At 70.2% G+C, this 57,446-nt stretch carries 51 protein-coding genes and 4 pseudogenes (1 of these 55 running past the window's edge); 32 read left to right on the top strand and 23 right to left on the bottom strand.

Annotated features, from left to right (window positions below):
• The 5 genes from J4557_RS43135 to J4557_RS43115 all read left to right on the top strand — a co-directional run.
• Positions 1 to 59: the 3' end of a TetR/AcrR family transcriptional regulator gene (locus J4557_RS43135; protein WP_208272627.1), read on the top strand. 625 nt of this gene lie to the left of the window's left edge; the window shows 59 of its 684 coding nt (coding positions 626-684); its start codon lies beyond the left edge, outside the window; its stop codon occupies positions 57 to 59.
• A gap of 100 nt (positions 60 to 159) precedes the next feature.
• Positions 160 to 1,113 carry a DODA-type extradiol aromatic ring-opening family dioxygenase gene (locus tag J4557_RS43130; protein ID WP_208272625.1) on the top strand — a complete coding sequence of 318 codons (954 nt, stop codon included), beginning with the start codon at positions 160 to 162 and terminating at the stop codon, positions 1,111 to 1,113.
• Positions 1,110 to 1,961, top strand: a complete 852-nt coding sequence (locus tag J4557_RS43125; protein WP_208272624.1) for an alpha/beta fold hydrolase — start codon at positions 1,110 to 1,112, stop codon at positions 1,959 to 1,961. Before J4557_RS43130 ends, J4557_RS43125 begins: the two co-directional genes overlap by 4 nt.
• Entirely contained in the window at positions 1,958 to 2,962 is a 1,005-nt protein-coding gene (locus tag J4557_RS43120; RefSeq protein ID WP_208272622.1) for an LLM class flavin-dependent oxidoreductase, read from the top strand. Before J4557_RS43125 ends, J4557_RS43120 begins: the two co-directional genes overlap by 4 nt.
• Positions 2,959 to 4,224 carry an MmgE/PrpD family protein gene (locus tag J4557_RS43115; protein WP_208272621.1) on the top strand — a complete coding sequence of 422 codons (1,266 nt, stop codon included), beginning with the start codon at positions 2,959 to 2,961 and terminating at the stop codon, positions 4,222 to 4,224. Before J4557_RS43120 ends, J4557_RS43115 begins: the two co-directional genes overlap by 4 nt.
• Positions 4,225 to 4,683: 459 nt before the next feature.
• Here J4557_RS43115 and J4557_RS43110 read toward each other — a convergent pair whose 3' ends face one another.
• The 4 genes from J4557_RS43110 to J4557_RS43095 form a co-directional block, all read right to left on the bottom strand.
• A complete protein-coding gene (locus J4557_RS43110) occupies positions 4,684 to 6,000 on the bottom strand; it encodes an outer membrane protein assembly factor BamB family protein (protein WP_208272620.1) in 1,317 nt (438 codons plus the stop codon).
• A 341-nt stretch (positions 6,001 to 6,341) separates the two neighbouring features.
• The gene (locus J4557_RS43105) at positions 6,342 to 7,505 is read right to left on the bottom strand and encodes an epoxide hydrolase family protein (protein ID WP_208272619.1); all 1,164 of its coding nucleotides are present in this window, start codon (positions 7,503 to 7,505) and stop codon (positions 6,342 to 6,344) included.
• Between the two features lie 473 nt (positions 7,506 to 7,978).
• On the bottom strand, positions 7,979 to 8,614 hold the full coding sequence (locus tag J4557_RS43100) for an NADPH-dependent F420 reductase (RefSeq protein ID WP_208272618.1): 636 nt from the start codon (positions 8,612 to 8,614) through the stop codon (positions 7,979 to 7,981).
• A 33-nt stretch (positions 8,615 to 8,647) separates the two neighbouring features.
• Positions 8,648 to 9,382 carry an SDR family NAD(P)-dependent oxidoreductase gene (locus J4557_RS43095; RefSeq protein WP_208272617.1) on the bottom strand — a complete coding sequence of 245 codons (735 nt, stop codon included), beginning with the start codon at positions 9,380 to 9,382 and terminating at the stop codon, positions 8,648 to 8,650.
• A 143-nt stretch (positions 9,383 to 9,525) separates the two neighbouring features.
• On the opposite strand from J4557_RS43095, the gene J4557_RS43090 reads away from it, so the two are divergent.
• Positions 9,526 to 10,137, top strand: a complete 612-nt coding sequence (locus J4557_RS43090) for a TetR/AcrR family transcriptional regulator (RefSeq protein ID WP_208272616.1) — start codon at positions 9,526 to 9,528, stop codon at positions 10,135 to 10,137.
• Between the two features lie 260 nt (positions 10,138 to 10,397).
• The gene (locus J4557_RS43085; protein ID WP_208272615.1) at positions 10,398 to 10,790 is read left to right on the top strand and encodes a hypothetical protein; all 393 of its coding nucleotides are present in this window, start codon (positions 10,398 to 10,400) and stop codon (positions 10,788 to 10,790) included.
• A gap of 30 nt (positions 10,791 to 10,820) precedes the next feature.
• On the opposite strand, the gene J4557_RS43080 is transcribed toward J4557_RS43085, so the two are convergent.
• The 5 genes and pseudogenes from J4557_RS43080 to J4557_RS52365 form a co-directional block, all read right to left on the bottom strand.
• Entirely contained in the window at positions 10,821 to 11,123 is a 303-nt protein-coding gene (locus tag J4557_RS43080; RefSeq protein ID WP_208272614.1) for a hypothetical protein, read from the bottom strand.
• A gap of 54 nt (positions 11,124 to 11,177) precedes the next feature.
• Positions 11,178 to 12,122 carry a class I SAM-dependent methyltransferase gene (locus tag J4557_RS50375; RefSeq protein ID WP_504740043.1) on the bottom strand — a complete coding sequence of 315 codons (945 nt, stop codon included), beginning with the start codon at positions 12,120 to 12,122 and terminating at the stop codon, positions 11,178 to 11,180.
• Positions 12,119 to 12,253, bottom strand: coding sequence for a Tn3 family transposase (locus tag J4557_RS52375; protein ID WP_372442585.1), 135 nt, complete (start codon positions 12,251 to 12,253; stop codon positions 12,119 to 12,121). Before J4557_RS52375 ends, J4557_RS50375 begins: the two co-directional genes overlap by 4 nt.
• A gap of 13 nt (positions 12,254 to 12,266) precedes the next feature.
• A pseudogene (locus J4557_RS52370) lies at positions 12,267 to 12,377 on the bottom strand (Tn3 family transposase); the annotation flags it as partial.
• Between the two features lie 112 nt (positions 12,378 to 12,489).
• Positions 12,490 to 12,669: a hypothetical protein gene (locus J4557_RS52365; RefSeq protein WP_208272669.1), complete on the bottom strand. Its 180-nt coding sequence runs from the start codon at positions 12,667 to 12,669 to the stop codon at positions 12,490 to 12,492.
• Here J4557_RS52365 and J4557_RS52535 point away from each other — a divergent pair.
• A pseudogene (locus J4557_RS52535) lies at positions 12,583 to 12,786 on the top strand (transposase); the annotation flags it as partial. The gene J4557_RS52365 and the pseudogene J4557_RS52535 sit on opposite strands and share 87 nt — an antisense overlap.
• A 17-nt stretch (positions 12,787 to 12,803) precedes the next feature.
• Here J4557_RS52535 and J4557_RS43065 read toward each other — a convergent pair.
• The 3 genes from J4557_RS43065 to J4557_RS43055 all read right to left on the bottom strand — a co-directional run bounded on the left by J4557_RS43065 (position 12,804) and on the right by J4557_RS43055 (position 17,072).
• On the bottom strand, positions 12,804 to 14,351 hold the full coding sequence (locus J4557_RS43065) for an MFS transporter (protein WP_208272612.1): 1,548 nt from the start codon (positions 14,349 to 14,351) through the stop codon (positions 12,804 to 12,806).
• A 278-nt stretch (positions 14,352 to 14,629) separates the two neighbouring features.
• Complete coding sequence (locus J4557_RS43060; RefSeq protein WP_307800536.1) at positions 14,630 to 15,925, bottom strand: RNA polymerase sigma-70 factor; 1,296 nt, start codon at positions 15,923 to 15,925, stop codon at positions 14,630 to 14,632.
• A gap of 391 nt (positions 15,926 to 16,316) precedes the next feature.
• Positions 16,317 to 17,072 carry a TetR/AcrR family transcriptional regulator gene (locus J4557_RS43055; protein ID WP_208272611.1) on the bottom strand — a complete coding sequence of 252 codons (756 nt, stop codon included), beginning with the start codon at positions 17,070 to 17,072 and terminating at the stop codon, positions 16,317 to 16,319.
• A 62-nt stretch (positions 17,073 to 17,134) separates the two neighbouring features.
• On the opposite strand from J4557_RS43055, the gene J4557_RS43050 reads away from it, so the two are divergent.
• Positions 17,135 to 17,803, top strand: a complete 669-nt coding sequence (locus tag J4557_RS43050; protein ID WP_208272610.1) for a class I SAM-dependent methyltransferase — start codon at positions 17,135 to 17,137, stop codon at positions 17,801 to 17,803.
• A 147-nt stretch (positions 17,804 to 17,950) separates the two neighbouring features.
• Positions 17,951 to 18,322, top strand: a complete 372-nt coding sequence (locus tag J4557_RS43045; protein WP_208272609.1) for a DoxX family protein — start codon at positions 17,951 to 17,953, stop codon at positions 18,320 to 18,322.
• Positions 18,323 to 18,438: 116 nt separating this feature from the next.
• On the opposite strand, the gene J4557_RS43040 is transcribed toward J4557_RS43045, so the two are convergent.
• A complete protein-coding gene (locus J4557_RS43040) occupies positions 18,439 to 19,590 on the bottom strand; it encodes an epoxide hydrolase family protein (protein WP_208272608.1) in 1,152 nt (383 codons plus the stop codon).
• Between the two features lie 598 nt (positions 19,591 to 20,188).
• On the opposite strand from J4557_RS43040, the gene J4557_RS43035 reads away from it, so the two are divergent.
• Positions 20,189 to 21,493, top strand: coding sequence for a sensor histidine kinase (locus J4557_RS43035; RefSeq protein ID WP_208272607.1), 1,305 nt, complete (start codon positions 20,189 to 20,191; stop codon positions 21,491 to 21,493).
• On the opposite strand, the gene J4557_RS43030 is transcribed toward J4557_RS43035, so the two are convergent.
• Positions 21,490 to 22,095 (bottom strand): response regulator transcription factor, encoded by a 606-nt coding sequence (locus J4557_RS43030; protein WP_208272606.1) that lies wholly within the window; start codon positions 22,093 to 22,095, stop codon positions 21,490 to 21,492. The two genes, J4557_RS43035 and J4557_RS43030, sit on opposite strands and share 4 nt — an antisense overlap.
• Before the next feature lie 338 nt (positions 22,096 to 22,433).
• Between J4557_RS43030 and J4557_RS43025 the strand changes: the two genes are divergently transcribed.
• The 11 genes from J4557_RS43025 to J4557_RS42975 all read left to right on the top strand — a co-directional run bounded on the left by J4557_RS43025 (position 22,434) and on the right by J4557_RS42975 (position 37,786).
• Positions 22,434 to 23,546, top strand: coding sequence for a hypothetical protein (locus tag J4557_RS43025; protein WP_208272605.1), 1,113 nt, complete (start codon positions 22,434 to 22,436; stop codon positions 23,544 to 23,546).
• Between the two features lie 820 nt (positions 23,547 to 24,366).
• A complete protein-coding gene (locus tag J4557_RS43020; RefSeq protein WP_208272604.1) occupies positions 24,367 to 26,190 on the top strand; it encodes a thiamine pyrophosphate-binding protein in 1,824 nt (607 codons plus the stop codon).
• 1 nt (position 26,191) lies between these two features.
• Complete coding sequence (locus J4557_RS43015; protein ID WP_208272603.1) at positions 26,192 to 27,694, top strand: NAD-dependent succinate-semialdehyde dehydrogenase; 1,503 nt, start codon at positions 26,192 to 26,194, stop codon at positions 27,692 to 27,694.
• The gene (locus J4557_RS43010) at positions 27,691 to 29,442 is read left to right on the top strand and encodes a dihydroxy-acid dehydratase (protein ID WP_208272602.1); all 1,752 of its coding nucleotides are present in this window, start codon (positions 27,691 to 27,693) and stop codon (positions 29,440 to 29,442) included. The genes J4557_RS43015 and J4557_RS43010 overlap by 4 nt, the downstream gene beginning before the upstream one ends.
• 5 nt (positions 29,443 to 29,447) lie before the next feature.
• The gene (locus J4557_RS43005; protein ID WP_208272601.1) at positions 29,448 to 30,305 is read left to right on the top strand and encodes an IclR family transcriptional regulator; all 858 of its coding nucleotides are present in this window, start codon (positions 29,448 to 29,450) and stop codon (positions 30,303 to 30,305) included.
• Positions 30,302 to 31,606: an ABC transporter substrate-binding protein gene (locus J4557_RS43000; RefSeq protein ID WP_208272600.1), complete on the top strand. Its 1,305-nt coding sequence runs from the start codon at positions 30,302 to 30,304 to the stop codon at positions 31,604 to 31,606. Before J4557_RS43005 ends, J4557_RS43000 begins: the two co-directional genes overlap by 4 nt.
• Positions 31,607 to 31,712: 106 nt before the next feature.
• Positions 31,713 to 32,594, top strand: coding sequence for a carbohydrate ABC transporter permease (locus J4557_RS42995; protein ID WP_208272599.1), 882 nt, complete (start codon positions 31,713 to 31,715; stop codon positions 32,592 to 32,594).
• Positions 32,587 to 33,480 (top strand): carbohydrate ABC transporter permease, encoded by an 894-nt coding sequence (locus tag J4557_RS42990; RefSeq protein WP_208272598.1) that lies wholly within the window; start codon positions 32,587 to 32,589, stop codon positions 33,478 to 33,480. The genes J4557_RS42995 and J4557_RS42990 overlap by 8 nt, the downstream gene beginning before the upstream one ends.
• A 25-nt stretch (positions 33,481 to 33,505) precedes the next feature.
• Positions 33,506 to 34,588 carry a Gfo/Idh/MocA family protein gene (locus J4557_RS42985; protein ID WP_208272597.1) on the top strand — a complete coding sequence of 361 codons (1,083 nt, stop codon included), beginning with the start codon at positions 33,506 to 33,508 and terminating at the stop codon, positions 34,586 to 34,588.
• Entirely contained in the window at positions 34,581 to 36,095 is a 1,515-nt protein-coding gene (gene glpK, locus J4557_RS42980; RefSeq protein WP_208272596.1) for a glycerol kinase GlpK, read from the top strand. Before J4557_RS42985 ends, glpK begins: the two co-directional genes overlap by 8 nt.
• The gene (locus J4557_RS42975; protein ID WP_208272595.1) at positions 36,095 to 37,786 is read left to right on the top strand and encodes a glycerol-3-phosphate dehydrogenase/oxidase; all 1,692 of its coding nucleotides are present in this window, start codon (positions 36,095 to 36,097) and stop codon (positions 37,784 to 37,786) included. The genes glpK and J4557_RS42975 overlap by 1 nt, the downstream gene beginning before the upstream one ends.
• Before the next feature lie 557 nt (positions 37,787 to 38,343).
• Here J4557_RS42975 and J4557_RS42970 read toward each other — a convergent pair.
• Positions 38,344 to 38,922, bottom strand: a complete 579-nt coding sequence (locus tag J4557_RS42970; RefSeq protein ID WP_208272594.1) for a dihydrofolate reductase family protein — start codon at positions 38,920 to 38,922, stop codon at positions 38,344 to 38,346.
• Positions 38,923 to 39,064: 142 nt separating this feature from the next.
• Positions 39,065 to 39,364: a hypothetical protein gene (locus J4557_RS42965; protein WP_208272593.1), complete on the bottom strand. Its 300-nt coding sequence runs from the start codon at positions 39,362 to 39,364 to the stop codon at positions 39,065 to 39,067.
• 185 nt (positions 39,365 to 39,549) lie between these two features.
• Here J4557_RS42965 and J4557_RS42960 point away from each other — a divergent pair, with 185 nt between their 5' ends.
• On the top strand, positions 39,550 to 40,602 hold the full coding sequence (locus J4557_RS42960) for a sigma-70 family RNA polymerase sigma factor (RefSeq protein WP_208272592.1): 1,053 nt from the start codon (positions 39,550 to 39,552) through the stop codon (positions 40,600 to 40,602).
• 202 nt (positions 40,603 to 40,804) lie between these two features.
• A pseudogene (locus J4557_RS52355) lies at positions 40,805 to 40,972 on the top strand (IS5/IS1182 family transposase); the annotation flags it as partial.
• 287 nt (positions 40,973 to 41,259) lie between these two features.
• Here the strand turns inward: J4557_RS52355 and J4557_RS42950 are convergent.
• Positions 41,260 to 42,495, bottom strand: a complete 1,236-nt coding sequence (locus J4557_RS42950; RefSeq protein ID WP_208272591.1) for a hypothetical protein — start codon at positions 42,493 to 42,495, stop codon at positions 41,260 to 41,262.
• A gap of 143 nt (positions 42,496 to 42,638) precedes the next feature.
• Between J4557_RS42950 and J4557_RS42945 the strand changes: the two genes are divergently transcribed.
• A complete protein-coding gene (locus J4557_RS42945; RefSeq protein WP_208272590.1) occupies positions 42,639 to 43,856 on the top strand; it encodes a NucA/NucB deoxyribonuclease domain-containing protein in 1,218 nt (405 codons plus the stop codon).
• A gap of 351 nt (positions 43,857 to 44,207) precedes the next feature.
• Here J4557_RS42945 and J4557_RS42940 read toward each other — a convergent pair whose 3' ends face one another.
• Genes J4557_RS42940 through J4557_RS42925 form a run of 4 tightly spaced genes read right to left on the bottom strand, consistent with a single transcriptional unit; the run spans position 44,208 to position 47,145 of the window.
• Entirely contained in the window at positions 44,208 to 45,641 is a 1,434-nt protein-coding gene (locus J4557_RS42940; protein ID WP_208272589.1) for a M1 family metallopeptidase, read from the bottom strand.
• A 21-nt stretch (positions 45,642 to 45,662) separates the two neighbouring features.
• Positions 45,663 to 46,055: a response regulator gene (locus J4557_RS52350; RefSeq protein ID WP_372442583.1), complete on the bottom strand. Its 393-nt coding sequence runs from the start codon at positions 46,053 to 46,055 to the stop codon at positions 45,663 to 45,665.
• A gap of 5 nt (positions 46,056 to 46,060) precedes the next feature.
• Entirely contained in the window at positions 46,061 to 47,014 is a 954-nt protein-coding gene (locus J4557_RS42930; RefSeq protein WP_208272588.1) for a nucleoside hydrolase, read from the bottom strand.
• A complete protein-coding gene (locus J4557_RS42925) occupies positions 47,002 to 47,145 on the bottom strand; it encodes a hypothetical protein (protein ID WP_208272587.1) in 144 nt (47 codons plus the stop codon). The genes J4557_RS42930 and J4557_RS42925 overlap by 13 nt, the downstream gene beginning before the upstream one ends.
• A 94-nt stretch (positions 47,146 to 47,239) precedes the next feature.
• On the opposite strand from J4557_RS42925, the gene add reads away from it, so the two are divergent.
• The 4 genes from add (at position 47,240) to ppdK (ending at position 52,976) form a co-directional block, all read left to right on the top strand.
• Positions 47,240 to 48,301, top strand: coding sequence for an adenosine deaminase (gene add, locus J4557_RS42920; RefSeq protein WP_208272586.1), 1,062 nt, complete (start codon positions 47,240 to 47,242; stop codon positions 48,299 to 48,301).
• Entirely contained in the window at positions 48,298 to 49,353 is a 1,056-nt protein-coding gene (locus J4557_RS42915; protein ID WP_208272585.1) for a LacI family DNA-binding transcriptional regulator, read from the top strand. The genes add and J4557_RS42915 overlap by 4 nt, the downstream gene beginning before the upstream one ends.
• Before the next feature lie 40 nt (positions 49,354 to 49,393).
• Positions 49,394 to 50,020: a TetR/AcrR family transcriptional regulator gene (locus J4557_RS42910; RefSeq protein ID WP_307800535.1), complete on the top strand. Its 627-nt coding sequence runs from the start codon at positions 49,394 to 49,396 to the stop codon at positions 50,018 to 50,020.
• Positions 50,021 to 50,264: 244 nt separating this feature from the next.
• Entirely contained in the window at positions 50,265 to 52,976 is a 2,712-nt protein-coding gene (ppdK, locus tag J4557_RS42905; RefSeq protein WP_208272584.1) for a pyruvate, phosphate dikinase, read from the top strand.
• 775 nt (positions 52,977 to 53,751) lie between these two features.
• On the opposite strand, the gene J4557_RS42900 is transcribed toward ppdK, so the two are convergent.
• The gene (locus J4557_RS42900) at positions 53,752 to 54,012 is read right to left on the bottom strand and encodes a DUF5652 family protein (protein ID WP_208272583.1); all 261 of its coding nucleotides are present in this window, start codon (positions 54,010 to 54,012) and stop codon (positions 53,752 to 53,754) included.
• Positions 54,013 to 54,484: 472 nt separating this feature from the next.
• Here J4557_RS42900 and J4557_RS50365 point away from each other — a divergent pair, with 472 nt between their 5' ends.
• The 3 genes and pseudogenes from J4557_RS50365 (at position 54,485) to J4557_RS51995 (ending at position 55,784) form a co-directional block, all read left to right on the top strand.
• A complete protein-coding gene (locus J4557_RS50365) occupies positions 54,485 to 54,880 on the top strand; it encodes a sigma factor (protein ID WP_307800538.1) in 396 nt (131 codons plus the stop codon).
• A pseudogene (locus J4557_RS52345) lies at positions 54,867 to 54,914 on the top strand (hypothetical protein); the annotation flags it as partial. The gene J4557_RS50365 and the pseudogene J4557_RS52345, both read left to right, overlap by 14 nt.
• A 24-nt stretch (positions 54,915 to 54,938) precedes the next feature.
• Complete coding sequence (locus J4557_RS51995; RefSeq protein ID WP_307800534.1) at positions 54,939 to 55,784, top strand: SgcJ/EcaC family oxidoreductase; 846 nt, start codon at positions 54,939 to 54,941, stop codon at positions 55,782 to 55,784.
• 872 nt (positions 55,785 to 56,656) lie between these two features.
• On the opposite strand, the gene J4557_RS42885 is transcribed toward J4557_RS51995, so the two are convergent.
• Positions 56,657 to 57,133 carry a hypothetical protein gene (locus tag J4557_RS42885; protein WP_208272582.1) on the bottom strand — a complete coding sequence of 159 codons (477 nt, stop codon included), beginning with the start codon at positions 57,131 to 57,133 and terminating at the stop codon, positions 56,657 to 56,659.
• Positions 57,134 to 57,446: the final 313 nt, after the last annotated feature.

The following is a 57,446-nucleotide window of genomic DNA, read 5'->3' as shown; positions in this document are numbered from 1 at the left end:
GGCAGTTCCACGCGGGTCTGGACGTCCTGCTGAAGGGCCTCGCGGCCGACCTGCGCTGACCTGCCCGTCCACCGCCGCCCGTGGGCGGACGGCGACGACCGCCCCACCGGATGGGGCGGAATGTCGCCCCGTCCGCGCTGCCCTCCAGGAGTTGATCGCGTGAGCGACATCGTGCTCGGTGTGGGTGCCTCCCACAGCACCCTCATGAACACCGACTGGGACAAGGTCGACCGGCTCGACGGCGCCCACCGCTTCCGGAACGGACTGGAACGTGCCAGAGACCGGCTGGCCGCCGCCGCCCCCGACGCCGTCGTCATCATCGGGTCGAACCACTTCCGCGGCTTCTTCCTCGACATGATGCCCGCGATCACCATCGGCGTCGGTGAGGTGCTCGGCGCCGGGGAGGCCGGCACGCCCGGCGGGCCGCTGCCCGCCGACACCGGCCTCGCCCGCCACCTCCTCACCTCGCTGGTCGGCTACGGGTTCGACCCGGCCTTCTCGCTCCGGCTCACCGTCGACCACGGAATCACCCACAGCCTGCAGCACCTGCTGCCCGCGCTCGACGTCCCGATCGTGCCCGTCGTGATCAACATGTTCGCGCCGCCGCTGCCGTCCCTGCGGCGCTGCCACGACCTCGGCGCCGCCATCGCCCGCGCCGTTGCCGTCGACGGCGCCGGCAAACGCGTCGCCGTCATCGCCTCCGGCGGGCTGTCGCACCGGCTGCCGTGGCCGAAGTGGTTCGACACCCTGTCCGACGACGACCGCTTCCTCGTCGAGGCGTGGCTGAACGGGCGCGGGTCGTGGGGCGACTACGAGGTCCGGCGGCGGCAGATCATCCGCGCCGCCGAACCCGACATCAACCCCTCGTTCGACCGCGACTTCCTGAAGCTGGTCGAACAAGGCGACCTCGGGCCGGTCCTGGAGCGCAGCAGCGCCGACATCGACGCCGCGGCCGGCAACGGCGCGCAGGAGATCCGCTCCTGGATCGCCATGCTCGCCGCGCTCGGCCCCGGAGCCCGCGGCGAGACCCTCGCCTACGCCGCCATCCCGCAATGGCTCACCGGAATGGGCGTCGCCGTGGTCGAGCCCCCAACGACGAAGGAGACCGCATGAGCATCTGGACCGACCTGGCCGGCATCGAGTACGCCGTCCGCTACATCGACGCCGGAGGCATCCGCACCCGCGCACTCCAGGCCGGGACGGGCGAGGCCGTCATCTTCCTGCACGGCACCAGCGGCCACCTGGAGGCGTTCGTCCGCAACATCCCCGCGCACTCCGAGCGGTATGCCTGCCATGCCGTCGACATGCTCGGCCACGGCTACACCGACGGCGCGGACGAGCCCTACCGCATCCCCCGCTACGTCGACCATGTGCTCGCCTACCTGGACGCCTGCGGGATCGAGCGCGCCCACTTCGTGGGGGAGTCCCTCGGCGGTTGGGTCGCGGGGCGGCTCGCCGCCGACCATCCCGACCGCGTCGGACGGCTGACCCTCGTCGCACCGGGCGGGACGGTCGCCAACCCGCAGGTCATGGAGCGGATCAAGACCAGCACCCGCAAGGCCGTCACCGACGACGACATCGACCTCACCCGCCGGCGCCTCCATCTGCTCATGCACGACCCGGCGGAGAACGTCTCAGAGGAGCTCGTCGAGATCCGGCACGCCATCTACCACCGGCCCGAGTTCGTCAAGCGCGTCGACAACCTGCTCTGCCTGCAGGAGATGGAGAACCGCGAGCCCGACCTGCTCACCGCCGAGCAGATGGGGCGCATCACCGCGCCCACGCTGATCGTGTGGGGCGCGCAGAACCCGTTCGGGGACGTGCCGGAGGCGCACCGGATGAAGGAGAGCATCCCGGACTCGCGGCTGGAGATCTTCGGCGAGTGCGGGCACTGGCCGCAGCACGAGCACGCCGACCGCTTCAACCGGCTCGACCTCGACTTCCTCGGGGAGGCCCGGTGAAGGTCGGCATCCGCATACCCGCCTGCGACCGCCCGGACCGGCTCGCGTCCGTCGCGGCGCGGGCAGAGGAACTGGGCTTCGACCAGGTCTGGTTCCCCGACTCCCAGCTGTTGTGGCGGGACGTCTTCTCCGTCCTGTCGGTGACCGCCCTGCGCACCGAGCGCATCGGCCTCGGAACGGCCGTCACGAACGTGGCGACCCGGCACCCGTCGGTGGTCGCGTCCGCGGCGCGGACCGTCGCGGAACTGGCGCCCGGCCGGTTCACCCTCGGACTCGGAGTCGGGAACAGCTCCGTCGTCCCCATCGGGCGGCGGGCCAGTACCCGCGCGGAACTGACCGAGGCGCTGGCACAGATCCGGGCGCTGCTCGCCGGAGACGAGTGGGACTACGGCACGGTGCGCTCCAGGCTGCGCGATCCGGCGCCGTCCATTCCGGTCCACCTTGCCGCGAGCGGTCCGCGCAATCTGCGCCTCGCGGGGGCGGTCGCAGACGGTGTGGTCCTTCTCAGCGGCGTCTCACCCGAAACCCTCGCCTCCGCGACCGAGCAGGTCCGGCAGGGCGCGCGGGAGGCCGGACGCCAGAGCGACGTGCCGCTGACGGTCTCGGCGTTCTGCGAGGTGACCGATGACGTCGCCGCCGCCGCCCGCAAGCTCAAACCGATCTGCGCTTCGATCGCGCAGAACGGGGGAGCGCCCTTCCTCGCCCTTGCGGGCATCGACCTGTCCGTACCGGAGCGGGTGGACGAGGTCTATCCCGACCTCGTCCACGCCGAGGACTGGGACCAGGCCGTCAAGGTCGCGGGCCGATGGGTGTCCGACGCGGACGCGCTCGCCTTCGCCGAGGCGTTCTGCCTGATCGGCACGGCCGACCGGATCGCGGCCCGGCTCCAGGAGACGTTCGACGCGGGCGCCTCCTCCGTCTTCCTCCAGCACGTCGGCTCCTACGACCCGCCGCTCGACCTCATCGAGGCCATCGGCGGCGACGTCCTCCCCCGGCTGTGAGCACGGTCCACGGCCTGGCCCGCCGAGCGCTGCACGCGCCCCGGGCGGCCACGGGGGAGGCCCGGCGGCGCGCGGCCCTGCACGTCCTGGACACCGCGGGGTGCGTGGTCTCCGGCGCGACCCACCCCATCGCGGTGACCGCCGCCGGATACTTCGGCGACGGCCTGCGCGAGAGGATCCTGCGCTGGTCGGTCCAGGCGCACCTGGACGAGTTCGACGCGCTGCACGCGGGCGCGGCCGTCGTGCCCGCGGCGGTCGTCGTACCGGCCGCGCTCCTGGTGGCCGGGCAGGAGCGGCGTCCGGGACGCGCGGTGCTCGACGCCGTGATCGCCGGCTACGAGGCGGTGGTGGAGGCCGGTCTCCGGTTCGGAGGAGCGGAACTCTACGCCTCCGGCTGGTGGCCGACCGCCCTGTTCGGCTCCCTCGGTGCCGCGGCCGCGACAGCGGTACTGCTCGAACTGGACGAAGAGCAGACGGCGTCGGCCCTGGCCCTGGCATCGGCCGGCCTCGGCGGGCTGCTGTCGGCCGACTCCTTCGGAGAGGCCCACTACCTGCTTCCGGGCCGAGCCGCGGCGGACGGCGTCGAGGCGGCCTACCTGGCCCGCGCCGGGGCCACCGGAAGCGGGACGCTCCTCGACCGTCCGGCGGCCCTGGCGCTGGGCCGGCATCCCGGCGCGTCGAGTCCCGGTCGTGGTGTCCACCTGGAACATTGCGGTATCAAGGCGTACCCGTGCGCCCGGCCGCTGCATGCGGCGATCGATGCCCTCCTCGCGATGGACACGGGCGCCGCCACGCACGTCGAGGTGGCCCTGCCGCCCGCTCTGCTGTCCTTCGTGCACGCGGACAGGGAAGTGCCCGGACCGGCCGAGGCGTCCGCCGGAGCGGCCTTCGCCGTGGCCGCCGCCCTCTCCGGCCACCCGGAGAGCGTCGCGGTCTACCGCCGCGCCCGCCTCCACGACGAGGTCCCCCCGGTGACCCTGGCCCCGGACGCGAGCCTCGACGCCCTGCTTCCCGACCACTGGGCGGCCACGGTGACGGTCAGGACCCCCTCCGGCGAGACCTCGCGGCGAATCGTGGACGCCTTGGGCTCTCCGGCGCGTCCCCTCACCACGGAGGCCGTGCTCGGCAAGTTCGAGAGCCTGACGGCGGGGCGCCTCAGCGACTGGAGCACCAGGTGCCTCACCCTGGACGGCGCGGGTGACGTTGTGGAGTTGACAAAGGGCATCGCGGGAGCGATGGACTCCGAGGACGGCCGCCGCTGACCCGAAAGATCCCCGGCACGCAACTTCCTGGACGACCGAGGCGGCGAGGCGGTGACCACCGTTTACGGTGAGCTCACCGCAGCCCCTCAACGCTGCCGCGCTGCGCTGACCACCGCTCCCTGTCAGGGGCGCCCTAGCTTCGCGTTGAGTAAGGACGCTTAGCGGAACTTCGCGGCCGCCGTCTAAGGCCCCGCCCCGCGCCTGCCGAGAACTAGTCCGAAGACCTTGGCTGGATGCGATCTCGGGTCATTACAGGTGATCGGTCCGAGGCCGGCGGCGATTTGGGCGAGGGAGCGACCTTTTTGGCCGCGCCCGCCGAGAAGGACCTCTCATTGTTCACGGCCTCCCGGGCCCCGCCGTGCACGAAGGAGCCCGGCCGCTTTGGCGACCGGGCTCGTTCACCTCCCGCGCCCTGGGGTTTGGTCTCGACGGCGCGCCTTCCAATGCCGATCGCCGTGATCAGTGGCCGTCGGTGAGAAGTACGGAGGGGCGGGTGGCACCGTCCGCTCCGGGGTAATCCGCGACCACGAGGGTCCCGTACGCCCCTCCCGCCAGTACCGGGGAACCGGCGCCCTCGAACATCGGAAGTTCCTGCTGCCCCGCGTCCCCACCCGTCGCGCTGAAGGTGAGCACCTTAACCGGACGCGGCTCCTTCTCGATGACGCGTACCCGGCCGGCGACCACCATGCCGGCCTGCAAGAGGACCGAGTCGCCGAGTTCGCGCCGCCATAGCAGTCGCCCGTCGATGGCGCGGTACAACGCGACCTGCCCGCCTTCCTGATCGGTGACCACCACCAGGCCGGCGGCCGCGGTCACGGCGTCCGTCCCGCCCTGGGACGACCATTGGCGGACACGCCACAACGGCCGCCCCGACCGTGAGTCGATCAGCCGGTAGCCGTGACTCCTCACGTCGCCGTCCTGCTTGTCCTGCAGGAGCTCGTGCTCACCGGCCGGTAGCAGCGAACCGCCGGGGAAATGCTCGAAGCCCTGGAGCGGCTGACCGGACGGGGCGAGCAGAGTGCTGTAGGTGTAGTCCGCCGCTTGGCCGCCGTACTCCAAGCAGTCGACGTCCAGCGACAGCAACCCGGTCTGGACCTCGATGCCGTCCTGCACCGCGTCCTGGTAGAAGCAGTTTCGAGGCGCCTGCCGCGTCCACGCCCGCCGGCCCGACGAAGCGTCGTAGGCATCGACTTCGCGGTCCTGAACGGCGGCCACGAGCAGGCGCCCGTCCAGGCCGGTGAGCCCGCCGGCCTCGACGTGCACCTTCTCGGAGCTCATGAGGTGCGCGGCCGCGGACCGGTTCGGCAGCTCGACATGCGTGCGGTGGCCGGACGGCACGTCGACGACGGTGAGACGGCGGTCGCTCCACACGACGGCGACGCGCCTGCCGTCCACCTTCCACACCGAGGCGACGCTCGCCCGCCCCGGCCTGCTCAGGTTCCACCACGTGCGGCCGCCGGCCAGGTCGACGGCCCGCACCCCCCGACCGTGCTTCTCCACCACCGCGCCCGCCGCGAGCACCGGATCCAGGACGTCCCCGAAGCGCCGCGCCCCCTCGGACGGGACTCCGCCCACCGCCTTCGGCGGCGCACCGTGCAGACCCGTCATGCGCTCCCAGGGGCTGAACCACCACAGGCCCGCGCCCGCCACGAGCACCACCGCAAGGACGCCCCCCAACACGGCGATCGCCCTCGCCGGCCATCTACGCCGTGGCGTCCGGACGGGCGCGGACGCCGGTCCGGTCACCGCGGACGGGGACTGCTCGTCCTCATCCATGGGAAGGCTCCTTCTGGTCGGTTCCGTCGAGAACGGTACGGGAGACCGCACCCACCGGCGTGGTCGTCGGACGACCGCACTCGTCCGGTCATCGGCCGGGTCGATCGGCGTTTCCGGAGTCACACGGCGATATGCCACGCCGCGCGTGGAACGAAGGCCCCGAGCACGGAGATGGCCCCGACTTCACCGACTCGGGGCCCGGCCGCGCAGTTGGCCAGGGCGGCGGACTCGCCGGGCTGGCAGGAGCCGCCGGGGCGGCGGACGATCACGTTGAGGCGGTTGTCGCGTTGATCACGGCGATCAGGGGGACCAGCGACGTCTCCTTTCAAGGAGCCAGGGCGTCAGGAACGAAGAGTGCGCAGGCCGGTGCGGATCTCGTTGACCAGGATCTCGGGCTGTTCCAAGGCCGCGAAGTGCCCGCCCTTGTCGGCCTCGCCGTAGTGGATCAGATTGCTGTAGGTGTCTTCGATCCAGCTTCGTGGCAGGCGTGGAATGTCCCTCGGGAAGACGGTCACCGCGACCGGAATCGTCAGCTTCGGGCCGGCGAAAGTACCCGATTTGTTCTCCCAGTAGATGCGGCCGGACGACGCTGCGCTGTTGGTGAACCAGTAGAGGGATATCGCGTCGAGCATGTCATCCATGCTGAGGGTGTCCTCGGCGAGCCCGCGGTTGTCGGTCTTGGACTGGAACTTCTCGTAGATCCAGGCTGCCTGACCGGCGGGGGAGTCCGCCAGGGCGAATCCGACGGTCTCCGGCTTCGTGCGCTGAAGGTGGTTCGATCCACCGAGCTCGCCGGTGTAGAGGGCGAGGGTCTCCACGGCGTGGCGCTGTTCGGGCGACAGGGTGTCGGGTATCTGCGCGGGAAAGGCGAACTGGGTGTTCAGATGAATTCCGAGAAGCCCCTCAGGTTGCATGGCCCCGAGGGCGGTGGTGACGACGGCACCCCAATCGCCGCCCTGCGCGGCCCATCTCCTGTAGCCGAGACGCCGCATCAGCTCCACCCAGGCGCTTGCGATGCGCGATACGGTCCACCCGGTCTCCGTTGGCTTCTGGGAGAACCCGAACCCGGGAAGCGATGGGACGACGACGTCGAATGAATCGGCGGCGTCTCCTCCGAACGAAACCGGATCGGTCAGCGGGCCGATCAGCTTCAGGAACTCGACGATCGAGCCCGGCCATCCGTGCGTGAGTATCAGCGGCATCGCGTCGGGATTCTTGGACCTGACGTGGATGAAGTGGATGTCCAGCCCGTCAATCTCGGTCAGGAATTGGGGGAGGCGATTGAGCTCGGACTCGAAGCGCCGCCAGTCGTAGCTGCGCTCCCAGTAGTGGACCAGAGATCTGGCGTTCTCTACGCGGACTCCTTGCGACCAGTCGCCCACCGTTTCCGGATCCGGCCATCGAGTTCTGGCCAGTCGCTGCTTCAGGTCGTCGATCTCCGAATCGGGGATCGAGACAGTGAACGGGCGGATGAGGGGCGAGGTCGGCGGCGTCGGTGTGGTCATTTCCTTCTTCTCCTGAGCTCGAAGTGCAGCGCAATTCTCCACTGCACACCGGTGTGCAGTGGGATTAATTTTACACCGGCGTGCAACAATGGTATAACGCCCACCGAATTCTCCCGTATGCGCTCGATGAACGTGACGCGCGATCGCATCCTCGGCGTCGAACGTTCCGCCACCGCCCGGGCCGGTTTCCTGCGCTCGCAGGCCGAGGCCTTGCTGGCATATGACTACCTGGAGACCACGACCCTCACCGGCGCCCGCATGCAACCTGCTGCCGGTCATCGAACATCACACCCGCCGCGTCCGAGTCTCGGGCGCCACCGCTCATCCGACCGCAGCGTGGGTGACGCGGGCGGCGTGGAACCTGTCGTGGACTTGGAGGGCGCCGGCTGCGGGGCGCGGTTCATGGTCCGCGTGCAGGACGCTACCCCCCCGATTCGCCACGGGCTCACTTGGCGAGTCCTTTCGGTGACCCGTCAACCGTTCGCTCGGACGGGGAGTTCGGTGATGCTGAGGGCGAAGTCGAAGTTCCCCACCCCGTGGTTGGCGAGGCCCACCGTGACCACGCCTGCTCCTTCCAGCCAGTGCGCCATTTTCAGGCCGCCGACGTCCAGCGGGCGCAGCCCGAGGCTCTCGATGAATGCCTCCACACGTGCCTTGGCCTGCGCATCATCGCCGGCGATGAAGACGTCGGGCCGGCCCTTCTCCAGGACATGACGGAAGATGGTGTTGAACGCCTTCACCACGCTGGCGCCGGCCGGGGCCGCCTTGGCGACTTCCTGTGCGATCGAGGTCTCCTCGCGGTGGACTAGCCCGTCGAACGTGGGATTGAAGGGATTGCTGATGTCGACGATGACCTTGCCCGCGAGAGCGTCTCCGTATTGGGCGACGACGGGAACGACACCGTCGTGCAACAGGGCCATGATGACGATGTCCCCGGCCGGGGCGGTGCCCCATTCTCCCGTCGTGGTGCCGCCGCCGAGAGCCTTGGCCAGGTCGGCGGCCTTGGACTGATCGCGGCCCATGACCTCGACGGTGTTGCCGCCCGCTACCGCCCGCGCGCCGATGGTGCGGGCCATGTTCCCGGTGCCGATGATGCTGATGTCGCTCATGAGATGTCCTGCCCTTGTCGTGTGTTGTCCGGTTCAGGTGGCGGTGGTGCCGCCGTCGGCGACGAGTTCCATGCCGTTGACGTAGCTGGAGTCGTCGGAGGCGAGGAAGAGGGCGGCTGTGGCGATCTCGTCGGGGCGGCCCATCTGGCCGCGGGGGATGAGGGACTCGAACTGGCGCTTGGTGGCCTCGTCGAAGAGTTCTTCCTGTTTGGCGGTGGCGACCTGGCCGGGGGTCAGGACGTTGACGCGGATGCGGCGGTCCTTGAGCTCGTTGAGCCAGACGCGGGCCCAGGCCTGCTGGACGGCCTTGCTGCCGGCGTAGACGCTCCAGCCGGGGAAGGCGCCGAGGGAGGCGTTGGAGCCGGTCATGAGGATGGAGCCGCCGTCGTTGAAGAGTGGGAGGGCCTTCTGGACGGTGAACAGGGTGCCGCGGGCGTTGAGCCCGAACCAGGTGTCGAACTGGGCCTCGGTGATCTCGCCGAGCGGGGCGGGCTCGCCCCCGCCGGCGCTGGCCCACAGCACGTCGAGGCTTCCCTTCTCTCGCTTGACGGTGTCGTACAGGCGGTCCAGGTCGTCCAGGTCGGAGGCGTCGCCCTGGACGCCGGTGACGTTGCGGCCGATCTGCTTCACGGCCTCGTTCAGGACGTCCTGGCGGCGGCCGGTGATGAAGACGTGCGCTCCCTCGTCGACGAACAGCTTCGCGCCGGCCAGTGCCATGCCGGTGGTGCCGCCGGTGATGACCGCTACCTTGCCGTCGAGCTTTCCCATGGTCGCTCCCTTGGGCCGGTGGTGCCGTGCGCACCTGGAGTGACGGTGTTATGTACACCGATCTGTGTGCTTACCGTAGCGGGTGGGCGACCGGGGCACAACTATGTACACCGGGCGTTACCCGGCCGGGATACCATGGAGCCATGACGGAGTTGGAGAAGGGCCCCACGGGCCGCCGCCGCGGCCGGGGCGCCCGGGAGCGCATCCTCAGCGCGTCCCAGCAGCTGTTCCGCAAGCAGGGCATCAACCGCACCGGCATGGACCAGCTCTGCGCGGCGGCCCAGGTGTCCAAGCGCACGGCCTACCAGCACTTCACCGGCAAGGACGAACTCGTCGCCGAGTACCTGCGCCGGTTCGACCCCTCCGTTCTGTCCGGCGTGTTCGACCGCACCGACCTCACGCCTCGCGAACGGCTCCTCGCCGCCTTCGACATCCCCCCAGGCACCCCCCTGTGCCCCTACATCGCCGCCGCCGTCGAACTCCACGACCCCCAGCACCCCGCATCCCAGTACGCACGCGACTACAAGAAGGCCGTCGCCGCGCGCCTCGCCGACACCGCCCGCGAAGCCGGCGCCGCCGACCCTGAGCAGCTCGGCGAGCAGCTCGCGCTGCTCATCGACGGCGCCGCGGCCCGCACCCGGGTCCTCGACGCCGACGCCTTCCCGGTCGCCGCCGCCATCGCCGCCGTCCTCATCGACAACGCCATCCCCGCCACAACCGGCGATGACCGGCGACGGGACGAAGTATCAAGTTGACTCGGCATTCCGCGGCCGGGCTGGACGCGCTGCCGGTCGCGCGGCTGCACCCGCTGGTACGCGCACACCAGCCGCCCGGCACCTGGCTCGGACCTGCCGGCTTCTACGAAACTGGCTGCTCCGCCTGCTGAAGGCCGCGGCGGAAGCCGCCGGTGAGACCGGCGACCCATGATGGCTTCAGGGGCTGGAGACCGTCATCCCGGCCCAGGGCGCTGACGCTGTGCGTGCCGAAAAGTACGTCCGTGCATGTGAGGGAGATAGTGCCTGGCAGGCAGTGGTGCTGGGCTTGGACGGTTCCGGGGTCGGCCACCGACCGTCATGGTGCCTTCCACGTCTGGCAGATCCTCAACGACGCCGACATCGATCCGGCACCCGAGCGCGCCTCCACCACCTGGGCCGACTTCCTGAGTTCTCAGGCAGAGGCGCTGCTGACGTGCGGCTTCCTGGAGACCGTGACCCTCACCGGCGCCCGCCTGTACGTGTTCGCGGTCATCGAGCACCACACCCGCCGGCGCGTCCCGCCGGTCGCCGCCGCGGCGGGTTCGTCCACCAGGGTTCCGCATTCCCCGGCACCGACTCCATGCATGGAAGCTTGCGCCGCGCGGGATCGGCCGCGCATCGTCCTGCACGGGGAACCCGCAACTCACACCTGAGGGGATATGGGGGCGGCACCGGCGGCGGACTCAGCAGAGACCTTCCTCGATGACCATGTAACCGGAGTCGGCGAACGCCAGCAGGTACGCCCGCGTCTGCGGGTCGGTCATCCGTTCGGCCTCCTGGCGCACCTCGGCCATCATCTTGCCCGGATCGACCGGCACCGGCCCATCGGCGTCCGGAGCGAAGAACACCTGGGCGCCGGTCACCCGCTGCGCGACATCGCCGGCGCGCCGGTTCACCAGAGTCGCATGCCGCTCGACCGCTCCGCCCGCTCCGCCAAACGCATGGTCCGACGCTCGCTGCTTGGCATCTTTCTTCTTCCCCGCCACGCCCACCAGCCTCCGCCGCGCCAAGCAACAGATCAAGAGACCACCGGCCGGTCACTACCGCTCAGCGCGCTGTCCGATACGGAGGAAGCTCAGATAACGGCGGGATGCTCGGTCGCCCATCCGCGTGCGGATGTGCTCGGCGATGGCGTCGAGCAGGGGCTCGCGGATGTCGCGGTCGAGCTTTCGGTACACCGACGTCGAGCGAAGGAGATCGGCAAAGCCGTTCCCGTTGAACCATTGAACGGTCGGGTACCAGCGGACGATCGTTGGGCCGAACAAGCCGCCGGGGCCGTCGGCCAGTCCCCAGCCCCCGTCGGTGGTGCGCACGTCGTCCTCGAGCGGCGGATGCCCCCAGTCGGGGCTCCCAGGGGAGAACCGCTCGTGGAGATCGGCGGTTTCGGCGTACACCTCCGCCTCTCCCGGCCGGCGGACAACGACGTTGCCGAGCAGTGCCATCCAACCTCCGGGACGGAGCACGTCGTGCGCTCGCTGCCAGCCGATCGATGGATCCACCCAGTGCCATGCTGACGCGGCTACAAGGACATCGAAGCGCCTACCGCGGTCGTCCCAATCCTCGAACGTCGACGTCTCGACTTCGACGTTGCCGAAGGTGGCGAGCCGTTGGCGTGCGAGTGCGGCCATCTCCGCGCCCGGCTCGATCGCGGTCACCGAGCATCGGAGCGCCGCCAGCGAACGCGTTGCCTGAGCGGTACCGCAGCCCACCTCAAGCACCGACGACCATTCGCTCATGCCCGTGACGGTGACGAGGTCTGAGAACATCTCGTCGGGGTATCTCGGCCGGACCCGGTCGTAAAGCTCCGGCACCTCGTTGAACACGCGACCGAGGTCACGTCGATTCGAACCCGCCATCGCACCATTCTGCCGCGGCTGCTGCCGACGCCGTCGCGATGGCGAGCCGCGCGTGCCGCTTCGGCGGGCGGCAAGGTCACACGTTACCCAGACAGCGCTACGACCCCTGTCGCTAAGCGCTGCACTCAGCCTCCCCGAAGGCCCTCCCGCTCGCGCAGTGCGGGTTCGGACAGGTAGCGCAGCAGAGCGAAGGTGCGGATAGCGCGGCGGAACTCGCGGAAGGCGCGATAGAGGCGGTTCTTGCGGGAGTGGTTGCCCAGGGCGAAGCAGTGTCACCGGCGACAGCTTGTTCTCGCGGATGGAGATCGCGGTGCGCAGCAGTTCGCTCCAGTGCGTCTCGATCAGCTTCCAGTCCGCCGCCGCCTCGCCGAACAACGAGTCGATACGAGGCGCACCGGCCGCTGCTGGCCTCGGTGCTGGACCACCTCGCTGGCGCCGAGGCCGCCGAGCCCCGTGCTGACGGTCACCCGCCGCTTGGTGCCCCGGCCGGGAAGTATCACACGTGGCCGACCACGATGAGGACGAGCCGCCGGGCGGGCTGGATGTGCAGCTCGCGGCCGAGCTGGTCGAGAAGGCCAGGGCCGAACGGGTGTCGCTGGTCGGGCCGGACGGGTTGCTGGCCGGGATCAGCAAGACGGTGCTGGAGGCCGATTTGGAGGCCGAGATGGCCGAGCATCTGGGCTATGAGCGGGGCGAACGGCCGGCCGTCCCGTCCGGCAACCACCGCAACGGCAGCTCGGCCAAGACGGTGTCGACGCAGGTCGACACCGTCCGAAGTCCCAGCCCCGATGACGACAGCCGCTCATGCGGTTATGGAGCGGCGACGCTTTCGGCAGCCTCTGCCTTGTCCGGCGCGGCTGGGGAGGTGGCGTTCTTCGGGCCGCGGAGGGCGATGGAGACGAGCAGCAGGCCCATGATGGCGACGCCTGCCCACATGGACTGCTGCCATCCGTCGATGTAGGACTGCCTTGCGGCGTGGAGCAGGTCCGGCGCCTGCTGGCCTGCGGTGCCCGAGGCCTCGACGGCGTTGGCGATGCCTTCGCGTGCGGTGTGCGCGGTCTCCTGGGGGATGCCGTGCAGCCTGTCGTCGATGGCGTTGCGGTAGCCGGCCGTCAGGATCGCGCCGAGCATGGCGACGCCGAGTGCGGTGCCGAATTCTCGGGTGACGTCGTTGAGGGCGGAGGCGACGCCTTGTTTCTCGCGGGGCAGGGAGAGGGTGATGGCCTCGGTGGAAGGGACCATGGCCAGGCCCATGCCGAAGCCCATGACGATGATGCCGGGCAGGATCGACGGGTAGCCGCCGTCGACGGAGACGAACAGGGCCAGGAGCGCCAGACCGGTGCCGGTCAAAGCGATTCCCGAACTCATGGTCAGGCGGGAGCCGACCCGCGCGGCCAGCCTGGGGGCCAGGCCGGAGGCCGTCATCATCGCGACGGCCATGGGCATCAGCGCCGCCGCGGACAGCAGTGCCGACAGGTCGACCACGGCTTGGAGGAACGGGAAGAGGACCACGAAGATGCCCGACTGGACGCCGAAGACCACCAGCAGCGTGATCGAGCCGCCGGCCAGCCCGCGCTCACCGAACAGGCGCACGTCCAGCAGCGAGGCCTCCCGGCGGCGCAGTTCCCATGACACGAAACCGGCCATGGCGATGAGGCCGGCGGCGAGGCTGATCAGCGTCGCCGGTGCGGTCCAGCCGCGATGCGGTCCCTCCTGCAGGACGAAGATGAGGGCGGCCACGGCGACGATGGACAGCAGTGCGCCGACGGCGTCGAAGGCGTGAGCGGAGCGCTCGTGGGAGTTGGGAACCGAGTTCACCGTCATGGCCAGGGCCACGACGACCAGGGCCACGGGCAGGACGAACAGCCAGCGCCAGTCGGCGACGTCCACCAGGAGCGCGGACAGGAACATGCCCAGGATGCCGCCGCCTCCGGCGACGCCGGTCCACACGCCGATCGCCTTTCCGCGCTGCTCCTCGGGAAAGGTGGAGGTGATGACGGCCAGGGTGATGGGCATGATCGTTGCCGCGCCGATACCGCCGGCCACGCGCGCGGCCAGCATCACCTCAGCGGTCGGGGCCAGGCCGGCCACGATGCTCGCGATGCCGAAGACGGCCAGCCCGGCGATCAGCGTGGGCTTGCGGCCCAGGCGGTCACCGATGGCGCCGAGCGGCAGCAGCAGTGCGGCCAGGGTGAGGGTGTAGATGTTGATGATCCACAGGACCGTGTCCTGTGAGGTGTCGAAGTCGACGGCCATGTGCGTCTGGGCGACGTTCAGCCCGGAGACCGACGCGATGACGGCCATCAGCGCCATCGAGACGGTGGTCAGGACCACGCGCAACTGACGCGCGTCCGGCACGTCCCCGCCGCCGTCGGCGAGCGCGGCCTGTGAAGGTTTCGTGCTCATGGATTCCTCTCAAAAATGGGCATGCAGCATCAGCGCCGAAGCGGGACTGGCCGGTCTGTCGCCAACTGAGGGGGAAAGCGGAACCTGGCCGCCGTGTCGGGCAGATCCCTCTGGGTGCCATCGCCTGCGATGGGTCGATGACCAGGGCCTGCCGGGTCACCTGATCGGCGCAGCATTCAGCCGAGAGATGGTGTCTCAGTGAGGCGCCCGCTCCTGCTCCGCGACCGTGCTCATCGCAGGGTGAGTGAGGTCTCGGTCTCTACACGGGTCAGCTTGTCGGGGTTGCGGACGTGGTAGAGACCGGTGATGCGGGCGTCCTCGACGCGCACCGCCAGGACGCCGTCGAACTCGCCGTTCACGCGCAGAATCAGTGCCGGGTTGCCGTTGACCACGGTCGGCCCAACGGTGAGAGCGGCATCGGTCTTGGACAGGCCGCCGATGATGAAACGGGCCACCTTCTCGGCGCCGATGATCGGACGAGGCGCGGCCTGCTTGACGCCACCGCCGTCGCTGATGACCACGACCTGGGGGGCGAGCACGTCGAACAGCGCCTGCAGGTCCCGAGTGACCAACGCCCGCCGGAACGCCTCCAGGACCGCCCGGGCCTGGCTCGGGGACACCGTTTCGCGGGGGCGGCGAGCGTCGACGTGCCTGCGGGCGCGGTGTGCGATCTGGCGGACGGCCGCGGAGTTCTTCCCGACGGCGGCCGCGATCTCGTCATAGCCGAGCCCGAAGGCCTCGCGCAGCACGAACACGGCGCGTTCGGTCGGTGACAGCGTCTCCAGGACGAGCATCAGCGCCATGGACACGCTCTCGGCGAGCTCGATGTTCTCGGCCACGTCCGGTGTGGTGAGCAGCGGTTCGGGCAGCCAGGGACCGACGTAGGCCTCCTTGCGGCGTTTCATGCTGCGCAATCGGTTGAGCGATTGGCGGGTCGTGATCTGGACCAGGTAGGCGCGCTGATCGCGCACCTGCCCCACGTCGACCTTGACCCATCGCAGCCAGGTCTCCTGCAGGACGTCCTCCGCGTCGGCCGCCGATCCGAGCATCTCGTAGGCGACGGTGAACAGCATGTTCCGGTGGGCGAGGAACGCCTCGGTCTCCGGGTCGGTGGTGTGCTCGCCCACATCTCGAGCCTTCTCGTTCTCCGGCGGCCCTGGCTGCCGGCGGCCCTCACGCGGTGCGTCCACGACACGGTCCTCTTTCGGAGACAGCCATTGGGCCCGGCCCAACGGGTAAGTGCAGTCGACATCAAGACACCGGCTGGTACACGCCTGTGACATCGAGCCGCCTGCAATTCGATCGTCACAGGACCGGCGGCGCAGGTGGGCGCGGACCGCTCGGGACGAGTACGCCTTGTCGGCCCGGTTCCGGTCCGGCCGGGGCCGGGGGCGGCCCGGTCCGGTTCGGGCGACGCGGATGCCGGCCATCACGGCCTGGAAGTGCGGGGCGTCCCCGCGCTGCCCGGTGGTCACCACCGGCGACAACGGCATCTGCCCCTGCTCGCAGGCCAGGTACACCTTCATCGACGACCCGCCGCGGGAGCGTCCTAGCGAGTTGTCGGCCGGCGCGGTGACCGTTCCGCCTGGTGGCTCGCGCTGAAGTCACCGTGCCGCCGGGCTCCGGCGGCATGCCGATGGGCGCGCATGATCGTGGCCCCGCCTCGTCGCGCCCGAACTCCGTCAGCCGCAGTGCGGTCGATCGGGGTGAGCGTGCCGTCCAGGACGAGGTGAAGCAGGCCGCCTGCCGATCTCAGGGGCCCGTCCTGCGCCGCATCCTCTGACATGGATGCACCTCCGGCCAGGCCGAAGACAGGCGTTGGTGCTGGACGACTTGCGGCGGGGTTGTTCTGCCGTGCAGGCGCAGTTCAGCGTCCGGGTCATGCGGCGTCTGGGACCCGGCCCGAGCGGGTGGGGCTCAGTCCGGCATGTGGGCCACTGCTCCGGGCGCCTTGGCGGCGGCAGGGCAGGGTGAGGAATTGCGGTGTTCTGGAGCGTGGTCGTCGTGGCCACGGTCGTCCCGGCGGCCCGGGCTTGCCGCAGGGGCGGTGCAGAGCTGGGCGGTCAAAGTGGCGTAGGCCCACTCTTCCCACCCGTCCGGCGACCAGCCGCGGTCCTGGACAAAGAGCAGGTACAGCTGGGGGCTGAGCAGCCCGAACAGCAGGTCGGCGGCCATCGCGACGGAGACGTGTGGCCGGGCATCGGGCTTGCCGGCCAGCGCCTGGGCCGCGGCGTAGTGCACGGTGTAGCGCGGATCGGGGCCGTCGGGCCACTGCGCGGCGATCTGCGGATCGGTGGCCGCGGCGGCCGCGATCAGCGGCATGATCGGGGCGACCCGGCCCAGGATCTCGCGGGTGCCGTGGACGTGCGCGCGCAATTGCCCGGCTGCGGTGGGCTCGGCGCACGCGGCGCGAAACCACTCACGGTCCATGGTGGCGACCGGTTCGGTGTCTCCGGCGATGGATGTGTCGACGACCTCCTTGAACAGCGTGCGCTTGTTGCGGAAGACGAAGTAGACCGTCTGGACGGCCACGCCCGCCCGGTCCGCGACCTCCTGCAGGCTCGTCGCGCCGTAACCCTGCGCGACGAACAGCTCGCGAGCCGCCTCGATGAGCTTTTCGCGGGTGCGGCGCGAGCGCTCGGCTCGCTTGTCCGGCCGCTTGACTTCTCCCATATGGCGAGTATAGCTCTAGAGTGCATCACTAGAGTTCAACTCTAAATTTGCTGGAGGAGACGATGGACCAGCCCAACGCCACCCGGAAGCCGGAACCGGACCTGGCCTCAACGCAGCGAGACCCCGAGGAGGAGTCCGTCCACCACGCCCTGGAGGGCTTCTATCGCACCGGCAAGCCGCCATGGGACACCGGCGTGACGCCGCCTGAGCTGATCGCCCTGGTAGAGGGGCACGGCGCACTGCCACCCGGCCGCGCCCTGGAACTCGGCTGCGGCACGGGGACCAACGCCACCTACCTCGCCCGGCACGGCTGGGAGGTGACGGCCGTCGACCTCATCGACCGAGCCGTCGACCAGGCCAGAAAGAAGGCCGCGGCGGCAGGAGCGGCGGTACGGCTGCTGCACGGAGACGCCACCCGCCTCGACGAGCTGGACGTGCCGGGCCCCTTCGACCTGTTCTTCGACCTGAGCTGCTACTGCGGGATCCCGCTGCACCGCCGCGACGCCTACGCCGCCGGGCTCACCCACCGCGCCGCACCCGGAGCCCGGTTGCTGATGTTCGGATACGGCCCCGAGCCGCTCGGCAATCCGACCTCCAAGATCAAGTCGTGGGCGGCGGGCGTCACAGCCGACGAGCTCCGCGCCAGGTTCCCCGGCTGGGAACTCCTCGACGTCACACCGGGCACCAACTCGGTGCCGACCTTCTGGTTCACGCTGCGCCGCGACGCCTAGGAAGCATCAGCCGGCCGGTGTTCTCCCGAGGCCACGCGCCCGCCGTAGTTGCGGGCGGACACCGGCCGGCATCACACCCGGACGCCACCATCCGGGTTCCCCCCTCCCTGAACCCCTGAGCCCCCTGAACGATGAGGAAACCCAGACATGAACCTGCTGCTGTGGATCCTGCAAGCGGCACTCGCAGCGCTGTTCGGCGCCGCGGGCGTGATGACCTCCGCCCAGCCCAAGGACAAGCTCGAACCCAAGCTGCCCTGGACGGCCGACTTCTCCACCCACACCGTCCGCTTCATCGGGCTCGCCGAACTAGCCGGTGCGCTCGGACTCATCCTGCCCGCCGCCACCGGCCTCGTCCCGATCCTCACCCCGCTGGCGGCCACCGGCCTGGCTCTGCTGATGGTGCTGGCCGCGCTCACCCACTTGCGACGCAAAGAGTCCACAGCGATCGTGCTCAACGCGGTACTGCTGATCGCAGCGGCGGTCGTCGCGTGGGGACGCTTCGGCCCCCACGCGCTATAGAAGACCCCGTGATGGCAGCGGCCGCTCGGCGGCGAACAACTCGCCGACTCCCACCGCACGCCCCGAGGTGTCACTGAGCTTGTGTGATCGGGCCCTCCGGCGTGGGCGGCGATCGGTCAGCGGAGCTTGCGGAAGAACTGGCGGATGTCGGCGATCAGCAGGTCGGGGGCGTCGTGGGCGGCCCAGTGGCCGCCGCGGTCGAACTCGCTCCAGGAGGCGATGTTGTGGTGATCGCGTTCGGCGAAGCGGCGCAGCGGGCGGAAGTCGTAGGCGAACGAGGCCAGGCCGATCGGGAAGGTCGACGGCTCGGTCGCCTTCTCCTCGTGCGCGTTCTCGTAGTAGAAGCGGGCCGAGGAGGCGGCGGTGTTGGTGAGCCAGTAGATGGTGGCGTTGGTGAGGACCAGATCGGGGTCGGGGACACCGGCGAGGAGCTGGCCGATCCAGGCGAGCTGGCCGGAGGGAGAGTCGGCGAGCGCGTGGGCGAGGGTCTGCGGCTGGGCCTGCTGGGCGCGGTCGTGGATGGCGTGTTCGACGAAGGTCTGTAGGAACTGCAGGTACTGCATGTCCTCCTCGGCGAGGCCCTCGAATTCCGCGGGGTCGCCGGAGGGAAAGGAGAAGATCTGGTTGACGTGGACGCCGATGACCGCGTCGGGGTGGCGGCGCCCGATCTCGGGGCTGACGATCGCGCCGGCGTCGTTGCCGTGCGCGCCGTACCGGTCGTAGCCGAGGCGGCGCATCAGCTCGTGCCAGGCGTCCGCGGTGCGGGCGGCGCCCCAGCCCTTCTCGGTGGTGTGGCCGGAGAAGCCGAAACCGGGCAGCGAAGGGATGACGACATGGAAGGCTTCGGCCGGGTCGCCGCCGTGGGCGCGCGGGTCGGCGAGCGGCCCGGCCAGGTCCAGGTACTCCACGACGGTGTTGGGCCAGCCGTGCGTGAGGATGAGCGGCGTGGCGTCCGGTTCGGGGGAGCGCACGTGCAGGAAGTGGATGCGCTGGCCATCGATCTCGGTGGTGAACTGGGGGACCGCGTTGAGCTTCTCCTCCCAGACGCGCCAGTCGTAGCTCTCCAACCAGCGGGACACGAGGGGGCGGACGAACGAGCCGGGGACGCCGTACTCCCAGCCGGGCTGGATCGGGCCCTTCTGGACGCCGTCGGTCACCTCGCCCTCGGGCAGCTCGTCGGCCCAGCGCGTCCGGGCCAGGCGGTCGCGCAGGTCGTCCAGGTCGGATTGCGGGATGTCGATGCGGAAGGGGAGGATCTCGTCGCCCATATGAGCCTCTCTCGGGTCGTTGCTGACCCTCCCCAGCATGGTGATCGGGCGGGCGGTGCCGGTAGTGCCGGGCGCACCGGTTCGGCTGCGGTTCGCACCAGCGAAAATGCAGATTGCACGCCGGATTCGGGCGATCTTAATATTGCGGTCCGCGTGTGACGAGACGAGGTGCGCTTGAGCCGGACGCGCGAGGCGTCGCGGCCGTCCTGGCCCGCCATGGCCCCGTTCGTGATCGGCCTCGCGCTGTGGTGCGTCTACAAGGCGCTCGTCTTCCTGTTCGGCGGGTACCTGGACGCCCCCGATCTCGGTGCCGCGTCGATGATCCGGACGGGGGCCGCCGTGGCGGCGGCGCTGCTGCTGGCCGTGATCGCGTTCGGGGCGGTGCCGCGCCGGTGGGCACCGGCCGTCCTGGCCGCGCAGAGCCTGCTGGTGTTCGGACCGAACGTGTTCCTGGGCTGGCATTGGGGAACGACGTCGGCGGTGGTCGTCGCCTCGGCGCTGCTGCTCTACCCGGGGGGTCGCAGGCCGGATACTGGCGGTCGCCGCCACGGCGGGCGACTTCGCGGTCACCTGGGCTGCGGGCGACCCCGACGGCCCAGTGGACGTCGCCTTCACCGCGCTGGCGACCGTCGCCACGGCGCTGGGGTTCTTCGCGATGGTGCGGCTGGCCCGGCTCGCCCGGGAACTGAGCGAGACGCAGGCGGAGCTCCTGCCGCTGGAGACCGCCCGGGAACGGCTCCGAATCGCGCGCGGCCTCGACGCCGCGCTGGGCGCGCGACTGGCCCACGTCATCGGCGCGGGGCGGCGCGCGCAGGCCGTACCGGACCGGGACGAGGTCGCGCGGATCGTGGCGACCGCGCGGACCGCGCTGGCCGAGGTGCGGACGGTCTCGGCCGACCAGGAGCAGCGGCCGCTCGCCGAGGAGCTGGAGGCGGCCCGGTCGGTCCTGACGGCGGCGGGCGTGCCCACCGAGATCGACGCCGGGCCCGTCCGGCTGCCCGCCGATGTGGACGCCGCGCTGAGCGCCCTGCTGCACCGTACGGTGCTGGACCTCCTGCGCGGGGAACCCCCGGAGCGCTGCTCGATCGAGTTGACCGGCTCGGTGTCCCTGACCGTACGGGCGACCGGCGGGCGTGTGACGCTCGACGCCGCCGCGACCGCGCCGATCAACGGGCTGGGCGGCAGGGTCGACGTGACGCCGTCGTCGGTGCGGGCGAGCGTCCCGGTCCGCTCGCGGCCGGGCCTGGCCGGCACCGCGCCGCGGCTGGCGTGGTTCGTCCTGCTGACCCTCGAGGTCGACTACTTCGGCGCCATGCTGGCCAACATGGCTCAGGACAAGCCGGGGCCCGGCCCGCTGAAGTACCTCGAGGCGCTCACCCTGGTGCCGGTCATCGCCGCCCTCCAACTCCGCCACGTGTACCCCCGCGAGCACGGCGCCGCGCGCACCCATCTCGCCGAACTGGTGACGCTCGCCGAGCAGGCGCTGTCCTCGCTGCGGTCGATCACCGACGGCCGGGCGGCGTTCTCGCTGCGGGCGGAGGCCGAGGCGGCGGCCTCGATGCTGTCGGCCGCGGGCGTCGAGGTACGAATGCGCCTGGATGCCGAGCCGTCCGGCCCGGCCGGGTCGCTGCTGGCCATCGTCCTGCGAGAGGCGGCGACCGATATCGTCCGGCACGCTCGGGCCCGGTGCTGCGAGATCGAGACCTCGCTCGACGGCGGCGTGCTGCGGCTGAGCGTGTCCAACGACGGCGCACGGCGGGCGGACCCCGGCCGGCGCGGGACCGGGCTGGACAACCTGCGGGCGCGAAGCCGGGAGGCCGGCGGCGCGCTGGAGGTCCGCAGGGACTGCGACCGGTTCGCCCTCGTCGCCGAGCTGCCGACCGCCCGAGTCGCCGCGGCCTAGATCCAGCCGGCCTCGCCGGCGATCCGGATGGCGTCGACCCGGTTGCGGGCGTTGAGCTTCGTCACCGCCGAGGCCAGGTAGTTGCGCACCGTCCCGTACGACAGGCCGACCTGCGCGGCGATCTCCGGCGGTTCGGCGCCCTGTGCGGTCAGCCAGAGGACCTCGGCCTCCCGCTCGGTGAGCGGGCTGCTCGGCACCGACAGCGCCGCGAAGGCCAGCTGCGGGTCCACCACACGTCCGCCCATGGCCACCGTCCGGATCGCCGCCACGAGTTCGGCGGGTTTCGCGTCCTTGACCATGAAGCCCGCGACGTGCGCCGCCAGGGCGCGGCGCAGCGTGCCCGGTCTACCCACCCCGGTGAGGACCAGCGTTCGGCAATCCGGCAGCCGCTCGTGCAGTTCGGCGGCGGCGCTCAGCCCGTCCCGGCCGGGCAGCTCGATGTCGACCACCGCCACGTCCGGCCGGGCGTCCAGGCCGGCCGCGACGATCTCGTCCCCGGTCCCGATCTCCGCGACGACCTCGATGTCGTCCTCCAGCCGCAGCAGGCCGGCCAGCGCCTCGCGCAGGATCCGCACGTCCTCGGCGAGCAGCACCCGAATCACAGACCCCCACAAACCGACCCCGGATCTAGCCTTCTTAGTCATACCAGGCTGAACACCCCGACAGGCGGTGTCCGATACTGCCGCACCCCGCACCCCTGAGCAGCACTTGCGTCGCGGCGACGCCCAAGCCGGCAACTGCGTGCCGCACCCCACGCACTTGCTCGGCCCCATGCCAACAGGTACCTCCACCCCCCGATCTCCGGCCCGCATCTCAAGTCGGCCATCAAATTCGAGCACGCCTTTTGCGGGGCCGGTTGTTCCGCGTCTCTCGCTCTGCTCGGTCACGCGGTAGAACCTGTCCGGAAGCTTCCCAGGGCGACGGCGGTAGGGTCCGTTGGGTGCCCGTGAACCCGAATGATCTGCTCACCGAGGACGCTGCGATACGCCTGGCCGGCGGCAACGTCATCGGCTGCGAGACTGACGGGGCCTCCGTCATGCTCGGCGACGCCGCAACGGTGATCATCGCGGATCCGCTGGACGGGCTGGACGTGAGCGGCGTGCGGAACGGCCGCCGGTTCCACCTTCACGGACCATTGGCTGACGACGTCGGCGTCCGCCTGTTCGGATATCTCCCCGACTCTCTCGAATGGAGTTGGACCAAGGGCTCGGACGCGCGGCCAGTGCACCTCCTGACCCGGCTGCCGGAAGGGTGTGTATACCTGGGAGTCGGCAAGCCGGTGCAGGCCGGCTACGCAAATGGGTGTCTGACCTACGCAGCCCTGACGATAGAGCCGGAACTGGCCCCGGAACTCCTGGACCGGGTCAGGCCGCCTGCCGAGCCCGAGACATTGCCGAACCTGGACTGGCTCGCGCACATGACCGCGAATCCGCTGGAAGCGCTGACGCGGTTCGTCGAGGGCTGGATCCCCGAGACCTACCAGGACCTCGGCGAGCTCGTCGCATCAGCGCCATGGGATGTTCCAGAACCGCTTGCCGTGTTCTATCGGCTGGCCCGACACCGGCCTGCGCTACTCGGCGTTCAGAACCGCCTGCGGCCTCCCCACAGGTGGAGGGAGAGGCACGACGGTCTGATCGCCTTCGGAGATGAGAGCCAGGGCGGATTCATCTGGCTGTTCGATCCGTCGCACCCCGACCCCGAGGTATGGATCGACCAGGACGGGTACGAGCTGCGCCGGGAGCACCGGCCGATGAGCGGCTTCCTGCTCCAGTTCGCCCTGTACGAGGCCATGATCAACGCGCCCTACAAGGCCCTGCGCACCGATCTGGCCGCCGAGCACGTCGACAAGCTGACAGCCGCGCTGACGCCGGTGCCCTGGGAGCCCTGGCGCTGGCCGAACGACTCCACCCGCTTCTACGTCGCACCCGGCATGATCGCCGAGACGACGGACCAGCGGCACGGGAACACCTCAGCGTGGGTCGGTGCCGTACACCGCAGCGTCCTCCGGCCACTGGGGCAACTCGGAATCCCCTGGACCGACTTCGACGGCTGAGCCACCGACAATCCCAAACAACGCGCCCGGATCACCGCCTACAGCCCGTCAGCTTGAATCCGGACGGGCGAGCACGCTCTGGAATCCTGATCAGACTTGTTGCGGATGGTCGGTGCCGAGGCGCTGGTCGAGGCCGTGGCGGACAAGGCGGCCGCTTTGGAGCGACGTTTCGGGAGGGCGGCCACCGCAACCACCGTATGGCCCCGGATACAGGCGGCCTGGTAAAGGCCGACAGCAAGAGCACTGAGCCTTTTCCAGCCGTGCTGGTCACAAGCGCTTTCGGGACGTCGTTGCGGTGGACGCGTCGTCGCTGGTGACCTGGACGGTACCGGCCGCCCAGGTCGGCGTCATTTTCGGACGCGTGAAACGAGTCGTCGGCACACCTGCGGGAAGTGATGCCGCTCTGCTGCGGGCCCGGCCCGTGGATTGCCGGAATGAGGGTCGGCGGCGTTGGCTGCGCGCGTGTCGTAAGGCCGGACAGGCGTTGTCCGGAGGTGTAGCAGGGGCGACTGTCGCCATTCACGCTCGAAACAACGTTGTCGCGAGGGATCGGTTCGTTGTCTCAGGTGGATGCGCTGCTCGCTGCGAACGGGGTGGCGAGCGGCCCCGCCGAGAGGTCGCTTGTTGCCATATAGACAACAACAATCCCTGTGAGGCCCGTAAGCGGCCGTGAAGCGGGGTCTAGGTGTTGTGCAATGGACATCAGTGTTGTAACTTCACCGTCCACTGCCGCTCACCGACCCTGGGAACTCGATCGATGGAACATGACCTCACCGAAGAACGAACCCGACGCGCTCGCAGCATTGCTGAAGCCGGCGGCGTGGAGCAGGCGCTCGACAGCGGGGCGCTCCCTGCGCGCGTCAGCGCCACACTGTCCGAGGCGGTGGTCCTCGGTCTGCTCCGGCAGCAGGTCAGCAAGTTCGTGGTCGTGTTCGGGCACGGGTCGACCGAGTTGGCCGAGGTGCTGCGCGTGTACGAGGGCGCGGGGCTCGTCCAGACCTATGCGGTGCGCCACGAGACGGAGGCCTCGCACGCCGTTGCGGCGCTGCGGTGGGTGACGGGCGAGAAGGCGGCGGTCGTCACCTCCATCGGACCCGGTGCGTTGCAGGCGATGGCGGGGTCACTGGTCGCCAGCAGTGACGGCTTGGGCGTGTGGCACCTCTACGGGGATGAGACCACCGAGGACGAAGGCCCGAACATGCAGCAGATACCCCGGACGGAACAGGGGCTCTTCCTGCGGCTCGCCTCCGCCATGGGCCCGGCGTATTCGCTGCACACCCCGCGCGCCCTGCCCACCGCACTGCGTCGCGGCCTGAACACCGTCGACCACCCTTACCGGCCGGGCCCGTTCTACCTGTTGCTTCCGCTCAACACGCAGCCGCAGCTCATCCCCGACCTCAACCTCCGCGAGTTGCCGACCGGGATCCCCCCGCGGCTGAGTGCGGCCGCGACCGACTACCGGCGGACCGCGCGCCGCCTCCTCGATGCCGAGCGTGTCGTGGTGAAGGTCGGCGGCGGGGCCCGGGGCTGCCGGCGGAGCCTGGAGGAGCTGGCCGATCTCGTCGACGCCGTCTTCGTCATGTCGCCCGTCAGCCTCGGCGTCGTGCCGGCGAGCCATCCGCGCCAGATGATGGTGGGCGGCTCCAAGGGCTCCCTCAGCGGCAACTTCGCCATGGAGAACGCCGACCTGCTGGTCGCCGTGGGAACCCGCTCGGTATGCCAGGCCGACTCGTCCCGCACGGGGTACCCGCGTGTGCGCCACGTGGTGAACATCAACGCGGACCTGGACGCCGCCACCCACTACAACGAGACGACGGCACTCGTCGGCGACGCCCAGGAGACGCTGGCCGCGCTGGTCGAGGCCGTCCGGGCCGAGCTGGCGGAATCAGGCGAGGACGGCCGGCCGTCCACCTGGCTGGCCGAGTGCCAGGACGCCCGGCGAGAGTGGGAACGCGTCAAGCAGGACCGGCTCGACCGACCGACCCTCCACGACCCCGTGTGGGGACGCGAGGTGCTGACGCAGCCGGCCGCGATCCAGACCGTCACCGAATGGGCGGACGGCAGCGGCGCGGTCACCTTCTTCGACGCCGGGGACGTCCAGGCGGTCGGGTTCCAGATGTCGTCCGAGGAGGAGCCGGGCCGGTCCTTCACGGAGGCCGGTGCCAGCTACATGGGCTTCGCCACGAGCGCCGTCCTGGCGACCGCGCTCAGCGACGAGAACTGGTACGGCGTCGCGCTGACCGGTGACGGCTCCTTCACCATGAACCCGCAGGTGCTGATCGACGGGGTGGCGCACGGCGCCCACGGCTGCATCGTGGTCCTCGACAACCGCCGGATGGCGGCCATCTCCAGCTTGCAGCTCGAGCAGTACGGCAGCGACCACGCCACGTCCGACGGCGTCGCGGTCGACTATGTCGCGTGGGCCGAATCGGTGGAGGGCGTCACGGCGCTTCACGGCGGCTACACCCGGGAGTCCCTGCGCGAGGCGCTGGAGAAGGCCCGGCGGCAGGAGGGGCTGTCGCTGGTCCACGTCCCCGTCTACTTCGGCGACGACCCGGCCGGCGGGCTTCCTTCGTACGGCCGCTGGAACGTCGGCAACTGGGTCGAGGACACGCAACGGCTCCGACACGAGATTGGACTGTGAGATGACGACGACGGGGGAACGCCCTCAGTTCTCCGATGGCACGGCCCCGAAGGATGTCCTGCCCCCCTCGCTGCTGTTCATCGACGGCACCTGGCGGGAGTCCGGAGACGGGCGGACGCGGGCCGTGGAGAACCCCGCGACCGAGACCGAGCTGACCGCCGTCCCGCTCGCCACCGCCCAGGACCTCGACGACGCCCTCGCCGCGGCCGCGGCCGGCTTCCGGCGGTGGCGAACGGCATCCGCCTGGGACCGCTCGGACGCGCTGCGCCGGTTCGCCCAGGCGATCCGCGCGGACGCGGACCGCTTCGCGCTGGTGATGACACTCGAGCAGGGCAAGCCGCTGGCGCAGTCGCGCGGCGAGGTGCTCGCGTCCGCCGACCAGTTCGACTGGTACGCCGACGAGGCCCGCCGCATCTACGGCCGCAGCGTCGACGGGCACGACACGGGCACGCGCATCCTGGTCCGGCGGGAGCCGATCGGGCCGGTGGCGGCGTTCGCGGCCTGGAACTTCCCGTCGCTGCTGACCGCGCGGAAGATCGCCCCGGCGCTGGCCGCGGGGTGCTCGATCGTCGTCATGGCGCCCATCGAGGCGCCCCTGAGCACCCTGCTGTTCGCCGAGGTCGCGGAGAAGGCGGAGCTCCCGGCGGGCGTGCTGAACGTGGTCACCGGCGAGCCGGCGGACGTGTCGCGGCACCTCATCGCCTCCGACGTGATCCGCAAGGTGAGCCTCACCGGGTCGGTCCCGGTGGGCGTCCAGCTGGCCGGGCTGGCCGCGCAGGGCATGAAGGCGACCTCCATGGAGCTGGGCGGGCACGCGCCCGTCCTGGTGTTCCCCGACACCGACGCTCGCCGGGCCGCCGCGATCTGCGCGCAGGGGAAGTTCCGCAACGGCGGCCAGGTGTGCATCGCCGCCAGCCGCTTCCTGGTCCACGAGTCCGTCGCCGACCAGTTCACGGAGGTCTTCGTCGAGGAGACCCGCAAGCTCCGCCTCGGTGACGGCCGGGACCCCGCCACCGACGTCGGGCCGCTGACCACCGCCGGCCGCCGCGCCGCGATCGCCGGCCTCGTCGAGGACGCGGTCGCGCTCGGCGCGACGCTGGAGCACGGAGGCGGAGCGCCGGAGGAGTACGAGACCGGGTACTACTTCACCCCCACGGTCCTCACCGGGGTGCGCGCCGACATGAGGGTGATGCAGGAGGAGCCGTTCGGTCCGATCGCGCCCATCGCCACGTTCGCGACCTTCGACGAGGCCGTCTCGATCGCCAACGCGACCCCGTACGGGCTCGGCGGGTTCGTCTTCACCGACGACCTGACCACCGCGTTCCGCGCCTCCGAGGAACTGGAGGTCGGGATGGTCGGGGTCAACCACCTCACCATCGCCACGGCCGAGGCGCCGTTCGGCGGGGTCAAGCGGTCCGGCCACGGCCGCGAGGGCGGCAGTGAAGGAATCGATGGCTACACCGTGACCAAGTACGTGAGCATGCGCCTTGGGGGCCTCTCATGACCGGCCCGAACGGCGCAGGCCCGAGCGGCGTCGACCGCGGCCTCACCTCCTACGGCGACGAGGGCTTCAGCAGGTTCCTGCGGCGGGCGTTCCTCGCCTCGTCCGGGTTCGACGCCGACGACCTGGATCGCCCCGTGGTCGGCATCGCCGACACCAGCAGCGACTACACGACCTGCCACCGGGAGATGCCGCAGCTCGTCGAGTCGGTCAAGCGCGGCGTCCTGGAGGCGGGCGGACTGCCGCTGGTTTTCCCCACCATGTCGCTGCCCGAAATCCTGCTGTCGCCCACCTCGATGCTCTTCCGCAACCTCATGGCGATGGAGACCGAGGAACTGGTCAGGGCTCAGCCGATGGACGCCGTCGTCCTCCTCGGCGGATGCGACAAGACCGTCCCGGCGCAGCTGATGGCCGCGGTGTCGGCGGACATCCCGGCCGTGCAGGTGGTCGCCGGGCCGATGCTCACCAGCTCCTGGCAGGGGCAGCGGCTCGGGGCGTGCACCGACTGCCGCGGCATGTGGGCGCGGCACCGGGCCGGTGAGCTGGACGAGGCGCAGATCGCGGACGTGCGGTCCACGCTGGCCACCACCGGCGGCACCTGCATGGTGATGGGCACCGCGTCCACCATGGCCTGCGTCGCCGAGGCGCTCGGGCTCAGCCCCGCGGGCACCGCCACCGCGCCGGCCGCCACCGGGGACCGGCTCCGCGCCGGGTCGGCCGCGGGCCGCCTGGGGGTGGCGGCCGCGAAGGCCGACCTGCGTCCCTCTGCACTGATCAGCGAGGCCAGCCTCAGGAACGCGGTCACCGTGCTGATGGCGATCGGCGGGTCGACCAATGCGATCATCCACCTGCTCGCCATCGCCGGACGGACCGGGCTGGAGCTGACCCTCGACGACTTCGACGCGATCGCCCGCCGGGTCCCGCTGCTGGTGGACTGCAAGCCGTCCGGCTCGGGCTACCTGGAGGACCTGCACCGCGCCGGCGGCGTGCCCGTCCTGATGAAGACGCTGGAGCCGCTGCTGGACCTCTCGGCGAGGACCATCGAGGGCGGCACGCTCGGCGACCGCCTCGCCGGGGTCGAGCCGGCGCCGTCCTGGCAGACGACGATCCGTCCGCTGGACGAGCCGCTGGGGCCGCCGCGCGCCCTCGCGGTGCTGCGCGGCAACCTGGCCCCCGACGGCGCGGTGATCAAGCTGTCCGCCGCGACGTCCGAGCTGACCGTGCACGAGGGCCCGGCCGTGGTGTTCGAGTCTCCCGAGGACGTGACCCGGCGCATCGACGACCCCGACCTGGACGTCACCCCGGACTCGGTGCTCGTGCTGCGCAACGCCGGCCCGGTCGCCGCCGGCATGCCCGAGGCGGGGTCCTTCCCGATCCCGAAGAAGCTCGCGCAGCAGGGCGTCCGCGACATGGTGCGCGTCTCCGATGCGCGGATGAGCGGGACGTCCTACGGCACCGTCGTGCTCCACGTCGCGCCCGAAGCCGCGATCGGCGGCCCGCTCGCCCTGGTGGAGGACGGCGACGTCATCAGGCTCGACGCCGCCGCGGGCGAGCTGACCCTCCTCGTCCCCGACGACGTGCTCCAGCGGCGCCGCGAGCGCTGGACGCCGCCGCCCGCGCCCGCGCGCGGGTGGCGCCGGCTCAACGCCGAGCACGTGCTCCAAGCCCCGCAGGGCGCCGACTTTGACACACTCAGGCCCGCCATACAGGGCTCCGTAGGAGCACCTACCGAAGGCGGAGAAGAGGAGTGAGCACCGTGAGCGACGGACGAGTGCCGACCACCACCACGACGGGCGAGGGCGCGCGGTCGCGCGCCGCCGGAGCGCTCGCGTCGGGCCTGGACATCCTCGAGACCCTGGCGGGCAGTGCGGAGGGCATGGGCGTGACCGCGATCGCCCGCGCCGCCGGCCAGGACAAGGGCAACGCCCACCGGCTGCTGCGGATGCTCGAAGAGCGCGGTTACGTCGAGCAGGACCCGCACACCAAGGCCTACCGCGCCTCGGTGCAGCTGGTGTCGCTGGCGGGCCAGCTGCTGCGCGGGCTGGACGTGGTCACCACCGCCCAGCGGACGATGCGGGAGCTCTCCAGCCAGACCGGAGAGGCGGTGCACCTGGCGCGGCGGACCAAGTCCGGAGCCGTCTACGTCGCTCAGGAACGCCAGGGCGGCGGCATCGTCACCGTCGAGACCGAGATCGGCGCGCAACCGGTCATCCACGCGACCGCCACCGGCAAGGCGCTGTACTGCCTGGCGGCGGGCGAGGAGCTGGAGCGGGTCGTGCGGCAGCCGCTGCGGAGCTTCACGATCCGGACGATCACGTCGATGGACGCGCTGGCCGCCGACCTGGAGAGGGTCCGGGAGCGCGGCTACGCCGTGGACGACGAGGAGCTCAACCTCGACGTCCGCTGCGTCGCCGCCCCGGTCTTCGACATGTACGGCACGCCGGTGGCCAGCATCGGGCTGTCCGGCCCGGCGGCCCGCGTCGGCCTCTCCAGGGTCGACGAACTCGGAAAGCAGGTCCTCGCCGCAGCGGTGCGGATCACAGAAGAAATGGGTGGACACGTCCCCGTCACGTTCGGTGCCCACCCCACACCACCCCCGGAGGTTCAGGGATGATGCAAGGAAAGACTACTCGTCGCCGGTGGAGGGCGGCCGGTTTCGCGGCGGTCGCCGTGCTGGCCCCGCTCGCCCTCGCCGGCTGCGGCGGCTCGGCCTCCGGAGGTTCAGGCGGCAACTCCGTCAGCATGGCGCACTACTTCAGCGACAGCCTCGGCTCCACCGCCTTCAAGACGATCGTGCCGCTGTGCACCAAGGAGACCGGGCACGACGTCAAGAACAGCCCGATCCAGCACGAGGCGTTCAAGGACTCCATCCTCGTCCAGCTCGCCGGCGGAAACCCGCCCGACCTGTTCTCCTACTGGGCCGGCGCCAAGACGCAGTACCTCGTCGACCAGAAGCGCATGGCGCCCCTCGACGACGTCTGGACGAAGAACAAGCTCGACGACGTCATCCCGCAGTCGCTGTCGAAGGCGTCCGCCGACTACAACGGCCACAAGTACCTTCTGCCGTTCGACTACCACTACGTCGGCATGTTCTACAACCCGAAGGTCATGAAGAAGGCGGGCATCACCACGATGCCCAAGACCTGGGACGAGCTGATGGCCGCCGCCGCCAAGCTCAAGGCGGCGGGGATCACCCCCTTCGCCCTGGGCTCCAAGGAGCAGTGGCCCGCGCAGTTCTGGTTCGACTACCTGCTTCTGCGCACCGCCGGCCCCGACTACCGCCAGAAGCTCATGGCGGGCCAGGCCAGTTACACCGACCCGCAGGTGAAGACCGCCTTCTCGATGTGGAAGGAGGTCTTCGACAAGGGCTACTTCAACGACAGCCCGAACGGCATCGACTGGCAGGGCGCCGCGGACATGGTCGCCAAGGGGCAGGCCGCCATGACCCTCAACGGCACCTGGATCACCGGCTACTGGGACGGCAACAAGATCCCCGCAGTCGGGGGCTACGACATGTTCCCGTTCCCGGAGGTCACCCCTGGCGTGCCGCAGGCCGCGCTGGGGCCGGTGGACGGATGGGCCATGTCCACCGCCGCGCCGAACAAGACCGCCGCCGAGGACCTCCTGAAGTGCCTGTCCGGGCCGGAGGTCCAGAAGGCGATGGCGTTCGCCGAGGGCGCGCTCGCGCCGAACAAGAACGCCGACCTGTCGTCGCAGAACGCGGTCATGCACAAGGCGGCCAAGGAGGTCCAGAACGCCTCCACGTTCGTCTTCAACTACGACCTCGCCACTCCGCCGGAGATGTCGGAGCCGGGCCTGAACGTGATCCAGAAGTTCGTCGACGACCCGTCCAAGCTCGACGGGGACCTGCGGGAGGCCCAGTCGGCGGCGGACGGCGTCTTCAAGAAGAACTAGCCGTCTTCACGAAACACGAGTCGTCCAGCACTGGCGGTGACGGCGGTCCGCGCCGTCACCGCCACCCACCCTGCCCTCGAATGACCTCCACAGGAAGGAACAAGGAGTGTCGACGCGACGCATCGGCTGGTCGGCCGCGTTCCTGGCCGTGCCCCTCATCGCCTACGTGGCCGCCGTGGTCGGCCCGGGCCTGTACTCCTTCTACTACAGCCTGACCGACTGGAACGCCGTCGGCGGCACCGCCGAGTTCATCGGCCTCCAGCACTACCGCGACATGGCCGGCGACGAGCACTTCTGGCAGGCGCTGAAGAACACCGCCATCTGGACGGCCGCCGCGGTGGTCGTGCCCACCCTGGTCGGGCTGGCGCTGGCCCTGGGCCTGGCCCGGGTCAGGCGGATGCAGCGGCTGATCAAATCCCTGTTCTTCCTGCCGCTCGCGCTCTCCCTGGTGGTGGTCGGGCAGGTGTGGTTCTGGATCTTCCGGCCCGAGGACGGGCTGCTGAACCTGGCGCTGGGCCGTGTCGGACTGGCATCGCTCCAGCACGCCTGGCTCGCCGACCCCCGGCTGGCACTGTGGTCGGTGCTGCTGGCCTGGTGCTGGCAGCAGGTCTCGCTGGCGATGGTGGTGTTCCTCGCCGGACTGACCGGGGTGCCGCAGGAACTGGTCGAGGCGTCCAAGGTGGACGGCGCGAACGGGTGGCAGCGGCTCTGGCACGTGATCATCCCCGCGCTGCGGCCCGCGTTCGCCGTGGTGGTCTCGCTGTCGATGATCAACGCGTTGAAGAGCTTCGACATCGTCTACGTGATGACGGAGGGCGGCCCGTTCCGCAAGACCGAGACGCTGGCCATCCTCGTCTACCGCACCGCCTTCAAGACCTACGACTTCGGCTACGCCAGCGCGATCTCCGTGGTGCTCTTCGTGATCACCCTGGTCACCATCGGCCTCTTCTTCGCCTGGACCAACCGAGAGGATTCCCAGAATGTCTGACGCATCCGTCCTCACGAGCGGACGGGCGATCGACAGGCCGAACGTGACGTCGCGCCGCCACCGCGAACGCGGAGGCAGAGTCCTGGCCGTCGCGCTGCTGCTGATGTTCGGCATCGGCTTCCTGACGCCGGTGCTCGGCGTCGTCCTGACGTCCTTCAAGTCCAACGCCCAGATCGCCGCGCACGGGCTGTGGGCCCCCAGCGGCGACCTCACCACGGACAACTACCTGAAGGCCTGGACCGACGGGAACGCCCGCACCTACCTGCTCAACTCGTTCCTCGTCACGGTCCCGGCCACGGCCGTCTCCGTGGTGCTGGGCACCCTGGTCGGCTACGTGGTCGCCAAGCTCCGCCCGCGAGGCTCCGGCCTGATCACGCTGTTCTTCGTCGCCGGCCTGTTCGTGCCGCCGCAGATCCTGCTGATCCCGCTGTTCAAGCTGTTCAACGTCAACGGCCTCTACGACACGCTGTGGCCGATGATCATCGTCCACGGCGGCTACGGCATCTCGCTGTGCACCCTCGTCATGCGGAACTTCTTCCGCTCGGTGCCCGACGAGCTGCGCGAGGCCGGGCTGATCGACGGCGCCGGCGAGCCGCGCATCCTGACGACGGTGATCCTGCCGGTGGCGCGTCCCGCGCTCGCCGCTCTCGCCACGCTGCAGTTCACCTTCATCTGGAACGACTTCCTCTACCCCCTGGTGTTCACCCGTTCGGACGGGATGCGGACCGTGATGGTCGGGATCCTGTCCCTGCAGGGGCAGTTCTCCATCGCCTACGGAACCCAGGCCGCGATGGCGGTGCTGGCCAGCCTGCCCACGATCGCCGTCTTCATCGCCTTCCAGAAGCACTTCATCGCCGGAATCACCACCGGTGCGGTCAAGGGCTGACGCACATCAATCTAGGAGAAGCACAGTGATCCGACTGGGGATCATCGGCTGCGGCCGCATCTCGGACCTGCACGCCCAGGCATACCTCGACCACCCCGAGGCGACGATCGTCGCCGTCGCCGACCCCGACGCCGGCAACCTCGCCATGCGGGGCGCTGCATGGGGAGTCCCGGAGAGCGCCCGCTACCAGGACCACCGCGACCTGCTCGCGCGTCCGGACGTCGACGCGGTCGAGATCCTCGTGCCCCACCACCTCCACGTCCCCATCACGCTCGACGCGATGGCGGCCGGCAAGCACGTGTCGCTGCAGAAGCCGATGGCCCTGTCCATCGACGACGCGCTGATGATGGTCAAGGCGGGCCACGAGCACGGCGTCACGTTCAAGGTGTTCGAGAACTTCGTGTTCTACCCGCCGGTGGTGCGCGCGAAGGAACTCGTCGAGAACGGCGAGATCGGCGACGTCCTGAGCATCCGCATCAAGTCGAACGCGGGATGGAGCCCGACCGCCTGGGAGGTCCCGGCCGCGGCGTCGGCATGGCGGATCGACCCGGAGAAGTGCGGCGGCGGGCCACTGGTCTTCGACGACGGGCACCACAAGTTCGCGATCGCCTGGCACTTCCTCGGCCTTGCCGACCGGGTCCACGCCTTCATCGGGTCCTGGATGGGCGTCCTCGACTCCCCGTCCGTGGTCTCATGGCGCCACCCCGGCGGGCAGGTCGGCTCCCTGGAGGTCGTCTACTCCCCGGAGCTGCAGCTCCACACCGTCCAGTACGCGCAGGACGACCGGGTGGAGATCACCGGGACCAAGGGCGTCATCTGGGTCACTCGCGGGCACGGGCGGATGCTCGACGCGCCGCCGGTCGTCCTCTACCGCGACGGGGAGACCCGCGGCTTCTCGGACATGCCCACCGGTTGGGAGACCAGCTTCCACCGCTCCGGGCAGCACTTCGTCGACGCGCTCATCAACGGCACGGCGCCGTCGCTGACCGGCGAGCAGGGAGCCGAGGTCCTCGCCTTCGCGCTCGCCGCCCAGGAGTCGTCGAGGACGGGCACCGCCGTGTCCCCGCAGGCGGACGACCTGGGGGCGGGAGAGACGCGCCATGGGTGACTTCGTGGCGGCGGTCGACCACGGCACGACGAGCACCCGCTTCCTCGTCTTCGACCACGGCGGCCGCATCGTCGCCGGCGAGCAGCTCGAGCACCGGCAGATCCTGCCGAAGCCCGGATGGGTCGAGCACGACCCGGTCGAGATCTGGCGGAACACCGCGCAGGTCATCGAGAAGGTGATGGCGGACACCGGGCTCTCCTGGCGCGACCTGTCCGCGCTCGGGGTGACCAACCAGCGCGAGACGACCGTCGTGTGGAACCGCCGGACGGGACGCCCGTACTGCAACGCCATCGTCTGGCAGGACACCCGCACCGACGTCCTCGTCGGCGCCATGGCGGCCGACGACCGCGGCCGGCTCGTCCGGCACCGGGCGGGGCTGCCTCCGGCCACCTACTTCTCCGCGGCCAAGCTCCAGTGGATCCTCGACAACGTCCCCGGGGTCCGCCGCGACGCCGAGGCGGGCGACGCGGTCTTCGGCACCCTCGACACGTGGCTGCTGTGGAACCTCACCGGTGGCGTCGACGGCGGTGTGCACGTCACCGACGTGACCAACGCCAGCCGCACGATGCTGATGGATCTGGAGACACTCGACTGGGACGACGAGCTCGTCCGCATCTTCGACATCCCGCGGGCGATGCTCCCCGAGATCCGGCCGTCCGCCGTCCCGTCCGGGCACGGCCGGGCGACCGGTGACGGGCCGCTGAAGGGACCGGTGCCGCTGACCGCCGTGCTCGGCGACCAGCAGGCCGCCATGGTCGGCCAGCTGTGCCTCGAACCGGGGGAGGCCAAGAACACCTACGGCACCGGCAACTTCCTCCTGCTGAACACCGGCACCACCCTGGTCAGGTCCGGCAACGGGCTGCTGACCACCGTCTGCTACCAGTTCGGCGACGAGCCACCCGTGTACGCGCTGGAGGGATCGATCGCGGTCACCGGCTCGGCGGTGCAGTGGCTGCGCGACCAGATCGGGATCATCCGCGACGCCGCGGAGATCGAGTCCGTCGCCCGCGAGGTCCCCGACAACGGCGGCGTCTACTTCGTCCCCGCGTTCTCCGGCCTGTTCGCCCCGTACTGGCGGCCGGACGCGCGCGGTGCGGTGGTCGGGCTGACCCGGTTCAGCCGCAAGGGGCACCTGGCCAGGGCGACCCTCGAGGCGATCTGCCACCAGAGCCGGGACGTCGCCGAGGCCATGGAGAAGGACTCCGGCGTGGAGCTGAAGATCCTCAAGGTGGACGGCGGCGTGACCGCGAACGACCTGTGCATGCAGATCCAGGCGGACCTGCTCGGCGTCCCGGTGAGCCGTCCCGTCGTCGCCGAGACGACCGCGCTCGGCGCCGCGTACGCGGCCGGCCTCGCCGTCGGCCACTGGGCGTCGGCCGCCGACCTTCGTGACAACTGGCACGAGGACCGCCGCTGGCACCCGGAATGCTCCGAGGAGCACCGCACCGCGGCTCGTGACACATGGCGCCGGGCGGTCGCCAGGACGCTGGACTGGGTGGAGATGTGATGGCGAACCGAGCGCGTGACCTCGGACCGGAGGACCGCCGGCGGTCGCTGGAGGACCTGGCCGGGGCGGACCTCGACATCCTGATCGTGGGCGGCGGCGTGGTGGGCTGCGGTGCGGCGCTCGACGCGGTCACCCGCGGCCTGCGCGTCGGCCTGGTGGAGGCGCAGGACTTCGGCTCGGGCACGTCCAGCCGCTCCAGCAAACTCATCCACGGAGGCCTGCGGTACCTCGAGCAGCTCAACCTCACGCTCGTGCGAGAGGCGTTGCGGGAACGGTCCCTCATCCTCAGGACCATCGCTCCCCACCTCGCCCGTCCGGTGCCGTTCCTCTACCCGCTCCGGCACCGGATCTGGGAGCGGCCCTATGTCGGCAGCGGCGTTCTCCTCTACGACACCATGGGCGGCCGCCACGGTGTCCCGGGCCACCGCCATCTGAGCAAGAAGCAGGCTCTCCGCGAATTCCCCGGCCTGCGCGACGACGTCTTCGTCGGAGCGGTGAAGTACTACGACGGCCAGGTCGACGACGCCCGGTACACGATGATCCTCGCCCGCACGGCCGCGCACTACGGGGCGCTCTGCGTCAGCGGCGTGCAGGCGGAGCGGTTCATCTACGAGGGCCCGCGCGTCGCGGGCGCCGTGGTCCGCGATTCGGAGACGGGCCGGCATCTCGAGGTGCGCGCACGGCACACCATCAACGCCGCCGGCGTGTGGACCGACGCGGTCAGGGAGATGGGCGGTGGGCGGACGCCTTTCGACGTGAGGGCGTCCAAGGGCGTGCACATCCTCGTCCCGAAGGGCAGGATCGAGGCCTCCGCAGGGATCATCAGCCGGACCGAGAAGAGCGTCCTGTTCATCATCCCGTGGCGGGAACACTGGATCATCGGCACCACCGACACCCCCTGGGACCTCGACCTGCGGCACCCGGCCGCGAGCCAGCGTGACATCGACTACCTCCTCGACCACGCCAACCGGCTGCTGAGGAAGCCGCTCAGCGGTGAGGACATCGTCGGCGTCTACGCCGGCCTGAGGCCGCTGCTCGCCGGGAGCACCGACGAGACCGCCGAGCTCTCCCGCGAACACGCCGTGGCGGATCCTGTCGAGGGGCTCACCGTGGTGGCCGGCGGGAAGTACACGACCTACCGGGTGATGGCCAAGGATGCGGTGGACGCCGCGGTCCGTGGCCGTGCGGGGCGGACACCGGCGTCCTGTACCCACCGGCTCCCGCTACTCGGCGCGGACGGCTACGTTGCGGCCTGGAACCAGCGCGGCCTGCACGCCCGTGTGAGCGGCCTTCCGGTGCGGCGGGTGGAGCATCTGCTCCGGCGCTACGGGTCGCTCACGGGCGAGCTGCTCGACCTGATCGCCGAACGACCGCGGCTCGGCGAACCGGTCGAGGGAGCGGAGTCGTACCTCAACGCCGAGATCTACTACGGGGTCCTCGCCGAGGGCGCCCTCCACCTCGACGACCTCCTGACCCGGCGAACCCACATCTCGATCGAAGAGCCCGACCGGGGGCTGGCCGCCGCCCGCCCGGCCGCCGACCTCGTCGCACCGCTGCTCGGCTGGGATCAGGACGACATCGACCGGGAAGTCGCCCGCTACCACGCACGCGTGGAGGCCGAACTGCAGTCCCAGGCGGCCCCCGACGACATCAGTGCGGACGCCGTCCACCGCGAGGCCCTGGCCGGCTGAACCGTACGTGGCCCTGGCGCCGGAGAAGCGGAGTACAGGCAGGCCGTCGGCTGCGAGCCCGGACGGGCTCGCAGCCGACGGCCTGCCTGGTCGAACATCACGCGGTCCGCGCCACATGCGGAACCTCGGCCGACCCGCCTGTCGGACGGTTCATCGGCGGGACGAGGGGGCGCCGGCTTCGGGGGAGGAAACCTTCATTTTTGGGCTGTCGTCGACGGCATCGTCGTCATTGGCGTCACCACCGACAATCTGTACGCCGAGCGTCCCGATATTCGGAGCACACGCAAACTCCCGTGATAACCCGGAGCCTCCCACGGGTTTTCGTCGCAGCGGCTGCGGCTGCAGCCGCGGCGACGAATTCATGCGGCGCCCCTCGGCGCGGCCGTGCCGTTGCCGCGGCGCGGGGGCAGGTCAGGTGCAGCCGGCGGCGGACAGGCGGCGTTCCAGTTCGGCGTTGTCCTCCCGAACGTATCCCGAGCCGCCAGGTAGCGGAAGGTGACCGGCTGGTTGACATACTGCTCGGCCTCGACCATCTCGTGGATGGCCGACTCGACTGTTCAAGCCTCGCGGGCGCGCTCGTAGGTCAGGTGGGCGAGACCGTTCCCCACGGTCTTCGTGTGGATCAGGCGCAGGGGCCGCTTGTCGCTGGTCTCGCCGAACAGGCGCTCGCCCGCGCCGAGCACGACCGGGAAGACGGTCAGGCGCAACTCGTCGACCAGGTCGTGCTCCATCAGCGTGCGCACGAGCGGGCGGCTGGCATACACGACGAGCTCGCCCCGTATCCGTTGCTTGAGCTTCGAGACCTCGCTGACCACCTCGCCCGTCAGGACGGTCGCGTTCGTCCATTCGGGCTCCTGGAGCGTCGCGGACACGACGTATTTGGGCAGGCGGTTCAGAGCGTCCACCCACTCGCCGCTCAGGATCGACGTGCGTGTGGCGAAGTACTCGTCGCTCCGCCGACCCAGCAGCAGCGCCTCGGCGCCTTGTGCCTCGGCCAGTTCGAGCTCTGCCCACGCCTCCCAGTCCTGGTCCATGAACTGTTGAAACCAGCCGCCGTGCCTGAACCCTCCCTCGCCGCTCGGGTCCTCGACGACGCCGTCGAGCGTGATGTTCTGGCTGACCACGATCTTTCCCACCGTGATTCTCCTTGCTGTGGCTTGTGGGGGGTTGCCTGTGTTGAGACGTCCGCGGTGAGGCGGCAGCGTCAGCGCGACCTTGCCGCGCCCGGTCGCCGGGACCGCCCCTCCGGCGCCGCTGCCGATGCGGTCATGGCGTCGCTCACGACCCGGCGTCTTCCATCACGGGGCCGACCTCGACGCCGCCGCCGACCCGCATCACCGGGCAGTCCTTGGCCAGCGCCAGCGCGGAGTCCATGTCATCGGCGGACACCACCGAGTGGGCGACCATCCGGGAGCCACGGCCGCCGACCTCGCCGAGCGAGGCGTGATCGGTCACCGCGTGGCCGATGTCCACCAGGGCCGGGCCCAGCCCGCCGAACCAGGCCCGCCACTCGGCCGCCGTCCCGGCGTGGGGCGCGTAGTCGGAGGGCACACGGAAGGAGAGAACGTACTTGGCCATGATCTGCGGTCCTGTTCTGTGTCCGGGGCGCGCCCCGGACTGGGAGCGCCTCCATCCGGGTGGACGCCCGCGCCCGCCCGAATTGGGCGGCGCAACACCGCCCAATTCGCCAACCCGACGGCGTCCTTACCGTTGAGCGGGCCGACCGAGCCCTGCGGGACGAAGAAGAGCGAGGATGCATGCCGATGGAGACGGACACGACGGCCCTGCTCGCTCGGGCCCGGGCCGGCGACCACAACGCGTTCCGCGACCTGGTCCAGGGCCACTCCCACGAGTTGCAGGTGCACTGCTACCGCATCCTGGGATCCCTGCAGGACGCCGAGGACGCACTCCAGGAGACCCTCCTGTCCGCCTGGCGCAACCTCGGCGGATTCGGCCGGCGGTCCTCGCTCCGGACCTGGCTCTACAAGATCGCGACCAATCGGTGCCTGAGCATGCTGCGCGCCGACGGCCGACGCCCCCGCGTCGCACCCCCGCTGCCCGAGGCCGCTCTGCCCGAACCCACCGGCGCCGCGGACGCCCCGCCCTGGTTGGAGCCCTACCCCGACGTCCTGCTCGACCACCTCGTCGACCAGCGCCCCGGTCCGGAGGCCCGCTACGAGGCCACCGAGGCCATCTCCCTGGCCTTCATCACCGCCCTACAACTGCTGCCCCCACGCCAACGCGCCGCGCTCGTCCTCCGCGACGTCCTCGGCTACCACGCCGCCGAAGCCGCCCAGATGCTCGACACCACTCGGGAAGCCGTGAACAGCGCCCTCAAACGTGCCCGCGCCACCGTCGACGACCACCTCGCCGACTCCGGCAGCAGCGGCAGCCGCAGGCCGGCACGCCAACCCGATACCGCCGCCGAACACCGGCTCGTCGCCCGCTTCACCGACGCCCTGGAACGCGCTGACCTGGACGCCCTGATCGAACTGCTCGTCACCGACGTGAGGCTCTCCATGCCCCCGGCCATGCTGGAATACCGCGGCATCGAATCAGCCCGGCGCATCTTCGCCGCCGTCAGCTTCCGCCCCGGCCGCGCCTACCGCGTGGTACCCACCCGCGCCAACGGCCAGCCCGCCTTCGGCCTGTACCTGGCGGACCCCCACGCCGCTGTCCACCGCGCCTACTGCCTCCTGGTCGTCACCACCGCCAGCGATCGCATCACCGCCATCACCAGCTTCAGCACCAACGTCATGACGCGCTTCGGACTACCCCGAACCCTCCCCGTTGACGGACTGTCGTCCCGCCGATGAGGGCGGAGCTCGGGTGCACGCCTCAGGTTCCTTCAAACGAAGTTCCGGCGTGTTGGACGAGTTGGGGGGCGGTTGGCGAGGTGGACTGGTCGCGGTGCACGATCGACTCGGTCAACGTCCGGGCGGTCAGAGGGGGAACTGACGGGCCCGACTCCTGTCGACCGCGGCAAGAACGGGTCGAAGATCGCTGGTGCGCAGTATCCCGCCGGTCCGCTCTCGGCGCGGGCCGCGGCGGCGACGTCCCGCAAGACTGCACGCCGACAGGGGCTACGGCTATGCCGACCTGCGCAGGTTCCTGCGCGGCCGGGGCATCGTCCCGCGGATCGCCCGGCGTGGTGTCGAGCGCTCGGATCGCCTTGGCCGACACCGCTGAGTGGTCGAGCGCACGATGTCGTGGCTGAACGGCTTCCGCCGCGGGTCATCGAGGACCTCCTCGGGTTGGCACGACGCCCGATGCGTGATCCGGCCGCGCCAGCGGGGCCGCCGCGGACGGAGCCGACCGGGGCAAGTAGCCCCTGACCGTGCCCGCCGTATATCGGTAAGTCGCTCAGGCATATACAACGTGTTCGTGAGGTAGGGCCGGTCGCCCAACTTCGTTTCACGCGTGACGAAGCTGGGCGACCAGGGCCAGGCCGGACCGTGTAAGGCGGGTAAGGGTCAGACCTTCACCAGGGCATAGGTACCGGAGCCGTCCTGCCTGCCGCTGGAGTACTGGCGGATGAACTCCCCGTCCGCGTACCGGTCGTGGCCCATCATGGAGCCGGTGTACTTGTTCTGGATGCCGATCTTGTCGGAGCCGGGCACGTCGCGGTAGATGTAGAACCGCTGGAGGTCGTCCTCGGTGCAGGAGACCGTCATCAGGACGGCCTGTTCGGTGGCCGCGTTCTGCTGGGTGATGGTCGCGCATCCGCCGTTGCCCCAGTTCCACAGGGACGCCTCGAGGATCCCGTCGTGCTCCGTCACGTTGCACAGCCGCCAGTTGTCCAGGTGGGCACTGAAGATCGACGAGGGCCGCAGGCGGACACCGTCGTCCGCCAAGAGCGGCCCGCCCCAGGACAGGGGCTGCCCGGGTACAGCGATCTTGTAGGCGTCGGGCTGGCAGGCGAGAGCGGCCCGCGCGCTGCGTCCGGTGGCCTTGGGCTGTTCGGCGGACGTGCCGCCGGTGGGCGCCGGGCGCTGCGCGCGGCGGTCTCGCAGCTGCTTGGCCGTCGGCGCCACCGCACCTGCCGGGTGCTCGGCCTTCGCGGCGGCGCTGGTGCAGTCGAGGAGCTCTTGCGCCTTGCGCATGATGCTGTTGGCGGGCACCGTGTCCTGGCAGCGCACGGCGCCCTCTTCGAGGGTGGTGTAGGTGGTGTAGCTGCCGCTGTCGGGTCCCTCGATCCACTTCAGGGCATAGGTGCCGTCGTCCAGTTGGACGCGGTTGCAGTTGAGGCTTCCGTAGGTGCCGGTGACCTTCTTGGTCCCCTTGTAGAGGCCGTAGTAGCCGGGCTCGCGGAAGTTCCACGTGATCGATTGCGAAGCGGTGCTGGTGGAGGAGTAGTTCACCTGCACGTTCAGGCCCGCGCTCGCGCCGACCATGCCGAGGGCTTCGGTGGCGAAGCTGCCCTGGACACTGCCGTTGAAGCCGACGGAGACCGAGATGGTCGTCTGGGTGCTGGTGGTGACGGTCTGGGTCCCGGTCGTGCCCTGGGTCACGTACCAGCCGGTGAAGTGAGTGATCGTCGGGGAGACCTCGACGCTCTTGATGATCGGGTGGCGCTGGCCGAGGTCGGCTGCGGTACAGGCCTGGCCGGGCGCGGCCGCCTGCTGGGCGGCGGGCGCGGCGGCGGCGGCCGGTAATTCCGCCAGCCCCAGGGCGGTGACCGCGCAGGCGGCCGAGGCGGTGGCGGCCATGAGTGCTCTGCCGGTACGGCTGGCGAATCGCGTAGAGCGCATCGTTGTGTCCCCTTTCGGCCGGATGGGCCGGGCCGGTGGTCTGAACATCTCTGACAGACAATCATGTCTGTATGAAATCGAAAAGAGAAGAGGGACCGCCCGTGACGCGCGCCAGACGCCTTCTGGCGGCGATGGCCTCCCTCACCCTCGCCGCAGGTCTCCTCACCCTGGGCGCCTTACCGGCCGCCGCCGCACTGGCCAAGAGCCGGGTGACTCCTCACGGCCACGGCTCATGCGCGCCCACCGCCCCCGGCTCCAGAGTCCAGCGGCAGGGCGCGGCCTGGACCTGCCTCAAGGTGGCGGCGCCCGCCCCCATCCGCGCCCACGCCCGCATCACTGCCCGCAACCCGGCAGACCTCTGCACCGACCCCTCCGACAGCCCTGTCGTCTCCACCCGCCACGCATACTGCACGCGGGAGAGCGTCAGATACGCGCTCCTCGACGGCAACGGCCAGGAGATCGGCCACGCCCTGGTCGCGATCGTGGCTCCGGCCCAACTCAGCTCCTCGAACGCGCAGTGGCGCGAGGACATCACCGTCCTCGTCGCCGAAATGACGCCCAATATCCCCGGCGTGACGCTGGCCCTGAGTTCCACCTGCAGCGGTCAGTGCATCGCGGGGGCACCGGCTTGGGGCGGCGCACCCGTGGCTCTGGGCCCTGACGAGGCCAAGGAGGGCACCCTCACCTACAACTCCACCGTCTCCAACGGGGCCGTCTCGTTCATCCAGCCCGCCTACCAAGTGGAGGGGGAGATCCTCGGCGCGACCCCCGTACAGATCAACGGAAGCTGGTACGGCCCCGAACTGCGCTGTGACGCGCAGGTCGGCAACGGTCCCGGCTGCATCGTCATGGGGCACCTGGCCAACGTGACCTTGCCCAAATCCGTCTACGGGGCCGCCGCCGTCGCCTACGAGTGGGCACAGAAGAACCTCACGACCAACAACTTCGGCACCGCCGACAAACCGCTCCAACGCGACGCCGACGATACGAACGCGAAGAACAGGCGCGCGCAGTCCTGCACGCTTGGCCCGCTGCCCTTCAAGCCGGACCCCACGGTCACAGACGATTCCTGTGACGAGTTCCCCTTCGCCAAGTCCACCCAGGGCGGCACGAACGGCTCCCTGTGCGCGGAGATCATCCCCCGGCTGGACAGCGGCATATGGAGCGTCAAACTCGTACGGGGCACCTTGAACGCGCCCTGTATACGGGCCCACGTCCCCCTGAACGAGAACACGGGCGCGGGAGGCGAACTCGGTCGTGCCGTCGTGGCCGACCGCATCATCGACCACGAGTGGTACCAAGTGATCATCGTCCCGTAACCTCCGTCCCCGTGCCCCAGCGGCACTGGGGCACGGGGACACAGCCCACCCTGGTCAATGACACCCGACAACGACCGGACAAGGCCGACGGGACGCCGCGGAGCGAGCTCGCCGCCCGCGCACCGCCCGGTCGCACCTGAGCCCCGCCCGGGGCGGACCGTCTGCTGTGAGCTCCCCGTGACCGCTCGGCATGGACGTGGCGTGAGCGTGCCGCGCTCTGGTCAGGAGTGGGCCTCGTCGCCTTCAGCGGTCAGCCCGAACCGCTGAAGGCGGTCGGCGTCCCGCTTGGAGTACTAGCACCAGTCGATCCCCACGTCACCGTAGGCTTTAGCCGACCCCCGAAGCGGGGTCTTAACGATCCCAGGTGGGCTTGCCCGGCGAGTGCAGCCAGACCCGGAAGAACTCGCGGAGGTCCTGCCCGGAGATCCGCTCGGCGAGCGCTTCGTAGTCCTCCGTGGTGGCGTCGCCGTACTGGTGCTCGGCCAGCCAGGTGCGGGTCAGCCGCAGGAACTGCTCGTCGCCGATCCTGTGCCGGAGCGCTTGCAACGTCATCCCGCCGCGGAGGTAGATCGAGCGGTGGAACATTTGGTCGCGGGACGGGGCGGCGATCGCGAGGTCCCAGAAACCAGGGCGACCAGGCGGCATGGGCGGCGGGTCGGCGTAGATCTGCTGGAACGCCTCCTGCGCGGACTGACCGCCGTGCTTCTCCGCCCAGTACTTCTCCGTCCAGACCGCGTAGCCCTCGTTCAGCCAGGTGTCACTCCAGCGGCCGATCGAAACGCTGTTGCCGAACCACTGGTGGCTGATCTCGTGCACCACGCCCTTCTCCACGGGCGGCGTTTCGTAGGTGGGGCGGGTCTGCGTCTCCAGCGCGTTGGGGACGTTGAGCGGCGGAACGTTGTTGTTCTCGATGATCGAGCCGGTCGTGGTGAACGGGTAGGGGCCGAAGTAGTTGGCCAGCTCGTCGGTCGCCTGCGCCGTCCACGCCGGGGTGCTGACCGAGCCCCGGTCGGACGCCACCCCTGGATCGACCGCGTCGAGCTGCGGGATGCCCTTGCCCGTGATGGTCGTCGAGATGTTGAACCGTCCGATCGAGCCGGTCGCCAGGTAGGTCGCCATAGGGTGGTCCTCGCGCCACACGAAGGTGTCCTTGCCGCCGGCGCGCCACCGCTTGACCAGACGGCCGTTGCCGATCACCTGGAGGCCTTGCGGCACGGTGGTCTCGATCGTGAAGAACGCTTTGTCGCGCGGATGGTCGTTGGCGGGGAACCAGGTGGACGCGGCGTTCGGCTCGGAGACGATCGTCGCGCCGTCGCCGGTATGCAGGAACCCGTACGGCAGGTCGAACCCGATCGGGCCGCCCAGCGTCTCGGGGATGCCGTCGTACCGGACGACCACCGTGAACCGGCTCCTGTTCCGCAATCCTCGGCGCGGCGTGATCTCCAGTTCCCGTTCGCCGGTGCGGGCGAACGGGACGCGGTGCCCGTTCACCTGCACCGATCGGACGTTCATCTTGTAGAGGTCGAGATTGAACCGGGACAGGTTCTGGGTGGCGGTCGCTCTGATGGTGGTCTCGCCGATGAGCTGGTCGGTCGCGGGATCGTAGGCGGTCTTCAGGTGGTAGTGGTCGACGTCGTATCCGCCGTTGCCGAGATCGGGGAAGTAGGGGTCGCCCAGCCCGGGCGCACCTGGTTCGTACCGGACGTCGGCGTTCACGGCCGGCGTGCACAGCCCGAGCGTGACGGCGGCGGCCACAGCGATCCGCGCAGATCTCGCAAGTCCCATCGAATGACTCTCCCTCGAAAATCAAACAAAGAGCGAAACGGTCCAATGTGATCTCGGAAGTACTTCCTCGTAGAAGGCCACGGCGGCCACTACCAGGAGCGTGTACGAGAGCCGGCCCGTCCACCCCCGCCAGCCGCGGACCCAGGTGACGACTGCGGCGCCGGTGACCGCGATCGAGAACAGCGGACCGGTCGTGGCCACGACCGGCAGCGCGGCGAGCCGCGGTGAGTTCAGTGCGGTGAGTTCCATGAGCACGTTCGGGTCGGACACGGTACGGTGCGCCAGCGCCAGCCCCACCGCCGCGTCCCCCGACGCCGCCTCGGCCACGACGGCCAGATCGCTCTCCAGGCCCAGCAACGCGACGAGGGCTCCTCGGATGAGTTCCATGTCCTCGGCCGGCAACACCCGAATCACCCTCTTTATCCGATCAGCCGGGGCAGGGGGGCGGCGACGGTGTCGAAGAGCAGCCTCTTGAATCCGGCCTCGTGCACGCGGCGGACCAAGGTCAGGTTGGGGGGCGGCGCCGTCCTCCGCCGGTCGATGACCATCTGCCCGCGGGTCAGGCCGTCCAGGGCGATGTCGACGTGCGCCTCTTCCTGCTCGGTGACCAGGTCGGGTTTGAGGGCGACGGCCATGGCCACCGGATCGGGCAGGTCGTAGCCGGCCAGGCCGGTGACGTCGCGGGCCCAGTCGGCGACGGTGCGGTTGATGCGATGGGCGAATGAGGCCAGCGGGGTGCCGATCTCCTCCAGCCGGCGCTGATCGGCCGGGGTCATCACCGCGTCCCGGCGGGAGACGTCCCAGCCGATCCACGTCACCTTGTCCGGGGTGGCGGCCTGGGTGAGGACTCGGGCCGCCTCGGGATCGGCCCACACGTTGAACTCGGCGGTGGGGGAGACGTTGCCCGCCATGTCGGCGGCGCCGGCCATGCAGTAGACGTGCCGGAACCTCGTCAGCAGCGCCGGATCGCGCAGCAGAGCGGCGGCGATGTTGGTCAGCGGGGCGAGGGTGACCAGCGTGAGTTCGCCCGGGAGCCTGCGGGGCAGGGACAGCAGGACATCGACCGCGTGTGCTCCCCGAGGGACCGTGACGGGGTCGGGCAGGCCGATGTCGCCCATGCCGTCCTGGCCGTGGACGTGCTGGGCGCTGGACAGGGCGCGCGTCATGGGTCGCGGGCAGCCGGCATGGACGGGGATGTCAGGGCGTCCGGCGGTCTCCAACGAGATCAGCGCGTTGCGGGTGCCGGTCTCCAGCGGCACATTTCCCGCCACCGTGGTCACCGCGCGGACGTCGGCCAGACCACTGGCGGCGGCCAGCACGAGGGCGACCGCGTCGTCGGAGCCGGTGTCGGTATCGATGATCAAAGGCCGCATGGCGGCGTTCCCCAAGTACCACCGTCCGAGGACACGGCGGCCACCGCACTGGCGACCGCGCCCGCCGCCATGACGACGCCCATGCTCGCGACCAGCACGAGCACACCCCTGCGGTCCCTGGCGATCAGCATTGGCGGCCCCCTTGATCGGTCAACGCCAAGGACGGTAGTAAAACGTATGACGTCCGTCAACGGTGGCCTATGAGCAGATGATGTAATACGTTCAATGGTCAAGATCCAGAGGGAGCCGCTCATGGAGGTCCTGCCGCGTCCGCAGCCCAAGGCCGAGCTGCATCTGCACCTGGACTGCTGTGTCAGCTACGCCTGCGTCGCCGCACTGCGGCCGGGCACGTCCCTGGCCGAGTACCTGCGTGACTACGTCGCCCCCGCCAAGTGCGCGAATCTGGTCGACTTCCTCACCAGGCCCACCAGGATCGTCCAGCTCATGCAGACACCCAGGGCACTGCGCCTGGTCACCGATGACCTGTTCGCGCAACTCGTCGCCGACAACGTTGCCTATGCCGAGATCCGGTTCGCGCCGCTGCTGCACACGGCGGGCGGGATGCGGCCCGAGCGTGTCGTCGAGGAGGTCGAGACCGCGGTCGCCCAGGCGAGCGACGCGACGGGAGTGCGGGCGAGCGTCATCTTGTGCACGCTTCGGCACTTCGACGCCGACGCGAGCATGGCCACGGCCCGCCTGGCCGCCGCCCGGCTGGACGGCGGCGTGGTCACCGGGTTCGACCTCGCTGGCGACGAGGCGGGGTTCGGGCTGGACGCGCACGTCGCGGCCTTCCGCCACGCGCGCGAGCACGGTGTGCGGATCACGGCGCACGCCGGCGAGTCACGAGGCGCCGACGGCGTCAACGACGTCCTGGACCGTCTGGGCCCCGAGCGGATCGGGCACGGGGTCCGCAGCATCGAGGACGAGCGCACCGTCGAACGCCTCATCGCCGGCGGCGTCCACCTGGAGGTCTGTCCCACCTCCAATGTGCAGACGATGGGGAGGCTGGTGCCGTCCTACGCCGACCACCCGGTCGACCGCCTCAGATCGGCCGGTATCTCGCTGTCCATCAGCACCGACGCCCGCACCGTCGCCAATGTGACCCTGGACCGGGAGTACGAACGCCTCCGGCGGGCGTTCGGCTGGACGGCCGACGACCTGGCCCGCTGCAACCTCGCCGCCGTCCAAGCGTCCTTCACCGACGCCACCCTCCGGCAAGAACTGGTGCGCATGTTCACCTCACCCGCCTGCCCGCCCGGTCCTCCGGCTAAGATCGCCGCGCCATGACCGACGACCCCACCGGCCGATCCCGCCGCTCGCCCGGCGGCACGGGCGGCGCACACCGCCGTCCGACCGGACACGAGGTCGCCGAGCTGGCCGGCGTGTCCCAGTCGACGGTGTCGTTGGTGTTCTCGGGCAAGGCGGCCGGCCGGGTCTCGGCCGAGGTGGAGCAACGCGTCCGGCACGCCGCCCAGCAGCTCGGCTACCGCCCGCACGCCTCCGCCAGCACCCTGCGCGCCGGACGTACCCGAACGGTCGGCCTCCTGGTGCCGGACATCACCAACCCCTTCCTCGGCCATGTGCTGCGCGGCGCACAACGAGCCGGACGCGCGGACGGGATCACCGTCGCGCTCATCGAGCCGGGTCCCGAGAGGAACTGGCAGCTCACTGCCGTGGAGGCCCTCAACGCCGCAGCCATCGACGCGATGATGCTCTTCGGGATCGAGCCGCCGCTCTCCGACGCTCCCGGACCGACCGTCCTCATCGAGGCCGTCGCCGACGGATTCACCAGTGTCCTCCTCGACGTCCGGCAGGGCACCACGGCGGCGGTCGGGCACCTGCTCGACCTCGGTCACCGCCGGATCGCCCACCTCGGAACCGACCTGCCGCCCACGACCTTCAAGGCCCGGGCCTCCCGATGGCGCCGCGAACTCGACCGGGCCGGTATCACCGCCACCGAGAGCCCGGAGGTGCTGGCGGGCTTCAGCCTGCAGGCCGCCCGCGGTGCCGCCCATCAGCTCCTGTCGCTGACACCGAGGCCGACCGCCCTGTTCTGCGACGACGACCTGCTCGCCGCCGGGGCGCTCATGGCCGCCCACGACCTGCGCATCCCGGTCCCCGACGAACTGTCGATCATGGGCTTCGCCGGCACTCTGCTCTCCGAGGCCGCGACACCCCAGCTCTCCACCGTCGTCGCACCCGCCGAAGAACTGGGCGCCGTCGCCCTCCAAACGCTCCTCCGCACCATGGACGGCCACGCCACCGCGCCTCGTCCCCTCCCCATGACCCTGGTTCCGCGTGCTTCCACCGCCCCTCCGCAACGGCCATCCCCTCGATGAACCACCGGACGACCTCCGGGGCGACGGTCAGGAGCCCGCTGTGAGTGCCGGCACACCGCGTCCGCCGCAACGCCGCCGCCGGATGTCGCGCGCCGACCGGGAACGGCAGATGCTGGACGTGGCGGAGGAGGTGTTCGGCGAGCGCGGCTACCAGGGCATCTCGATGGACGAGATCGCCGAGCGCTGCGGCGTCTCCAAGCCGATGCTGTATGAGTACTTCGGCTCCAAGGACGGCCTGTTCGCCGCGTGCGTCGACCGGTCCAAGGCCGAGCTGCTGGACGTCACCCGGAAGGCCATGGCCGCCGCTTCCACGCCCGAGGACGTCCTGTGGCACGCGATGGTCGCCTACTTCACGCTCGTCGACGAGCACAGCACGTCGTTCGCGATGCTGCTCAGCAGGCCCACCGCCGGGTCCTGGAAGACGGTGGACGCCGTCGAGGCGATCCGCCGTCAGCAGGGCACGCTGATCTCGGAGGCGCTGACGGCGTTCGCTCCCCATATCGGCGAGCAGGCGATCGCCGCGTTCACCGAGATCATCATCGGCGCGAGCGAGCGGCTCGCCCAGTGGCGGACCCGGCACCCGCAGGTGCGCATCGAGGACGCGGCGCGGCACATGACCGACTTCTGCTGGAAGGGCCTCGGCCCTTACCTCGCCGAGCCCGGCTGAAGCATGCGCTCGCGAGCCCCTTGACCCGGCCGGCGCTCGACCGGAGGTCTGCTCGAGAGCGCCCGCCCGGTCGGGAAGGGTTCGCGTCGGTGGATGGCCCGGCAACGCCGTCGACAAGCTCGGCTCGAGCCCTTCGGTGACTGTTGCGGGACCTTCGCCCCCTGCTGCCGGTGGAGTGCCAAAGGCAGAGTCGACCCCAGAGTGCTGATCTTCCCGGATCGGCGACGAACGGGAGGAGACGCCCGTGCCGAAGCTCGTCTACGACTTCGCCGAAGGCGGCAAGGACCTGAACGACCTGCTGGGTGGGAAGGGCGCGAACCTCGCCGAGATGGCCGGTCTCGGGTTGCCGGTCCCTCCGGGCTTCACGATCACGACCGAGGCGTGCCGGGCGTACCTGGCCGCGCGCCGGGAGCCCGCGGGTTTGCGGGAGGCCGTGAGCACGCATCTGGCCGCACTGGAGGTGAAGGCGGGGCGGGCTCTGGGGGAGCCCGGCGACCCGCTGCTGGTGTCCGTGCGTTCCGGCGCGAAGTTCTCCATGCCGGGAATGATGGACACCGTCCTGAACATCGGGCTCAACGACATGACGCTGGCCGGGCTGGCCGCGCGGACGGGTGATGCGCGGTTCGCCTGGGATTCCTACCGTCGCCTCATCCAGATGTTCGGCAAGACCGTTCTCGGCGTGGCGGGGGAGCGGTTCGAGGACGCATTGGACAAGGCCAAGCGCGACAAGGGCGTCGACGCCGACACGACCCTCGGCGTCGAGGAGTTGAAGGTTCTGGTCGAGGAGTTCAAGTGCATCGTCCTCGCCGCCACGGGACGCCCCTTCCCGCAGGATCCGCGCACGCAGCTCGACATGGCGATCAACGCGGTCTTCGACTCCTGGAACGGGGAGCGGGCCCAGCTGTACCGCAGGCGGGAGCACATCCCGGACGGTCTCGGCACCGCGGTCAACGTCATGGCCATGGTGTTCGGCAACCTCGGCGCGGATTCGGGCACGGGCGTGGCGTTCACCCGCGATCCCGGAACGGGACGCGCCGGCGTCTACGGCGACTACCTGCGGAACGCCCAGGGTGAGGATGTGGTCTCCGGGACCCGCAACACCGTGCCGCTCCAGGAACTCGAACGCATCGACAAGCGCTCCTACGACGAACTCCTCCAGAACATGCGGACGCTGGAGAGCCACTACCGCGACCTCTGCGACATCGAGTTCACCATCGAGCGCGGCAGGCTGTGGATGCTGCAGACGCGGGTCGGCAAACGCACGGCCGAGGCCGCGTTCCGGATCGCGGTTCAGCTCGCCGACGAGGGGCTCATCAGCATGGACGAGGCCGTCGGCAGGGTCGACGGCGACCAGCTGGGCCGGCTGGCGTTCCCCCGCTTCGAGGCGGGCCCGAGCGCCCGTCCGATCGCCACCGGGATCGCCGCCTCGCCCGGCGCCGCCGTTGGCCGGGTGGTGTTCGACTCGCATACGGCCATGGAACGGGCGCGCAGCGGTGAGCGGGTCGTGCTGGTGCGTCGCGAGACCAACCCCGACGATCTGGGCGGCATGATCGCCGCCGCGGGCGTCGTGACCAGCCGCGGCGGCAAGACCTCGCACGCCGCCGTCGTCGCCCGGGGCATGGGCACCACCTGCGTGTGCGGGGTCGAGGAGCTCGACGTCGACGCCGCGGGACGGCGGTTCACCGGTCCCGGGGGCGTGGTGGTGGCCGAAGGGGACGTCGTCTCCGTGGACGGTTCCAGCGGTGCCGTGTACCTGGGGGAGCTGCCGGTCGTGCAGTCTCCGGTCGTCCGGTACTTCGAAGGAGAGCTCGACCCGCGCGGCCCGGAGGCGGACGAACTGGTGGCGGCCGTGCACCGGATACTGTCGCACGCCGACGCCGTCCGGCTGCTGGAAGTCCGGGCCAACGCCGACACGCCGCAGGACGCCGCGCGGGCACGGCGCTTCGGAGCGCGCGGCATCGGCCTGTGCCGCACCGAGCACATGTTCCTCGGGGAAAGGCGCCCCCTCATCGAACGGGTCATCCTCGCCGACACCGATGCCGAACGGGAGGAGGCGCTTGAGGCGCTGCTGCCGCTGCAGCGCGCGGACTTCGCTGCGATCCTGGCGGAGATGGACGGCCTGCCGGTCACGGTGCGGCTGCTCGACCCGCCACTCCACGAGTTCCTGCCCGACCTGACCGAACTCTCGGTGCGCGTCGCGGTCGCCGGCTCCCGGGGCGAGCCCGTTGAGCGCGACCGGCGGCTGCTGGCCGCCGTGCGGCGCCTGCACGAGCAGAACCCGATGCTGGGCCTACGGGGCGTCCGGCTCGGTCTGGTCGTCCCCGGGCTGTTCGCCATGCAGGTGCGGGCCTTCGCCGAGGCCGCCGCCGAACGCGCCGGGGCGGGCGGTGACCCGCGCGGGCAGATCATGATCCCGCTGGTCGGCGCGGTGCGGGAGCTGGAGATCGTCCGTGCGGACGCCGAACGGGTGCTCGCCGATGTGGCCGCACGGACCGGCGTCGCGCTCGCCATGCCGATCGGCACCATGATCGAGCTGCCCCGGGCCGCGCTCACCGCCGGGCGGATCGCCGAGGCCGCGCAGTTCTTCTCCTTCGGCACCAACGACCTCACCCAGACCACCTGGGGCTTCTCCCGGGACGATGTCGAAGGTGCGTTCTTCACCGTCTACCTGGACAGGGGCGTCTTCGGCGCCTCGCCGTTCGAAACGCTGGACCGCGACGGCGTCGGCCGCCTGATAGAGATCGCCACGGCGGAGGGCCGGGCCCGGCGGCCCGACCTCGAACTGGGCGTCTGCGGTGAGCACGCTGGGGATCCCGCATCTGTGCGCTACTTCCACCAGGTGGGACTGGACTACGTCTCCTGCTCGCCGTTCCGGGTGCCGATTGCCCGCCTGGAGGCCGGCCGTGCCGCCGTCCTGGGCGCTGCCGGCAAGAGCGCGGACGGTGACACCCGCTGAGGCCGGGCTCCTTCGCCGGACCGAAAGGACGATCGGTCGGCGGAGTCACGACCGAATGGCGGCCCGCAGTTCTCGGCCGGAACTCGCACATGACGGCCACCCGAGGCCCTACGTCCCTATCAGGAGGGGCGTAAGGCCCGGGGGTGCGCCCAGTCTTCAGGCAATGATCAAAGGGGATAGAGCCGGACCTCAAGGAGGGAGGACACCATGATCGTGGGATTCAGCCTAGCGATGTTCTTCTCGCTGCTCGTGGCCGGTGCGGTCGTGACCGCGCTGCTCTGCGCTTTGTTGGGGCTCGCCAGTCGGCCTCGGAGGCCTCTGCAGGACAAGGCCCCGGACAGTGGATTTCGCGCATGCAGGCCAGAGCGCGGTTCCGAGCGACCGGATGGTCGAATGGAAAATCGGGAACGCGTCGGCCATCCATGAACTCGAGTGCTGAGGCAACGATTTTCGCTGCGCGGCGGACGGATCGGTTATGGCCGAATCCAGGCTCGTGCGGTATCGGGACTTGCTGGGGCCCCGCTCCATCAAGGTCGTGGACCGCGTGCCGGACGGGCGGCGTGGCGACGCTGTGTCTCGCCCAGGCGAGGTCTGGTCGTCCCGCTCGCACACGGCGCATGGATCGGCGGATCTCGACGCGACGCTTCCGCTGAGAGAGCCAGCCGACGACCGAACCTTCCTGGAAGCCGGCCGTCGCCCCCCGGATCCCATTCCCTCAGGGCACCGCGCCTCTGTCATCGGCAACAGCCACTGGCTGCTGTGACCGGCCCCGCGCTCAATCGTGGCCGGAGGGGCGCCGGCGCCCGAGGACGAAGTAGGAGACCGGCACCAGCCCGACGGAGTTGACGAGGATGATCAGTACGGCCCACCACCGTTTGCGGCCCCGGATCTGATCGGCGGGACGACGCTTCAAGTCGACCAGAGCAGCCACTTTGAGCACGCCCTCGACGATCGCCGTCGTGACGAGCAGCCTGCGGGTGCGCTTGCTGAGATCACTCCACCGTCGCTTGGCGGCCATCGCGTCCCCAATCCTCATCCGCATCCCTGCACCGCCCCGGGGGCGGTGGCCTTCGCGCGCGAACTCCCCACAGCGAAGTCCTCCAGCGCCTGGCACTGACACTCGACGCTTGGCCGGGCCGGGCCCAGTGAGGGCCTGTGCCGGCATTCCTGAGAGGCTGCCTCTGATCCTAGAGCGTCGCTGATCGCTCCTGCCTCCCGGCGTGCTCGCCAAGATCGCAGCCGACACTCGGTGAGCAGTAGACCGCGTCCGCCCGCTGCCGCCCGCCCAGACCAGCACGCCGCACATTGCGCACGTGCTCGACCCGCCGCACCCGCTATCCCCGAACCGGACCGTCCGCCCACACCCCTCAAGCCGGGTGTGCCGGAGTTGCGAATTCCGGCGCAATCCCCGTGGATGCGGCAGGGGTGGGGAAGGGGCGTGGCGTGATGTCGGGGGAGGAGGGCTTCGACCGTCGGATCGAGCCGTTCCGGACTGAGCTGCTCACGTACTGCTACCGGATGCCGGGCTGGTTCACGACGCGGAGGACCTTGTTCAGGAGACGGACCTGCGGGCGTGGCGGGCTCGGGAGCAGTACGACGAGATGCGCAGTTCGGTGCGGACCTGGCTGTACAGGATCGCGACGAACGCCTGCCTGACCGCGCTAAGGCCTCGGGGCGGCAGGCCGCTGCCGTCGGGGCTGGTGGCCGCGTCGGATCCGCTCGCGCCACTCGTCCTGGGAGAGCACTCCTGGCTCCAGCCCCTGCCGGGCTCCTCGCTGGGGGCGGGCGACCCGGCCGTGACCGTGCTCAACCGCAGCAGCCTGCGGCTCGCGTTCGCGTCCGCCCTGCAGCATCTGTCGGCGCGGCAGCGCGGCGCGGCAGCGCGGCGCGCTGATCCTGCGTGACGTACTCGCCTTCTCGGCGTCCGAGACAGCGGAGATCCTCGACACTACCGTCGCGTCGGTGAACAGTTCCCTGCAGCGGGCACGTGCCCGCCTGAAGGAGACCGGGGTCCGGCAGGAACTGGTCGGCGAGCCGTCCGCTGCTCAACTGGTTCACCGGACGCGGAACTACGCCCAGTTCAAGGGCTGGGTGTTCGATGCCGCCGGGAAGGACCGGCTCATCGAGGAGGTCACCGCCAACGGCGGCCAGCCCGGATTCGCCGCCTACCGGCGCGTCGGCGATGGGTATCGGCTGCACACGCTCCAGAGCTTCACCGTCACGGCCGAGGGCATCAGCCGGAACTCGGTGTTCCAGGCCCCGAGATCTTCGCGGCCTTCGGCCTGCCCTCCGAAATTTCCTGACGACGGCGCGATGAGTTCGGCCCGCGCCGCCGGTATGTATCGGCGAGCCCACCGGAATACCCCGGGCGAGCCGATCACAAGGGAGAACCCGATGCCGAACACCCGTGTCCAGGACGAGGCCGCGATCCAGGCCGTGCTGGCCGACTCCTACAAGGCGTGGGAGGCCGGCGACGCCGACGGCATGGTCGCCGACTACACCACCGACGCGACCGCCATCATGCCCGGCTCGCTCCGCGACGGCCGTGAGGTGATCCGCCAGAGCATGGCCCAGGGCTTCGCGGGCCCCCTCAAGGGCAGCTCGACCTCCAACAAGCAGCTCAGCATCCGCTTCCTCGGGCAGGACGCCGCGATCGTCATCAGCGAATCCGCCATCCTCTTCCCCGGAGAAACCGAGATCACCGACGACCGCCGCAAGGTGAACGCCACCTGGGTCTTCGAGAAGCGCGACGCTCGGTGGCTGATCGCCGCCTACCACAACAGCCCGGTCCTGACCCCCGAGCAGTAGCCTCCGTCCAGCGGCCGCGGCCCTGGCCACCAGCGGGATATGGAGCGTGGCCGCGATCCGGCGGTACGGATCGGTCCGCGGTCTGTCCCTCGCATGCGCAGCGGGTGGTCTCCCTCGGATAAGCGTCATCGGCTCCGACCGTCGGTGATGGGGTCCTGCCGGAACCAGGCCAGGGTCGGGTCGGTGTCCACGGGCCTGCGGGGCTTCCTGTGTCACCAAGGCATGAGGGCGATGTTCTCGATTTCCCGGGCCCGGCCAGCGTGCTGTGCGGTACGCGGCCGAGCTTGGGTGTCTACGCAGTAGGTGCCGCTCGACGCAGTGCGCCTCTTGCCCGATGCGTCGAGGCCACCGCGTGATGGCTCGCCTTGCCCACGTCGATCCCCACCCACACGATTTCAGAGCGGCGAGGCGGCCATTCGTGGAAAGCCACAACCACGGCAAGCATTCATTGGCCACACCCCGCCGCCCGAGGGATCCGGAGCGACTCACTCCAGACGGTTCGAGCTTAGTGCGTTCTTAAAAAGTTGATCTCGGTCGATGTGTCTGCGTACTGGTATTTCGTGCGATGGGAGAAGCAGCGGGTCACGCTGCGGATGCTGGACGTGCTGCGCCAGCAGGTCCGCCAGAGCGAGGGCCGTGACGCCGACCCCAGCGCGGACATCATCGACTCCCAGAGCGTCAAGGCCACCGACACCGTCGGCCGGAAACCCGCGGGTATGACGCGGGCAAGAAGGTGGCCGGACGCAAGCGCTCCATCGTCCCTCGGCCTGCTCATCACGGTGACCGTGTGCGCCGCGAGCGTTCAGGTCGCCGTGCTGCCCCGCCGGTGGGCGGCCGGCCTGGCTCACCGCACAGCGGCGCCTGGTCCGCGACTACGAACGCCACCCCGCCACCAGCGAAGCAACCCGCGACACCCCGGGAATGGCCTGCGCGGTGCACACCAGTTGCCCCAGCGCGACCCGGCTCCAGTCCCCGCCCGATTTCAGTCCGCCCGGGCCGATGTCGATGCCGGTCACCGAGGCGACGAGCACCCTGGAAGCCTGCACCAAGTACCCCGATACGTCCTCTGTGTGGGGAACCTTGGTGTGCAGGCCCCTGCGGCTCTCCTGCGCGGTGACCGGGATCCTGAGTTGGACGAGCGGCAGCATCGGGTGACCGGCCAGCCCCTGCCGGGTGACAGGCATCAGCTTGTCGCCGGCCACCAGGTAGAGCGTCATCGTCATGCTGCGCCCATTGGCGACCGGCATGCTGCCCGCGCTGATGATGCCGGTCGGCCGGACGCCGCACCCTGATGTCAGTGTGGCGGCCGCCAGCATCGCCGCGACCGCGTGGAGGACCCGGACGCACATCGCTTCCCTCCTCGCCGGTGCCGCCGCAGGCAGAAAGCCACAGCGTGAGTCGGTCAGGTCCGAGGGGTGACACGACGTCCGAGCCATTGCCACACCCTGCACGTACCGACACGCAACATCATGCCGCCACACCGACCTAGAACAACTTCTCAAACACGCACTTTAGAGCGTGTCTCACGTGGATTTGACCGCCGGTGTGCGGCATGATTTGGGGGCATGTCGTCGGATCTTGCGCTGCGGCTGGTGCCGGACGAGTTGTGGGCGATTGTTGAGCCGTTGATTCCGGGGTTCACGCCGCGTCGGCAGGGTGGCG

Source organism: Actinomadura nitritigenes (assembly GCF_017573545.1).
Classification (GTDB): Bacteria; Actinomycetota; Actinomycetes; order Streptosporangiales; family Streptosporangiaceae; genus Spirillospora; species Spirillospora nitritigenes.
Note: the sequence above shows the minus strand (reverse complement) of the source record. Positions and strands in the feature narration are given on the sequence as shown.

Excerpts from the sequence above, each read along its gene's own strand:
- J4557_RS43015 (WP_208272603.1), top strand. The coding sequence starts at position 26,192 with ATGACGACGACGGGGGAACGCCCTCAGTTCTCCGATGGCACGGCCCCG.
- J4557_RS42900 (WP_208272583.1), bottom strand. The coding sequence starts at position 54,012 with ATGAGGATTGGGGACGCGATGGCCGCCAAGCGACGGTGGAGTGATCTC.
- J4557_RS42930 (WP_208272588.1), bottom strand. The coding sequence starts at position 47,014 with ATGCGGCCTTTGATCATCGATACCGACACCGGCTCCGACGACGCGGTC.
- J4557_RS42975 (WP_208272595.1), top strand. The coding sequence starts at position 36,095 with ATGGCGAACCGAGCGCGTGACCTCGGACCGGAGGACCGCCGGCGGTCG.
- J4557_RS43095 (WP_208272617.1), bottom strand. The coding sequence starts at position 9,382 with ATGGGAAAGCTCGACGGCAAGGTAGCGGTCATCACCGGCGGCACCACC.
- J4557_RS43090 (WP_208272616.1), top strand. The coding sequence starts at position 9,526 with ATGACGGAGTTGGAGAAGGGCCCCACGGGCCGCCGCCGCGGCCGGGGC.
- J4557_RS42960 (WP_208272592.1), top strand. The coding sequence starts at position 39,550 with ATGGAGACGGACACGACGGCCCTGCTCGCTCGGGCCCGGGCCGGCGAC.
- J4557_RS42990 (WP_208272598.1), top strand. The coding sequence starts at position 32,587 with ATGTCTGACGCATCCGTCCTCACGAGCGGACGGGCGATCGACAGGCCG.
- J4557_RS43050 (WP_208272610.1), top strand. The coding sequence starts at position 17,135 with ATGGACCAGCCCAACGCCACCCGGAAGCCGGAACCGGACCTGGCCTCA.
- J4557_RS43110 (WP_208272620.1), bottom strand. The coding sequence starts at position 6,000 with ATGGATGAGGACGAGCAGTCCCCGTCCGCGGTGACCGGACCGGCGTCC.
- add (WP_208272586.1), top strand. The coding sequence starts at position 47,240 with ATGGTCAAGATCCAGAGGGAGCCGCTCATGGAGGTCCTGCCGCGTCCG.
- J4557_RS42885 (WP_208272582.1), bottom strand. The coding sequence starts at position 57,133 with ATGTGCGTCCGGGTCCTCCACGCGGTCGCGGCGATGCTGGCGGCCGCC.
- J4557_RS43055 (WP_208272611.1), bottom strand. The coding sequence starts at position 17,072 with ATGGGAGAAGTCAAGCGGCCGGACAAGCGAGCCGAGCGCTCGCGCCGC.
- J4557_RS43000 (WP_208272600.1), top strand. The coding sequence starts at position 30,302 with ATGATGCAAGGAAAGACTACTCGTCGCCGGTGGAGGGCGGCCGGTTTC.
- J4557_RS42940 (WP_208272589.1), bottom strand. The coding sequence starts at position 45,641 with ATGGGACTTGCGAGATCTGCGCGGATCGCTGTGGCCGCCGCCGTCACG.
- J4557_RS43045 (WP_208272609.1), top strand. The coding sequence starts at position 17,951 with ATGAACCTGCTGCTGTGGATCCTGCAAGCGGCACTCGCAGCGCTGTTC.
- J4557_RS43125 (WP_208272624.1), top strand. The coding sequence starts at position 1,110 with ATGAGCATCTGGACCGACCTGGCCGGCATCGAGTACGCCGTCCGCTAC.
- J4557_RS42915 (WP_208272585.1), top strand. The coding sequence starts at position 48,298 with ATGACCGACGACCCCACCGGCCGATCCCGCCGCTCGCCCGGCGGCACG.
- J4557_RS42965 (WP_208272593.1), bottom strand. The coding sequence starts at position 39,364 with ATGGCCAAGTACGTTCTCTCCTTCCGTGTGCCCTCCGACTACGCGCCC.
- J4557_RS42925 (WP_208272587.1), bottom strand. The coding sequence starts at position 47,145 with ATGCTGATCGCCAGGGACCGCAGGGGTGTGCTCGTGCTGGTCGCGAGC.
- J4557_RS42950 (WP_208272591.1), bottom strand. The coding sequence starts at position 42,495 with ATGGCCGCCACCGCCTCGGCCGCCTGCGCGGTCACCGCCCTGGGGCTG.
- J4557_RS43060 (WP_307800536.1), bottom strand. The coding sequence starts at position 15,925 with ATGAAGGTGTACCTGGCCTGCGAGCAGGGGCAGATGCCGTTGTCGCCG.
- J4557_RS43040 (WP_208272608.1), bottom strand. The coding sequence starts at position 19,590 with ATGGGCGACGAGATCCTCCCCTTCCGCATCGACATCCCGCAATCCGAC.
- glpK (WP_208272596.1), top strand. The coding sequence starts at position 34,581 with ATGGGTGACTTCGTGGCGGCGGTCGACCACGGCACGACGAGCACCCGC.
- J4557_RS43105 (WP_208272619.1), bottom strand. The coding sequence starts at position 7,505 with ATGACCACACCGACGCCGCCGACCTCGCCCCTCATCCGCCCGTTCACT.
- J4557_RS43010 (WP_208272602.1), top strand. The coding sequence starts at position 27,691 with ATGACCGGCCCGAACGGCGCAGGCCCGAGCGGCGTCGACCGCGGCCTC.
- J4557_RS43100 (WP_208272618.1), bottom strand. The coding sequence starts at position 8,614 with ATGAGCGACATCAGCATCATCGGCACCGGGAACATGGCCCGCACCATC.
- J4557_RS52365 (WP_208272669.1), bottom strand. The coding sequence starts at position 12,669 with ATGCTCGGCCATCTCGGCCTCCAAATCGGCCTCCAGCACCGTCTTGCT.